Source organism: Gordonia sihwensis NBRC 108236 (assembly GCF_000333035.1).
GTDB lineage: Bacteria > Actinomycetota > Actinomycetes > Mycobacteriales > Mycobacteriaceae > Gordonia > Gordonia sihwensis.
This window is the reverse complement of the sequence record NZ_BANU01000019.1, coordinates 1-57,671: the sequence shown is the minus strand read 5'-3', so window position 1 is coordinate 57,671 and position 57,671 is coordinate 1. Positions and strand designations below refer to the sequence as shown.

The 57,671-nt window shown below is 68.5% G+C and carries 51 protein-coding genes and 1 pseudogene (1 of these 52 running past the window's edge); 19 read left to right on the top strand and 33 right to left on the bottom strand.

Translation table 11 applies throughout. The annotated features are described in order from the left end of the window. The 8 genes from GSI01S_RS12785 to GSI01S_RS12755 all read right to left on the bottom strand — a co-directional run. Positions 1-1,020: the 5' portion of a tyrosine-type recombinase/integrase gene (locus GSI01S_RS12785; protein WP_006896991.1), read on the bottom strand. 471 nt of this gene lie to the left of the window's left edge; 1,020 of the gene's 1,491 nt are visible here — the first part of the coding sequence; it begins with the start codon at positions 1,018-1,020; its stop codon lies beyond the left edge, outside the window. Position 1,021: 1 nt separating this feature from the next. Further along, a complete protein-coding gene (locus GSI01S_RS12780) occupies positions 1,022-1,651 on the bottom strand; it encodes a recombinase family protein (protein WP_006896990.1) in 630 nt (209 codons plus the stop codon). 231 nt (positions 1,652-1,882) lie between these two features. Then, positions 1,883-2,323 (bottom strand): hypothetical protein, encoded by a 441-nt coding sequence (locus GSI01S_RS19555; protein WP_051999660.1) that lies wholly within the window; start codon positions 2,321-2,323, stop codon positions 1,883-1,885. Between the two features lie 606 nt (positions 2,324-2,929). Then, positions 2,930-5,101, bottom strand: coding sequence for an AAA family ATPase (locus GSI01S_RS12770; protein ID WP_006896988.1), 2,172 nt, complete (start codon positions 5,099-5,101; stop codon positions 2,930-2,932). Between the two features lie 93 nt (positions 5,102-5,194). After that, complete coding sequence (locus GSI01S_RS20150; RefSeq protein WP_006896987.1) at positions 5,195-5,404, bottom strand: hypothetical protein; 210 nt, start codon at positions 5,402-5,404, stop codon at positions 5,195-5,197. A 212-nt stretch (positions 5,405-5,616) separates the two neighbouring features. Next, entirely contained in the window at positions 5,617-6,354 is a 738-nt protein-coding gene (locus GSI01S_RS12765) for a hypothetical protein (RefSeq protein ID WP_006896986.1), read from the bottom strand. Then, positions 6,351-6,629 carry a hypothetical protein gene (locus tag GSI01S_RS12760; RefSeq protein WP_006896985.1) on the bottom strand — a complete coding sequence of 93 codons (279 nt, stop codon included), beginning with the start codon at positions 6,627-6,629 and terminating at the stop codon, positions 6,351-6,353. Before GSI01S_RS12760 ends, GSI01S_RS12765 begins: the two co-directional genes overlap by 4 nt. A gap of 478 nt (positions 6,630-7,107) precedes the next feature. Continuing rightward, positions 7,108-7,659: a hypothetical protein gene (locus GSI01S_RS12755; RefSeq protein ID WP_006896984.1), complete on the bottom strand. Its 552-nt coding sequence runs from the start codon at positions 7,657-7,659 to the stop codon at positions 7,108-7,110. A 146-nt stretch (positions 7,660-7,805) separates the two neighbouring features. Here GSI01S_RS12755 and GSI01S_RS12750 point away from each other — a divergent pair, with 146 nt between their 5' ends. Next, on the top strand, positions 7,806-8,030 hold the full coding sequence (locus GSI01S_RS12750) for a helix-turn-helix domain-containing protein (protein ID WP_369403326.1): 225 nt from the start codon (positions 7,806-7,808) through the stop codon (positions 8,028-8,030). 329 nt (positions 8,031-8,359) lie between these two features. Here the strand turns inward: GSI01S_RS12750 and GSI01S_RS12745 are convergent, their stop codons facing one another. The 6 genes from GSI01S_RS12745 to hutU all read right to left on the bottom strand — a co-directional run bounded on the left by GSI01S_RS12745 (position 8,360) and on the right by hutU (position 14,339). After that, positions 8,360-8,758, bottom strand: a complete 399-nt coding sequence (locus GSI01S_RS12745; protein WP_006896982.1) for a hypothetical protein — start codon at positions 8,756-8,758, stop codon at positions 8,360-8,362. Beyond that, on the bottom strand, positions 8,755-8,964 hold the full coding sequence (locus GSI01S_RS12740) for a hypothetical protein (RefSeq protein WP_006896981.1): 210 nt from the start codon (positions 8,962-8,964) through the stop codon (positions 8,755-8,757). Before GSI01S_RS12740 ends, GSI01S_RS12745 begins: the two co-directional genes overlap by 4 nt. A gap of 3 nt (positions 8,965-8,967) precedes the next feature. Beyond that, on the bottom strand, positions 8,968-10,203 hold the full coding sequence (locus GSI01S_RS12735) for a hypothetical protein (RefSeq protein WP_006896980.1): 1,236 nt from the start codon (positions 10,201-10,203) through the stop codon (positions 8,968-8,970). A 780-nt stretch (positions 10,204-10,983) separates the two neighbouring features. After that, positions 10,984-11,433 (bottom strand): arginase family protein, encoded by a 450-nt coding sequence (locus GSI01S_RS12730; protein WP_157225328.1) that lies wholly within the window; start codon positions 11,431-11,433, stop codon positions 10,984-10,986. Between the two features lie 32 nt (positions 11,434-11,465). Then, positions 11,466-12,662: an imidazolonepropionase gene (gene hutI, locus GSI01S_RS12725; protein ID WP_006896978.1), complete on the bottom strand. Its 1,197-nt coding sequence runs from the start codon at positions 12,660-12,662 to the stop codon at positions 11,466-11,468. 3 nt (positions 12,663-12,665) lie between these two features. After that, positions 12,666-14,339, bottom strand: a complete 1,674-nt coding sequence (gene hutU, locus GSI01S_RS12720) for a urocanate hydratase (protein WP_006896977.1) — start codon at positions 14,337-14,339, stop codon at positions 12,666-12,668. A gap of 207 nt (positions 14,340-14,546) precedes the next feature. Here hutU and GSI01S_RS12715 point away from each other — a divergent pair, with 207 nt between their 5' ends. The 6 genes from GSI01S_RS12715 (at position 14,547) to GSI01S_RS12690 (ending at position 21,913) form a co-directional block, all read left to right on the top strand. Beyond that, a complete protein-coding gene (locus tag GSI01S_RS12715; protein WP_006896976.1) occupies positions 14,547-18,002 on the top strand; it encodes an NAD-glutamate dehydrogenase domain-containing protein in 3,456 nt (1,151 codons plus the stop codon). A 50-nt stretch (positions 18,003-18,052) separates the two neighbouring features. Beyond that, positions 18,053-18,811 carry a histidine utilization transcriptional repressor HutC gene (hutC, locus tag GSI01S_RS12710; protein ID WP_006896975.1) on the top strand — a complete coding sequence of 253 codons (759 nt, stop codon included), beginning with the start codon at positions 18,053-18,055 and terminating at the stop codon, positions 18,809-18,811. Positions 18,812-18,938: 127 nt separating this feature from the next. Continuing rightward, entirely contained in the window at positions 18,939-19,412 is a 474-nt protein-coding gene (locus tag GSI01S_RS12705) for a hypothetical protein (protein WP_006896974.1), read from the top strand. Between the two features lie 81 nt (positions 19,413-19,493). Continuing rightward, positions 19,494-20,051 (top strand): potassium channel family protein, encoded by a 558-nt coding sequence (locus GSI01S_RS12700; protein ID WP_045539376.1) that lies wholly within the window; start codon positions 19,494-19,496, stop codon positions 20,049-20,051. A gap of 75 nt (positions 20,052-20,126) precedes the next feature. Then, a complete protein-coding gene (gene dcd / locus GSI01S_RS12695) occupies positions 20,127-20,693 on the top strand; it encodes a dCTP deaminase (RefSeq protein WP_006896972.1) in 567 nt (188 codons plus the stop codon). Positions 20,694-20,758: 65 nt separating this feature from the next. Beyond that, a complete protein-coding gene (locus GSI01S_RS12690) occupies positions 20,759-21,913 on the top strand; it encodes a hypothetical protein (RefSeq protein ID WP_006896971.1) in 1,155 nt (384 codons plus the stop codon). 36 nt (positions 21,914-21,949) lie between these two features. On the opposite strand, the gene GSI01S_RS12685 is transcribed toward GSI01S_RS12690, so the two are convergent. The 5 genes from GSI01S_RS12685 to GSI01S_RS12665 form a co-directional block, all read right to left on the bottom strand. Continuing rightward, positions 21,950-22,714, bottom strand: coding sequence for a MerR family transcriptional regulator (locus GSI01S_RS12685; protein WP_039867658.1), 765 nt, complete (start codon positions 22,712-22,714; stop codon positions 21,950-21,952). A 43-nt stretch (positions 22,715-22,757) separates the two neighbouring features. Beyond that, complete coding sequence (locus tag GSI01S_RS12680; RefSeq protein ID WP_006896969.1) at positions 22,758-23,885, bottom strand: PDR/VanB family oxidoreductase; 1,128 nt, start codon at positions 23,883-23,885, stop codon at positions 22,758-22,760. A 5-nt stretch (positions 23,886-23,890) separates the two neighbouring features. Further along, the gene (locus GSI01S_RS12675) at positions 23,891-24,799 is read right to left on the bottom strand and encodes a metal-dependent hydrolase (protein WP_006896968.1); all 909 of its coding nucleotides are present in this window, start codon (positions 24,797-24,799) and stop codon (positions 23,891-23,893) included. A 41-nt stretch (positions 24,800-24,840) separates the two neighbouring features. Further along, entirely contained in the window at positions 24,841-26,613 is a 1,773-nt protein-coding gene (locus GSI01S_RS12670; protein WP_006896967.1) for an SDR family oxidoreductase, read from the bottom strand. A gap of 108 nt (positions 26,614-26,721) precedes the next feature. After that, positions 26,722-27,975: a pyridoxal phosphate-dependent aminotransferase gene (locus tag GSI01S_RS12665; RefSeq protein WP_006896966.1), complete on the bottom strand. Its 1,254-nt coding sequence runs from the start codon at positions 27,973-27,975 to the stop codon at positions 26,722-26,724. A gap of 92 nt (positions 27,976-28,067) precedes the next feature. Between GSI01S_RS12665 and GSI01S_RS12660 the strand changes: the two genes are divergently transcribed. After that, entirely contained in the window at positions 28,068-28,943 is an 876-nt protein-coding gene (locus tag GSI01S_RS12660) for an exodeoxyribonuclease III (protein ID WP_006896965.1), read from the top strand. Between the two features lie 26 nt (positions 28,944-28,969). Here GSI01S_RS12660 and GSI01S_RS12655 read toward each other — a convergent pair whose 3' ends face one another. From GSI01S_RS12655 to GSI01S_RS12625, 7 genes are all read right to left on the bottom strand, one after another. Beyond that, positions 28,970-30,568, bottom strand: a complete 1,599-nt coding sequence (locus GSI01S_RS12655; protein WP_006896964.1) for an acyl-CoA synthetase — start codon at positions 30,566-30,568, stop codon at positions 28,970-28,972. Between the two features lie 77 nt (positions 30,569-30,645). Further along, complete coding sequence (locus GSI01S_RS12650) at positions 30,646-32,868, bottom strand: AAA family ATPase (protein ID WP_006896963.1); 2,223 nt, start codon at positions 32,866-32,868, stop codon at positions 30,646-30,648. Between the two features lie 2 nt (positions 32,869-32,870). Beyond that, positions 32,871-33,881, bottom strand: a complete 1,011-nt coding sequence (locus GSI01S_RS12645; RefSeq protein WP_006896962.1) for a CDP-alcohol phosphatidyltransferase family protein — start codon at positions 33,879-33,881, stop codon at positions 32,871-32,873. After that, entirely contained in the window at positions 33,881-34,597 is a 717-nt protein-coding gene (locus GSI01S_RS12640) for a phosphatidylserine decarboxylase (RefSeq protein WP_006896961.1), read from the bottom strand. Before GSI01S_RS12640 ends, GSI01S_RS12645 begins: the two co-directional genes overlap by 1 nt. A 217-nt stretch (positions 34,598-34,814) precedes the next feature. Then, positions 34,815-35,276: an SRPBCC family protein gene (locus GSI01S_RS12635; RefSeq protein WP_006896960.1), complete on the bottom strand. Its 462-nt coding sequence runs from the start codon at positions 35,274-35,276 to the stop codon at positions 34,815-34,817. 114 nt (positions 35,277-35,390) lie between these two features. Continuing rightward, entirely contained in the window at positions 35,391-36,509 is a 1,119-nt protein-coding gene (locus GSI01S_RS12630) for an acyl-CoA dehydrogenase family protein (RefSeq protein ID WP_006896959.1), read from the bottom strand. 44 nt (positions 36,510-36,553) lie between these two features. After that, on the bottom strand, positions 36,554-37,750 hold the full coding sequence (locus GSI01S_RS12625) for an acyl-CoA dehydrogenase family protein (protein ID WP_006896958.1): 1,197 nt from the start codon (positions 37,748-37,750) through the stop codon (positions 36,554-36,556). A 99-nt stretch (positions 37,751-37,849) separates the two neighbouring features. On the opposite strand from GSI01S_RS12625, the gene GSI01S_RS12620 reads away from it, so the two are divergent. Then, positions 37,850-39,256 carry an amidase gene (locus GSI01S_RS12620; RefSeq protein WP_006896957.1) on the top strand — a complete coding sequence of 469 codons (1,407 nt, stop codon included), beginning with the start codon at positions 37,850-37,852 and terminating at the stop codon, positions 39,254-39,256. Positions 39,257-39,375: 119 nt separating this feature from the next. Here GSI01S_RS12620 and GSI01S_RS12615 read toward each other — a convergent pair whose 3' ends face one another. The 6 genes from GSI01S_RS12615 to GSI01S_RS12590 all read right to left on the bottom strand — a co-directional run bounded on the left by GSI01S_RS12615 (position 39,376) and on the right by GSI01S_RS12590 (position 45,733). Next, positions 39,376-41,004, bottom strand: a complete 1,629-nt coding sequence (locus tag GSI01S_RS12615; protein ID WP_006896956.1) for a monocarboxylic acid transporter — start codon at positions 41,002-41,004, stop codon at positions 39,376-39,378. Beyond that, on the bottom strand, positions 41,001-41,378 hold the full coding sequence (locus GSI01S_RS12610) for a DUF485 domain-containing protein (RefSeq protein ID WP_006896955.1): 378 nt from the start codon (positions 41,376-41,378) through the stop codon (positions 41,001-41,003). Before GSI01S_RS12610 ends, GSI01S_RS12615 begins: the two co-directional genes overlap by 4 nt. Before the next feature lie 148 nt (positions 41,379-41,526). Then, the gene (locus tag GSI01S_RS12605; RefSeq protein WP_006896954.1) at positions 41,527-43,275 is read right to left on the bottom strand and encodes a sodium/solute symporter; all 1,749 of its coding nucleotides are present in this window, start codon (positions 43,273-43,275) and stop codon (positions 41,527-41,529) included. Next, complete coding sequence (locus GSI01S_RS12600; RefSeq protein WP_169317719.1) at positions 43,272-43,616, bottom strand: hypothetical protein; 345 nt, start codon at positions 43,614-43,616, stop codon at positions 43,272-43,274. The genes GSI01S_RS12605 and GSI01S_RS12600 overlap by 4 nt, the downstream gene beginning before the upstream one ends. Positions 43,617-43,694: 78 nt before the next feature. After that, entirely contained in the window at positions 43,695-44,483 is a 789-nt protein-coding gene (locus GSI01S_RS12595) for a LytR/AlgR family response regulator transcription factor (RefSeq protein WP_006896952.1), read from the bottom strand. Continuing rightward, positions 44,483-45,733 (bottom strand): sensor histidine kinase, encoded by a 1,251-nt coding sequence (locus GSI01S_RS12590; protein WP_006896951.1) that lies wholly within the window; start codon positions 45,731-45,733, stop codon positions 44,483-44,485. The genes GSI01S_RS12595 and GSI01S_RS12590 overlap by 1 nt, the downstream gene beginning before the upstream one ends. Positions 45,734-45,917: 184 nt before the next feature. Between GSI01S_RS12590 and phoA the strand changes: the two genes are divergently transcribed. Next, entirely contained in the window at positions 45,918-47,390 is a 1,473-nt protein-coding gene (gene phoA / locus GSI01S_RS12585) for an alkaline phosphatase (protein WP_006896950.1), read from the top strand. 238 nt (positions 47,391-47,628) lie between these two features. Continuing rightward, entirely contained in the window at positions 47,629-49,251 is a 1,623-nt protein-coding gene (gene groL, locus GSI01S_RS12580; RefSeq protein WP_006896949.1) for a chaperonin GroEL, read from the top strand. Between the two features lie 82 nt (positions 49,252-49,333). Here groL and GSI01S_RS12575 read toward each other — a convergent pair whose 3' ends face one another. Continuing rightward, positions 49,334-50,659 (bottom strand): amidohydrolase, encoded by a 1,326-nt coding sequence (locus GSI01S_RS12575; RefSeq protein ID WP_231650281.1) that lies wholly within the window; start codon positions 50,657-50,659, stop codon positions 49,334-49,336. Between the two features lie 43 nt (positions 50,660-50,702). Between GSI01S_RS12575 and GSI01S_RS12570 the strand changes: the two genes are divergently transcribed. From GSI01S_RS12570 to GSI01S_RS12535, 8 genes and pseudogenes are all read left to right on the top strand, one after another. Beyond that, the gene (locus tag GSI01S_RS12570; protein ID WP_006896947.1) at positions 50,703-51,533 is read left to right on the top strand and encodes a tyrosine-protein phosphatase; all 831 of its coding nucleotides are present in this window, start codon (positions 50,703-50,705) and stop codon (positions 51,531-51,533) included. A gap of 4 nt (positions 51,534-51,537) precedes the next feature. Next, the gene (locus GSI01S_RS12565) at positions 51,538-52,140 is read left to right on the top strand and encodes a TetR/AcrR family transcriptional regulator (protein ID WP_051999659.1); all 603 of its coding nucleotides are present in this window, start codon (positions 51,538-51,540) and stop codon (positions 52,138-52,140) included. A gap of 61 nt (positions 52,141-52,201) precedes the next feature. Then, on the top strand, positions 52,202-52,636 hold the full coding sequence (locus GSI01S_RS12560) for an SRPBCC family protein (protein ID WP_006896945.1): 435 nt from the start codon (positions 52,202-52,204) through the stop codon (positions 52,634-52,636). A 266-nt stretch (positions 52,637-52,902) separates the two neighbouring features. Then, positions 52,903-53,406 (top strand): DUF6764 family protein, encoded by a 504-nt coding sequence (locus GSI01S_RS12555; RefSeq protein ID WP_231650280.1) that lies wholly within the window; start codon positions 52,903-52,905, stop codon positions 53,404-53,406. Positions 53,407-53,622: 216 nt separating this feature from the next. Beyond that, positions 53,623-54,686: pseudogene (gene nicT / locus GSI01S_RS12550) on the top strand (Nickel transporter NicT). Continuing rightward, positions 54,679-55,644 carry an urea transporter gene (locus GSI01S_RS12545; RefSeq protein ID WP_006896941.1) on the top strand — a complete coding sequence of 322 codons (966 nt, stop codon included), beginning with the start codon at positions 54,679-54,681 and terminating at the stop codon, positions 55,642-55,644. The pseudogene nicT and the gene GSI01S_RS12545 overlap by 8 nt, the downstream one beginning before the upstream one ends. A 61-nt stretch (positions 55,645-55,705) precedes the next feature. After that, positions 55,706-56,656, top strand: coding sequence for a polyphosphate kinase 2 (ppk2, locus tag GSI01S_RS12540; RefSeq protein WP_039867673.1), 951 nt, complete (start codon positions 55,706-55,708; stop codon positions 56,654-56,656). A gap of 54 nt (positions 56,657-56,710) precedes the next feature. Next, positions 56,711-57,532, top strand: a complete 822-nt coding sequence (locus tag GSI01S_RS12535; RefSeq protein ID WP_006896939.1) for a hypothetical protein — start codon at positions 56,711-56,713, stop codon at positions 57,530-57,532. Positions 57,533-57,671 lie beyond the last annotated feature (139 nt).

The window sequence follows — 57,671 nt, the reverse complement described above, 5'->3', positions numbered from 1 at the left end:
GGGAATCAGCCTCATCGCTGGGAACAGCGGCGCGGTGGGCTCGTCTCGCCGTGGATGCCGTGCGAGGTAGTCGCGGAGGACCTGCGCGGTCGCGGGCGGCAACGGCACCGTGCGTCGACTACCGCGAGTCTTCGGGGTGTCGTAGACGTCGCCGTCGGGGGTGACGCGGAGCGTTCGGTGGACGTTCAGCTGCGCGGGCTTGGGGCGTGCGTTGGGGTTGACCTGCCGCTGCGGCAACAACACGTCGCCTACTTGCAGCCCGGCCAGCTCAGCGGCGCGCAGGCCACTCCAAACGGCGGTGTGGGCCAGCACGTTGAACGGCCACGGCAGCGCTGCTTCCAGGACGGTGACCTGCGCTGCGGTGAGGAACGAGTCGGGATCGTCCACGACGCCCGGCGTCCCCGACTCGGCGGTGCGCTCGCTCGGCAGCTTCACGTGATCGGCGGGATTGTCGCGCAGCAGGCCGTCGACCACGGCCTGTTCCAGCACCATCTTCACGATGAAGTAGGAGTGGCGCACGGTTGAGGGCTTCTTTCCTGCGGCCAGCATCGCCTCCACCCATTCGGCGATCATCTGCCGCGTGATGCCCGCGAGTGTCTTGCCGCCGAACGTGGCGATGATCGACAGGTGCTTGGTGCTGTTGCCGTCCTTGTCGCGCTTCGTGCGGACCTTGGGCCGTAGCTGGTTCTCGTACTCGGCGCGGGTGCTCGCTTTCAGGTCGGTACGGCTCGCCAGCCACTCGTCCGCCGCGACCGTGAACAGCTTGTCCTCGTAGGTGCGGACACCGCCGGGTCGGTGCTTCTCGGCGTTCAGTTCGTCGCGGTACGCCTCGGCCTCGTCCCGCGCGGCGAACGACTTCTGGCGTGCGCGGGTTCGCTTGCGCCCGTTAGGCTTCGCCTCGTCCACTGGAACCGGAAGTCCTCGTTCGTCGCGCACGGTCTCACGCCAGACGACTTCGTAGCGCTTGACGGCGCGGCCCTTGCTCTTGACGGTGGTCTCGTGGGTGCGAATGTAAGCCATGTCAGGCTGCCTTTCCGTTGAGTCGTGCCAGGGCGCGGCGGACAGTGCTGTAGCTCCAGGTGTCGCCGCCCTTGGCAGTGGGGATGCCTTCGCTCGTGAGTTGCGAGGCGATGGCCTTCGCGCCGAGGCCCTGCGCTGCGAGTACCTGGATGCGTCGCTGCGCGGTGGTGCTGACGAGGCCCGGTGCGCCTTGGGTGCGCTTGGCGTCGAGGGCTTCGCGGGTGCGGGTGCCGATCTTGCGGCGTTCCTCTGCGGCGACCGCGAGGCGGACGTCGGCGACGAGGCGCTGACTGGGATCGCCGCTGTCTGCGCCCTCGCAGTCCATCAGTCGCCAGCCGTAGTCGTTGGCGCGCTTCATGATCCGGGCGGCGTCGAGTTGGTCGCGGGTGGCGCGGTCCAGGGCGCGGACGAGCACCGCTTGTGCCACGCCCGATTCCACTGCGGCGATGGCGACCTCTCGTCCGTGCATCTTGTCGTTCTTCGCGCCGCTGACGACGTCGGTGGTGACGGTGAGTAGCTCGTGGCCGCGAGACGCGCACCACTGTTCCAACGATGTGCGCTGCGCTTCCAGGCCGAGGCCGCTCTGTCCTTGCTCTCGGGTGCTCACACGCACATAGCCGATAATTCGCATTCTTCGCCTTCCGTAGGTGGTGGGGTCTGAGGGGCGCGCTGCTGCCTGCGCCCCTTGCGCCCCACACAGTAGCAGCACGTACGTTCGATAAGGCTGAGTAATCGCAGGTCAGAGAGCTGTCCGAGTGAGTGCGCCTGGCTTCGGATGTAAGACTGAGATCGGCCTGCCCCAGCCCTGCGCCGTGCGCGGCCCGTTAGGGCCGTGAGCGAGAGCTGAGGCCGGTCTGATGCGCTACCGCTGGCCTTTGCGCGGTGGTGTGTGGCCGTGCAACTGGTCCAGGGCGTCGGCCAGGTCGAGCATCCCTGTCTCGTTGGCGCTGCCCTCGCCGGCGACTGAACGCGGCTCGTCGTGGTGGCGAGGAGTGAGCCGGGGCGTGATGGTCGGGGTGTCGTCGTGGTGCTGCACCTCGACCAATTCGGCGTCGATCCAATCGGGGGCGGCGTCGGGTGCGCGGTCCTCGTCCGTGTCGCCTCGGCGTGCTCGGCTCTCGGCCCGCGAGCCGCCGGACATCACGGCCTCCAAGATTCCCTCGAAGGGCTTGGGGTCCACCGAGACTTCGACGGCGGTCTTGGCGCTGAGGCCCGCGCGGTCGAGCGCGTCCTTGATCGCGGCGAGCTTCACGTGGTCGGGGGCTTCGTCGCTGACAGCGATCTTCAGGAGTTCCTTCGCCATCCGATCTGCGGCGTTCTCCAGGCGGGCACGAGCGGCCCTACGTACATGCCCGCTTGCCCCACCGTGGACCCGGCAGACTGTCGCCCCCTTGATAGCCAACCTCCTGCATCTCTCTCCCGTCTTCTTGTGAGCGACGCACCGCGCGGAGTCGTTCTCTTCGAGCATGGCGTCCCACTTGGCTGCGGCCTCCGGCGTGGTCCTCGGTGGATCGACTACCCACACCTCGAAGTCGGGGTCCTCGGGGTCGGTCTCCCAGTGGCCGCGCCCGGTGCCTTCCGGAGTGGAATCGGTTGTGTTCAAATCGTTCTCGTTCATCTGTTGCCCTCTGTTCTTGGGTGAAACTGTCGATGTCTACTGCGGTTGTGCAGGCAAGGCGGGCAACTCAACCCCGCAACCTTGCCCTAAGGGTGGGCGGGTACAGGGTTGAGTTGCCCTGTACCCCGCCACCGGCACCCGGCCTCAGGTGTGGTTCAGAGTTGGGTACCGAGTTGCTCAGCCCGCCTACCTGCTGTTTTAGGTGTTGCGGCCAACTACGTACCAACCCGTACCTATGCCGGGTACCGAGTTGCCGGGCCGACTGTTCTCGGTTGCCCGCGACACTGCGGACTACGGCTCCACATCGTCGTCTCCGGTGAGCTCGACGGGCTGCTTCTCGCTGCCCGCGCCGATGCGAATGACCCCGCCGCTGCCGGGTCCGTAGCGATCACGATTGACGGTCCGTCGACCTTCGGTCGCTGGCCGCTTCTCAATGACCACCCGTCGCGTATCGACCAATTGCTGCAAGGCCGAGTCGACGACGTCCCGCTTGCCACCTACCTGCTTGCAGAGCTCGTTCTTGGAGAACGCGAACGGATTGTCGGTGATCAACTCCAGCAACGCTCGCTTCTTGTCTTGCACGCGTAAGTCGGTGAGGGCTGTTCGTTCGCCACCTCCCGCCCCGGACCTGGCGACCGTCACCGACACCGCTGCCGTCTCCGCGTCCCTGTCATCAAGGTCTCCGAACGCCGGTAGCTGCCAGTCCACGTCCCACCGACTGCCGCCCCACTGCCGAGACCCGAACTCCACCGCGAGCCGATACGCGCCGTTGTCCAGATCGGCCTTCTCACGGTGCTTCTGCAGAATCCAGCTGTCGGCCCACTGGCCCATGCCAGCCTGCGAAATGCTGTCGAGGTCGAGATCGGCGCCGCCCGACTTCTTGAAGTGGTCGGCGATGATCAACGCGGCCTTGCCTGCAACCAGACCCGACAGGCCAGCAAGCATCCGCCCTCGTTCGTAGAGGTTCTGCGCCTCGATGCCCGCCGGATGGAAGGCATACAGCGGGTCGATGATCACCAGCTCTGGGCGTACGTCGTCCAACGCAGCGGTGAGCGCAGTCGTGAACTCGGGTGCGTCCAACGGTCCGACGTCGAAGACCGCGTAGATCGGTAGGTCGGCCAGATCGACGTCGTACGACCGGGCGATGGCTTGCAGTCGCCGCATGAAGGGTCCGCGCCCGCCTTCGCCGACGTAGTAGACGACGGGTCCGGGCGTCGTCACCTCGAATTCGCCGAACAGTGGACGCCCGCTCGCCACGGCGAGAGCGATGGACATGAGGTTGTACGACTTAAGGGTCTTCTTCTCGCCGCCCATCGGACCGAATGAACCTCTCGGCCACACGCCTTTGATCAGCCATTCCATCGGCGGAACCGGCTCGGCCAGGGCGGACGCCGGGACGAGCTCGAACCGCTTGGCGTCGGGCCGATTTTTGCCTCTGTCCAGACGAGCGAGGGTGTCGGCGGGATTAGCGAGCTTTGCGTGCGCTGCCGCCCACCTCGCTGTCCGGTAGAACTCGTCAGGACCGGGCCGCGAACGCCCGTCCGGACTACGCCCCTCCCATTCAAACGACTCGTGGAACGCTTCCTGCAGCAGCGCCAAGGCGTCGGTGGCGGGGTAGCACCCGGCGGCGGCTTCGCGGAACGCCCACGGTAGAGCCTGGACGAGAGCTTCGTGGCTGCTGCCTCCGTTGCGCACGTCGTTTTCGAACGCTTGCAGTGGACCCTTAATCGCATTCGGTCGGGTATTGCGGGTGTGTGCAGGATCGTTCAAGAACGCGGCGAGTTCCGCGTCGTTCATCGGCTCGGGATCGACCTCGCTCGAGGCGGACAGGCATTCGCGTAGCGCTGCGGGCAGCTTCGGCAGAACCGATTCGCCGGCGATCCAGCGGTACTCACCGTCCTCTCGGACATGGGGTGTGGGCTCAGCGATGATGACGCCGTTCTTACCTCGTACCTCTCCGAACGGACGGAACGCGCCTGCGCCGTTCCCGACTTGTTCGTCTGTCCGGAACAAGTAGTGACCGCGGTCAGGGTCGTCCCGCCGCGACAACTGCACCACGCCTTGGCGGAGGCCGTCAGCCAGGCGGATCGGGAGGTCGGCGACAGCGGCCGAGTCCAGATCGAAGGCAACGACACCACTGCGGCCGACGTGTAGTGCGATTCCGTAGTCGGGGTTCGCGTCCCACCATTCGGCTACCTGGGCGGTGTCGCGGCTGGACTGTGTCTGCCACGAACCGCCGACCACGCTGCCAGGATTCTTCGTTCCCGGTGCGACCGGCAGGACGAACCATCCGGCGTCCGCGTACGCCAAGGCGGACTTGTAGAGACTGAGCCCGGATACATCGGGCACGCGAAGTCCCGGACGGGGGAACTGGAAGGTTGTCAGATTCTCGTCCGAGTCGTTGCGCGATAGCGACTTCAACGAAGGTTGTGCCTCGGTGGGCGAGGTAGTGTTCGGCTGCATCTTGTTCCTTGAGCTTGGTGCGATCGTTGTGGTGACGATGACGACGCCCGCTACGGAGGCGAGGCCGTAGCGGGCGTCTTCGCGTTCAGCCCGTCATGCGCCTTCTCCTTCGCGGGCTTGGGCTTCAAGGTCGCGCCGGACGCGGTCGGCGAACAGGACCGAGCCGCTGAGCGCGGTCAGCTCTGCCGCCGCAAGTCGGGGACGGATCGTGGACAGAGGTGTGTCGCGGGTTCCCTTGCGCGGGAACGGTTCTCGACCGGCCGACGGTTGTTTTGCCTGGTCAGATGGGGTAAGGTAGCTCACGCTGAACTCCTTCGTACTGGTTCTGCTTCGTCGAGCCCCCGGCCACTCCTCAGGTCGGGGGCTCGAAGCTTTTAGAGGGGTGACGGGCGGCGATTTGCCGTTGAGATGCGGCCCGGTCGGGTAACTCGGCCCAAGGCCGCCGCTGGCCCGAGGGCGGAGAGCTCAGCCCTGTCAGATGGGCCTGGCCGCAGGGTGGCGGGATTGGCCTGTCGTTACGCGGGCAGCGCGGGAGTCTCGACGAACGCACTCACCGGAAAGAGACACACTCCGCGAGCGCCTCCGGTCGGGTACGGCGGAAGCGACGCCTCCGGCGCGTCCTGAGCGCCAAGTATTCTCAGCGCCTGCGCCATAGTGGGCTGTGCGTCGTCGTGTCCGTCGTAGAGCTGGCCAAGCTGCTCTCGCGGGAACGCGCTCGTCAGCCGCTCGGCGCACGACGGACACACCCACCACACCACGACGTACTGCCCGCTGGTCTGCGTGAGAAGCTGCGGCTTGGTCAGGTAACTACCGCGACGACCCTGCCCCTCGTGCCAGTAGCAAAACGACATGTTGAGTGCGGTCTGCTCGGGCAGATTCCGTTGCAACAAAACGTTTTTGGTCTTCTCGCCATTGTGAACGACGATCGGCTGGCCGGGACTCCACGCCGGAACGATGATCGGCGCAAGAAGGTGCTCGGGATTCTTGGTGGTGAAGCGCTGCGTCAGCGGAACGTGGTCGTCCACGCCCGGCACTCGCGGACGCGCCGCGCGACCCTGCGTGTAGAGCCATTCGCCCTCGCCGGCGAATTGAGACATCGCGAGGCGGTGCTCTTCCAGAACCTCGATCAGTTTGGCTGTCGCGGACTCGCTGCCGTCCAGCGCGGGACTGGAGAACTGTTCAACTTCGACCAGAACGGCGTCGATCTGGTCGGCCAAGTGCAGTTCGTACGCGGTGGGGTTCTCGATGCTCACGCTGCGTCACCGCCTCGGTGAACTGCGGGCCGTGCCAAACTGCGAATCCACACCGCGAGGTCACGCTCGCTGAAGTAGTTGCACCCGGAGATCTTGTAGACGGGAAGCTCACGGGCTTCGATGGCCGTACGCATTCTCGTCGGGGTGATAGGTACCCGGAACACGTCGTTGATGAACTCGACTGCGCCGTCGCGACCGCGAATGGTCGGCATCTCGTTCAGATAGATCGGGCCGACGGTCTGCTTGCGCGGGTCGGTCTTGACTTGCTGACTCATTGGGGCCTCTCAGGATTTGAGAGGGCTGCGTTTGCGAATCATGCGGGAGTTCCGATCGCGACCGCAACCCTCGGGTTGTGGATTCACTGATCGGCCCCAATCAAGGGATACGGGGCTGCTGCGGTCGAAGTCGCCGTCGCGTGTCCGTATCGGTACCGATTAACTCCTGAGCCGCTTGACCGGCCCGTAACGTCACCCCGGCTAGCGGGCTGCGCGGTAACCACTATGGCATAAGGGGCCGCAGGCCCGCAAGCAATGAACCGCTCCTGACCTGCGTCGATGCGTCGAAAGCGCGCTAGTTGACACCCACGACAACTTTCTGATTTGCGGCCTGATTTGGCCGCTGTCGAGAGAAATGGGCTTCGGGGTCGTTCGGTGGCGGGCGGGTGAAGTCAAGGAGCGTCCAGAATGTCGGATAACAAGAACGGCGACCAGCCGAAGCTGATCGCCGATCTTGGGGTAGGGCGTCGTGGATCGATTATGGCGTTGGGGTGGCGGACGAAGCCGGTGTATCTGGTTCCATACTGACGAGTTCTTTGGTCTCTGAGTTGCCGGATAGCTTGCCGTCGCGAATCTGTAGAAGTTGGTACTCGAATACAACGACCGCGTCGTCCGACTCGCGATAGCCGACAGTGCACCTGATGCCCTCTTTCACCTCGTCAACCTTCTCCGGTTTGCCGTCGTCGTCCCATTGGCCCGGGGTTGCTCTGCGTTCGCGCTGGGCGGTGACCGTTCCGGTGACGGTCCACGCCTTGGTGTTTCGAGTGTCTGAGGGCTTAGGCGCTGTTGCCTCGACGTCAGAGAACGCGAGATCGGTAACGACGATGCGTGAGGACTCCCACTGGACCACCTCGGTCAAGCTGGCGTCGTTCGGCGGTCCGGTAAGGCTGAGGCTGTCCTTGCCGTGCTCCTCGACCGCTTGGAGGCAAGCTTCGGATACTCGATCTTCAACGGTGGGGTCCGAACCGCATCCCGCGAGAAGGGCCAAAGCTGCACTTGCGCCGAGAAGCGTGGTGAGGGTCCGTTTCATGTGCGTTGTGTCCTGTCTGGGAGGTTGCGTCTCGCGAACAGTAGCCCACCTGTCAGGGGGTATGACTCGTTGGCTGTGGTCGGTCTGGTCTAGAGCCGATTGGCTTGGTAATTGTGCCGACAGTCAAGCCTCCGAACAGCCCAACCTTGGGCGAGTTTGGCGAGCGCGTACGACTGCGGCGTGAAGAACTCGGGTGGAGTCAGGAGCACGCCGCCGACCAGATCGGCATCCACTGGACACAACTCGGACGAGTAGAACGCGGACAGCGCAGTAGCCGCATCGAGTCGATCCTGAAGATCGCCGCTGGCCTCCAAACGACGCCGGGAGCGCTGATGGACGGTCTGCCGATCGTGGAAGCCGAAGGCGCATAGCCGAACCCCGCCGAAGCTGGCGTGGGGATACCGGAGACCTCGACGGGGTTCGGGGTTGTGATCCGCCCTGCCGGAGAGCGTGCGGATCACGGCTCGCAAGGCGACAAGTCAAGCCTCACTCGGAACGGACAGGTCTACGTTCCTCTTTCTCGGCAGGGACGGAAGGTCCTGCCAAGTCTGGTCGGCCCTGCGGGCCGGGCGTGTAGTTGTAGGGCTGGCCGGAGGGCTATCGCTGGTAGCTCAGCTCTCAGGCGGCTGGCTGCACGGTGCTGGCGGTGGCCTGGTGGCCGGGCGCACATCTCAACGCGGTAGATCGGAGGCGGCGCACGTCATCGACGCATCTTCTTTCCCGCGTTGGGGCGAGCCGGGTTCGGCTTCGCTGTCACCGTCAGCTTCTTCTGCGACTTGTCCAGGCGCGGGGTGACGTCCAGGCGTCGGTCGGGCTTGCCGTGATATCCGGCGATACCCTTCACCATCACGGCGCGTCCGCTGGGAGCGCGGAACTCAGCTCCCACCTTCACGCCCTTGTAGTCGCCGCCTTGGCCGACTTCGAGGTGCTTGGTGAAGCTGCCTTCGACGTAGGCGTCGCCGACCTTGCCGCCCACCTTCTTCGCGCTCGACTTGGTGGCCTTGGTGGCGGCTGCCTTGGCTCCCTTCGCGGACGCCGACAGCTTGGTCCCGGCTCCCGCGAAGCGCCCGAGACGATCACGCTTGTAGATGCGGCTCATCCTCGTCCCCACTCGGCTCGGTCGGCGAGTTCGTCGGCCAGGCCGCGCATCGCCGTGTCGTCGGGGATCGCCGGCGACTTCCCTCGATAGAGGCCGCCCTCGTCGGGCCGGGCGTCCTGGAGGTCGGGCGGGGTCAGGCCCGGTCCCCAGGAGTATTCGCCCGGCCCGTCGTGGTCGCGCTGCGTAGTGCGCGCGCTCGCCGACATGTCCTACTTCCAGTCCCAGGTCGGGGCCTCGTAGTCGCCGATCTCCTTGACCTGCACCACGCACGCTGCCCCGCGATACCGGACGCCCGTTCCGAAGCTGCGCTGGAAAAACGAATCGGTCAGCGGGTAGCGCTGGTCGCGTCCGGGGATCATGCGGAGGCCCTGGTAGGCGGCGTTGGGGTGCTGGCGGAACGCGACCGGATTCAGGTTGCTGTTCGGTCCGCCGGTGGCGACCACTGCGATGTATCCCACTGGAAGGTAGTAGCTCGGGACGATCCAGGCCGGACCGTACGAGCCGAGCACCTCCAAGCCGCCGAACTCGCCCGGAGCGACCTGGCCGACCACGTTCTCGGCGGCGAGGTACGCCGGAGCCGAGGCGCTCGGAATGAAGTCGTACTTGCTCTCGATGCCGCCCGACTCGATGCCTGCGCGGAACGTCGAGATGATCTCGCCCTCGTTCGGGTGGCACAGGACGATAAGCCGCGAGCTGCCGTCGGTGCCGAATCCCTTGCTGCGTACCGCGTTAATCGCGTCCACGAGGTCGCCGGGATCGAGCACGGCGTTGCCGCTGACGAGGTAATGCGAAGCCTCGGCGGGGAAGTCCTGGCCCGCGTGCGACGGCGGGATCATCCCGTCTTCGCCGTTGTAGAGGCCGTAGACCTTGTGGCCCACCTCGTTCAGCTTCTCGGCGGGGTCGAAGAGACGGCGAAGAATGCTGCCGGTGACTAGACGATTGTCAGACTCGAAGGCGCGGTTCACGACGCTGCGCACCTGTTCCGCCGAAGCGGACCTAAGGAACTTCCAGGTAAAACGCGACGCAAGGTCGAAATCGGTAAAATCGTATCCGAGGATCGTGGCGTTCGGTTCGGCTCGCAGGCCCGTCGGCTCGCCGAACTCGGATGCTTCCTCGAAGTGATCGCCGCCGAGAACCTGCGGAATCGCGTCGGCGGCGTTCACCGTCGGATACGAAACGAGCGCGGCCAACGAGGACCGCTGCTGATTCCACTTGCTCATCGCGGCGGCTGCGTCGTCCCACAGTCGGTTGAGGTCGACGCCGTCGCTGGTCTGCGACACGAGGACGTCGCCCTGGCTGCTGTAGCCGCGAGCGCTGTCGCCGCCGAAGGCGAACAACTCGTCGACGTCGAGGACCGCCAAGGCGCTAGCGTCCTCGCGGGCCGGGCGAGAGAAGAAGGGGCGGGAGTTCCAGGGCCGATTGTCGGCCGGGCGGGTGATGCTCATGCGAAGTGCTCCAATTCGGTAGCGGATGACTGACGAGAAATCGCCGACACTCGCCGGCGAACGTCGGTCGCTGACCGAACGGACCTATTCACTTTGGAGACGAACTCAACCCGATCCCGTGTAACTGCTGCGCTCTGCGAACCTGCCTAGCTTCGAGCTGCGGTGCGAGCGGCCACCAGCGGCGGGCGCTGCCCTGCACGCGGCGGTATGGCTGCCACCGTAAACCCACCGTCCGAGGCACCGCCACCCCGGCACCACCCCGGCCACTGCGGGGAATCCGGCGGTGATCCAGCGGTAGCCGCCAGTACGCCGCTGGTAGTCATTCGTGTGCTCTGACCTGCGTCGATTCGTCGAATGTCGCCGGATCGGCGCTGGTGGTGCTCTCTCGGAGAACGCCTCGGAAACGCCTTCCCAAGCTGAGAGTGCGGGTTCGATTCCCGTCATCGGCTCCACGAAATCCCCTGGTCAGAGTGCTTCTGGCCGGGGGATTTCGCGTTGCGAGGCAACTGTGAGTCAACATCTGCGAGTAGGTGCGGGCTCGCCCGCACCCGACTCCGGACGTCTCGATCGGACTCTGAGTCCACCGCATGGCGACACTCGACGAGTGCATCTGCGATCGCCGCACCAGGCGCGGTCTCAACGCCACGTCGTCGGGCGAGCTGACGCGGCGCCGACCCGCTGCCCCGACCATTCCTCGGACGGTCCGTACATCGCCCGCCGCAACGTATTCCGTCTGCTGTGACGGCTCGAGCATCCGGCGTCGGCCCCGCCTCCGCGTCCTCATGAGACGGACGGACATGGCGATGCGGCGACGGCGGTCTTGACCGAGCGGGAGCACACGTCTATACATGTATAGACAACGTGGTTGGTGTCACTTACAACGATGCTCATTGCGGACCGGCCGAGCCGCTCCTGGCCGGCTTCCAGCTCGCCGTCGGTGACAGCGACGTCGCCGGCGTCGAAGACGCTGATCGGTCCGGACAGGGCCATCGGCGCCAACGCGCGCCGCAGTGCACCGGGCCCCGTCGCCGCTCCGGTGCGGCCCTTGTTGCGGCGTACCCCTTCGTCGCTGGCGAAGCCGACGATCGTGGTGGGGGCGGGGGAGTCGGCGGCGGGCGGATCGTCGGCGACGAGCGGGCGCACCACGTGATGCCACCGCACATGCCCGGCACCCGGGCCGTCGTCTCGCCCCGACCACGGTTCGGGCGTCACATCCACGAGTCCGGTCATCGACATCGCTTGTGCCTCTCAATCTTCGGTTGTCAGTGTCGGGCGGGGACGGGTGCCCCGTTCTTCCACACCTCGCGGACCAGCGGAACTCCCGGCCGATAGGCCAGATGGATGTGCGACGGTGCGTCCAGTGCGATCGCGTCGGCGCGCGATCCCACCGTCAGACGGCCGATGTCGTTGCGCTGCAAGGCCGCTGCTCCGCCGGCGGTGGCGGCCCAGACCGCCTCGTCGGGACTCATGTGCATCTCCCGCACGGCCAGCGCGATGCACAGCGGGATGCTCGTGGTGTAACTGGTGCCGGGATTGCAGTCGGCGGCCAGCGCCACGGTGACGCCGGCGTCGAGCATCGCGCGAGCGTCGGGGTATCTGCTGCTGCGCGTGCAGAAGTCGGCGGTGGGCAGCAGGGTCGCGACCGTGCTGCTCGCGGCCAGCGCTTCGACGTCGTCGGCGGTGGTGTGCGTGACGTGGTCCACCGACGCGGCGCCGAGCTCGACGGCCAACTGCACGCCGGGGCCGGGGCCGAGCTGGTTGCCGTGCACTCGCGCGGTCAGCCCGGCGTCGATGCCGGCACGCAGCACCGCCTCGGACTGGTCGCGGTCGAACGCGCCGGTCTCGCAGAAGACGTCGATCCACTTCGCGTGCGGTGCGCAGTCGGGGATCATCCGCTCGCAGACCATCTCGACGTAATCGTCGGTGCGACCGGTGTATTCGGGCGGCGTCACGTGCGCGGCGAGCAGCGTCGTCTCACCGGTGTGCCGGCCCGCGACGCGAAGGCTGCGCATCTCGGTGTCGATGTCCTGCCCGTAACCGGACTTGCATTCGATCGTGGTGCTCCCGGCGGCGAGCGCCTCGCGCACCAGCCGCGCCATGTTGGCGTCGAGCTGGTCGTCGGAGGCGCCGCGGGTGGCGGCGATGGTGGTACGGATACCTCCCGCGCCGTACGGCTCGCCCGTCATCCGGGCCGCGAACTCCTCGGCGCGTTCACCGCCGAACACCAGATGTGCGTGACTGTCCACGAAGCCCGGCAGCACGGCGCGTCCGTCCACGTCGTAGCGGTGGTGCGCGGCGCCGTCCGGAACCCGGGCGGCGGGGCCGACCCACTCCACGACGCCGTCGCGGAAGACCATCGCGGCGTCGTGGAGCAGTCCCAGCGGACCGTCGCCGAGCTCCGGGCTGTTGGTGATCAACGTGCCGATGCCGGTGATGAGAACCGATCCGTCTGAGGTCATCGGTCAGCTCTCGGCCATCGGGATGCGCACGCCGCGGGTGCGCGCGGTCTCGGTGGCGTGGTCGTAGCCGGCGTCCACGTGCCGGATGACGCCCATGCCCGGGTCGTTGGTGAGGACCCGTTCGATCTTCTGCGCGGCGAGTTCGGTTCCATCGGCGATGCACACCTGACCGGCATGGATCGAGCGTCCCATGCCGACGCCGCCACCGTGGTGGATCGACACCCAGGAGGCGCCGGACGCCGTGTTGACCAGTGCGTTGAGCAGCGGCCAGTCGGCGATCGCGTCCGAACCGTCGGCCATGTCCTCGGTCTCGCGGTAGGGCGAGGCCACCGAACCGGAGTCGAGGTGGTCGCGGCCGATGGCCAGCGGCGCCGACAGTTCGCCGCTGGCGACCATCTCGTTGAACTTGAGTCCGGCACGGTGCCGCTCTCCGTAACCGAGCCAGCAGATGCGGGCGGGCAGTCCCTCGAACTCCACCCGCTCACCGGCCATCGTGATCCAGCGCCGCAGGTGCTCGTTCTCCGGGAACAGTTCGAGGATGGCCTTGTCGGTGGCCTCGATGTCCTTCGGGTCGCCCGACAGCGCCGCCCACCGGAACGGGCCGAGGCCCTCCTCGAACAGCGGGCGGATGTAGGCCGGAACGAAGCCCGGGAACTCGAACGCCCGCTCGTAGCCGCCCTTGCGGGCCTCGTCGCGGATCGAGTTGCCGTAGTCGAAGACCTCGGCGCCGCGATCCATGAACCCGACCATCGCCTCCACGTGCGCGGCCATCGAGCGCTGCGACTCCGTGGTGAACCACTGCGGATCCTTCTGGGCGTACGTGTGCCAGTCCTCGAGGGAGATCCCGACGGGCAGGTACGACAGCGGGTCGTGCGCGGAGGTCTGGTCGGTGACGATGTCGATCGGGGCGTTCATCTCCAGCAGCTGCGGGAAGATCTCGGCCGCGTTGCCGAGCAGGCCGATCGACAGCGGTCGGCGCTCGTCGCGGGCCCTGGTCGCCAGATCGAGCGCCTCGTCGACGGTCTCGGCCTTCGCGTCGAGGTAGCGATGCGCGATCCGGCGGTCGATGCGGGCCGGGTCGCACTCCACGCAGATCGCGACGCCGTCGTTCATCGTGACCGCCAGCGGCTGCGCGCCGCCCATGCCGCCGAGGCCGGCGGTGAGGGTGATCGTCCCGGCCAGCGTGCCGCCGAAGCGCTTGCGGGCCACGGCACCGAAGGTCTCGTAGGTGCCCTGCAGGATGCCCTGGCTGCCGATGTAGATCCACGAGCCGGCCGTCATCTGGCCGTACATGGTCAGCCCGAGTTCCTCGAGCCTGCGGAACTCCTCCCAGTTGGCCCAGTCGCCGACGAGGTTGGAGTTGGCCAGCAGCACGCGCGGCGCCCACTCGTTGGTGCGGAAGACGCCGACCGGCTTGCCGGACTGCACCAGCATGGTCTCGTCGTCCTTGAGGGTCTTGAGCGTGGCCACCATCGCGTCGAACGCGGCCCAGCTGCGGGCGGCGCGACCGGTGCCGCCGTAGACGACCAGGTCGTCCGGGCGTTCGGCGACCTCGGGGTCGAGGTTGTTCATCAGCATCCGCAGCGCGCCCTCCTGCTGCCACCCGAGGGTGTTCAGCTCGGAGCCGCGCGGTGCGCGGACGGGGCGGGCTTCGTGGCCGGGCGAGGTGATGTCCATGAGAACTCCTGGTGTTCTGCGTCGTGTTTATCGGTGGTTGTGTACTGGCTCACGTTCTGCAAGTATGACTTGTATATTCCTGTCTATACAGATTCGTGTCAAGGGGCGGTTCCGAAACCGGTCCCGGGACGCGAGAAGTTCGACCACCCGAACGGACACGACGATCAGCCGGATGCAGCGTGGTATCCGGCGGAAGGGTCCCTTGAAATGGACACCGCATCTCCCACCGACACCGCCGCCCTCGTCCACACCGACGCCGACCACACGGACGCCGGAGACACCGCCGCGGGCGGGATCGACGACGCCCTCGCCCGCGTCTTCCGCCGATGGGACGAGGCGGCCCTCGACGGCGCACAGACCGACATCCGCGACTCACTCGCACGGTTCGTCTCCGGGCTGCCCGCCGGGTACAAGCAGGACTTCGAGCCTCGGCGCGCTCGCGTGGACCTGGACGTTCTGGCCGGGCTCGCCGCCGGGGACCTGGATGTCCGCCTCGCCGCCGACCCGGCCGCGGCGGACCGGCACCGGTTGTCGCTGTACGTCGGCGGACAGCCGGCGTCGCTGGGCGACGTGATGCCGTTGCTGCAGAGTCTCGGCGTCGAAGTGCTCGACGAGCGTCCGTACGCGCTGGTCTCGCCGACCGAGGTGCCGTGCTGGGTGTACGAGTTCACGGTCCGCTACCCGAGCGCCCCGACCGACGGTTTCGAGGCCTTCGCGGCGCGCTTCGCCGCCGCCGTGCGGGCGCTGTGGCACGGACGGACCGAGCCGGACGCGCTCGGCGAACTGGTGGCCCGCGCCGGACTGCACTGGCGACAGGTGACCGTGCTGCGCGCCTGCGCCGAATACCTCCGTCAGGGCGGACTGCCGTACAGCAGCGCCTACGTCGCCGACGTCCTGCGCCGTCACCCGGACATCGCCGCGGGGATCGTCGGGTACTTCACCGCCCGGTTCGACCCGGCCGCCGCGACCGGCGACGGGGGCGAGGCCGCGGCGGCCGAGGTATCGGCGCTGATCGAGACGGTGCTCGGTCTCGACGAGGACCGGATCCTGCGCGCATTGGTCGACGTGGTGCGGAACACCGTGCGCACCAACTACTTCGCCACGCCCGAACGCGAGGCGCTGGCACTCAAACTCGATCCGCGCGCCATCGCCGAACTGCCGCAGCCGCGCCCGCGACACGAGATCTTCGTTCACTCACCGTCGATGGCGGGTGTGCACATGCGGTTCGGGGCGGTCGCCCGCGGCGGGCTTCGCTGGTCGGACCGGCGTGAGGACTTCCGCACCGAGGTCCTCGGTCTGGTGAAGGCACAGGCGGTGAAGAACGCGGTGATCGTTCCGGTCGGAGCGAAAGGCGGGTTCGTGCTGCGCCGCCCGCCCGCCGCGACCGGTGACGCCGAAGCCGATCGTGCGGCGCTGCGCGCGGCGGGCGTTGCCGGTTACCGCCTGTTCATCCGCTCGCTGCTCGACGTCACCGACAACGTCGACCGTGCCACCGGTGCCGTGATTCCGGCCGCCGGCCTGGTCCGGTACGACGGTGACGACGCCTACCTCGTGGTGGCCGCAGACAAGGGCACTGCGTCGTTCTCCGACATCGCCAACGAGGTGGCCGCCGAATACGGCTTCTGGCTCGGCGACGCCTTCGCCTCCGGCGGCTCGGTCGGCTACGACCACAAACAGATGGGCATCACCGCCCGCGGGGCGTGGCAGGCGGTGACCCGCCGATTCCGCGAACTCGGCGTCGACGTCGGTGCCGAGGACTTCACGGTCGCGGGGATCGGCGACATGAGCGGCGACGTCTTCGGCAACGGGATGCTGTGCAGCGAACACATCCGGCTGGTCGCGGCCTTCGACCACCGGCACATCTTCCTCGATCCCGACCCGGACGCCGCGTCGTCGTACGCGGAGCGGCGGCGGCTGTTCGAGCTGCCGCGGTCGTCGTGGGCCGACTACGACAGTGCGCTCATCAGCGCGGGAGGCGGGGTGTGGGAGCGCGGCGTGAAGTCCGTGCCGGTCAGTGCGCCGGTGCGCCGGGCACTCGGTCTCGACGAGTCCGTCACCGAACTGACCCCGCCGGAGCTGATCCGGGCGATCCTGCGCGCACCCGTCGACCTGCTGTGGAACGGCGGCATCGGCACCTATGTGAAGGCGGGCACCGAGTCTCACGCCGACGCGGGGGACAAGGGCACCGACGCCGTGCGCGTGGACGCCGGCGACCTGCGCGCCCGTGTGATCGGGGAGGGCGGCAACCTCGGCCTGACGCAGGCCGCCCGCATCGAGTTCGCGCGCGGCGGCGGCAAGGTCGGCACCGACGCCCTCGACAACTCCGCCGGCGTGGACTGCTCCGACCACGAGGTGAACATCAAGATTCTGCTGGACGACCTGGTGGGCGCCGGTGAGATCGACGCCGAAGCGCGGGCGCGGTTGCTCGCGGCCATGACTGACGAGGTCGCGGCATTGGTACTGGCGGACAACGTCTCCCAGAACGCGGTGATCGGTACCGCCCTCACCGAGGCGCCGGCGCAACTCGGAGTGCACGCCCGGCAGATCGCGGCACTGGAGGCCGCAGGCGCGCTCGACCGCGCATTGGAAGTGCTGCCGGACCGCGCCGAGATCGCCGCCCGCAAGCGGGCGGGGGAGGGCCTCGCCGCCCCCGAACTCGCGACGCTGATGGCGCACGTCAAACTCGAACTGAAAGAGCAACTGCTGGCAGGCGACCTCGTCGACCACGGCGTCTGCGTGCCGATCCTGCGCGAGTACTTCCCCCAGCCGCTGCACCGCGCGCACGCCGACGCGATCGATCGGCATCGGTTGCGCCGCGAGATCATCGCGACCGAACTGACCAACCGCGTGGTCGCGGGCGGTGGCCTCGCCTACGTCTTCCGGCTCGCCGAGGAGGTGGGGGCGTCCACGGACGACGCCGCGCGGGCGTTCGTCGTGGTGACGGAGGTGTTCGGGTTGCCGGAGCTCTGGTCGCGCATCGGTACGGCCGATGTCCCCGCCGCGGTCGCCGACGAAATCGTGCTGGTCTCCCGGCGGCTGCTCGACCGGGCGGCGCGCTGGATGCTGAATCGTCGTCCCCAGCCGCTGGCGGTCGGTGCCGAGATCGCGCGGTTCCGCGAGCGGATCGCGAGGGCGTCGGAACTGCTCGGCGGCTGGCTGGTGGGCGCCGACCGCACCAACCTGCACGACCGTACGCGCGCGATCGCGCGCCGCGGTGCGCCCGAAGAGCTGGTGCGCGACGTGGAGTTGGTGCTGGATCGGTTCGGTCTGCTCGACGTCGTCGAGATCGCCGACCGGGCCGGATGCGAACTGTCCGTCGCGGGGGAACTGTACTTCCGACTGTGCGAACACGTGGGCCTGGTTCCGCTGCTCGGCAGGGTGTCGGCGCTGCCGACGGAGAGCCGGTGGGACACGCTGGCGCGGCTGGCGCTGCGGGATGAGTTGTACGACAGCGTGCGAGTCCTTACCCTCGACGTTCTCATGCACTCGGTGGCCGGCGACGGTCCCGAACGGATGATCGCGGACTGGGAGGAGCGCAACGGGTCCCGGCTGAGCCGGGCGCGGGCCGTGCTCGACGAGGTCGCCCGGATACCCGTCTCCGCCGACCGCGGGCTGGCCGCGCTGTCCGTCGCGTCGCGGCAACTGCGACGGATGGCCGGCTGAGGTCGGTAGACTTCGTGGGCCGGTGAGATCTCGAGGAACAGGGGCGGTCGATGGCAGTGGTCGAACTCGACGCGGACCTCGCGGCTCTGTTCGACGAGCCCGGCGGCGAGTCGCTTCCCGCCTACGAGCGCGTCAAGCGGTTGGTCTCGGCTCAGATCCGGTCGGGCCGGTGGTCCGAAGGCGATCAACTGCCGTCCGAGAACCAGTTCGTCAACGCGCTGGGGCTCTCCCGGATGACGATCAACCGGGCACTGCGCGAACTCACCGGCGAGGGACTGATCGTCCGGATGATGGGCGTGGGCACCTTTGTGGCGGGAACGAAGGCGCCGTCGCCGCTGTTCGAGGTGAAGAACATCGCCGACGAGATCCAGCAGCGCGGGCACCGGCACCGCACCGAGGTGGTGCTGGTGCGCGAAGAGAAGGCCACTACCGCGTCGGCGCCGTTGAGCGAAGCCGTCGGGGTCACCACGGTGTTCCACTCGGTGCTGGTGCATTTCGAGGACGAGACGCCGATCCAGGTCGAGGACAGGTTCGTCAATCCTGCCGAGGCGCCCGACTATCTCGCGCAGGACTTCACCGAACTCACGCCCAACGATTACCTCAGCCGTGTGGCTCCGCTGGTCCGGGGAGAGCATGTGGTGGAGGCGGTGCTGGCCAGTCCCGAGGAGTGCCGGCTGCTGCAGATCGAACGGTCCGAGCCGTGCCTGCTGATCCGGCGCCGGACCTGGTCCGAGCACGGACTGGTGAGTGTGGCCCGGCTGATCCATCCCGGCTCGCGCAATCGGCTGGAGGGCTCGTTCACCCGCTGACCGTTCGGCTGTGGGGGCCACGGTGGAGAACCCGAGCGGGTACGCCGTCCGAATGGTCGCTCTCGCGGCGAGAGGTCCGTCCCGATTAGGTTCGGATCACCGCGATCGGCTACCCACCGGAGACTCGATGACTGCACCACCGCCCGGCGGTCACCCGTCGTGGGGGCCCGGCCCGTCGCCGCTTCCGCGGCCGCTCGCATTCGGAATGCTGCCGCAGGGGCCGTACCTGGGCGAAGGGGTGGCGATCATGTGCGGCTTCGCGATCTTCAATCCCGTGCTCGCCTCCTCGGCGATCAGCGTGGAGGTCGACGGCTACGAACTGGCACCGGTCAAGTGGGGCCGGATCGAAGTCCCCGTGGTTCCCGGAACGCATCGTTTCCGGGTGTTCATCCGACGCGGCGCCGAACGCAAGCACCTCGCCGAGTGCACCGGTGAGGTCCGTGCGGGCGAATTGCTGGAGCTGACCTACATGTTCCCCCGGTTCGGTGGCGTGCAACTGCATTCGACGCCGACCGCGGCGGAGTCGCGGCGTGCGCTGCTGGTGTACTTCGCTCTGGTGGCGGTGATCTGGGCGCTGCTCTGGGGCGTCACGCTGCTGTGAGTTGCTGCGAGACAGGCGCGGACACCGGGCGGTTCGGCGATTCTCTGCGCCTGGTCCGCCGCGCGTGGTGCGATTGATTCGATGAACGATTCCGGCACCGCTCCCCATCGAACGAGCCACGTGGCCGCGGCGTTGCTGCGGCCGCTCGGAGCCGCGGCGGTCCTTCTCGCGGGCTACTTCCTGCTGCCGATCGGCAGCGACAGCACCTGGCGGGTGCCCGGGATGATCGTCGGCGTCGCGCTGCTCGGCGGCTTCTGCGTATGGGAGGTCCGGCACTTCCTCCGGTCCGACCACCCGGTCGCGACGGCGATCGAGATGCTCGCCGCCGTGATCTGCTTCTACATCGTCTCGTTCTCGGCGACCTACTACCTCTTCAGCGAGTACGCGCCCGGTTCGTTCAACGAGGACCTGAGCAGAGTCGACGCCCTGTACTTCTGCCTGACGGTCTTCACGACCACCGGATTCGGCGACCTGGTCGCGGTATCGCAGAATGCGCGGATCGCCGTATCGGTTCAGATGGCGAGCAGTTTGATCGTGCTCGGTCTCGGTATCCGCTTCGTCAGCCTCCTGGTGCGCGACCGAGTCTCCGGCGGTCGCCGGCTCGACGAGTACCGGCGCCGGCAGCGGGACGAGCAGTGACGTCACCGCCGCCCGGTGCGCTCCGCACTCCCGACCCTCGATGAACTCGGCCTTCATGCTCTAGTCTGAGGAATCGTGCTGCTATCAGACCGCGACATCCGTGCCGAGATCGATGCCGGGAACCTCGGCATCGACCCGTTCGACCCGGGCCTGGTCCAGCCGTCGAGTGTGGACGTACGACTGGACTCGCTGTTTCGCGTCTTCAACAACACCAAGTACACGCATATCGATCCCGCGAAGCGGCAGGACGAGTTGACCACCCTGGTCGAACCCGCCGAGGGCGAGCCCTTCGTGCTGCATCCGGGCGAGTTCGTCCTCGGCTCGACCCTGGAGGTGTGCTCGCTGCCCGACTTCCTCGCGGGCCGTCTGGAGGGCAAGTCGTCGCTCGGCCGATTGGGCTTGCTCACGCACTCCACCGCGGGCTTCATCGACCCGGGCTTCTCCGGCCACATCACGCTCGAACTGTCGAACGTGGCGAATCTGCCGATCACGCTGTGGCCGGGAATGAAGATCGGCCAGCTCTGCCTGTTCCGGTTGACCAGCCCCGCCGAGAGCCCGTACGGCTCCGCGTCGGTCGGGTCGAAGTATCAGGGGCAGCGCGGGCCGACGCCGTCGAAGGCGTACCTCAATTTCCAGAGATGAGCCGGAGCCGGCACCGGCGGCACCGGTGCGGGTGACGGGTTCGAATCACCACTAGGAGAGTCGTCGTGACGGGTCCGCTCAGCCGACCGCCGGCCTGGCTGGCGGACTTCGACCTGCCCGGCGACCCGACGGGTGCGGTGATCGCCCTCGATCTGCGTCCCACCGGACTGTGGGCCGCGCGCATCGAGAACGGTGCGGTGATCGCGTCCGAGGTCGAGGAGCGCATCCACCCCGACGTGCTCGACGCCAGAATCGCCGCGTACCTGCGCGATACCGGTCGCGTCGACGCTGCGGCCCCGGAGGTCTTCGCCGAGCTCGTCACCCTGGTGGGCCGGGCCCGCGCCTCGCTCGCCGGACGCGACAGTGCGCTCATCCTCGGAGACGAGCACATCCGGGTGCTCACGCTGACGCTCGACGACGTCGTCGAGGCCACCGTCCCGGAGGCGAATCGCGCCCACGGAATGGTGGTGGAGCTCGCGGGCGCCCTGCCGGTCGATGCGATCGCGCTCGGGCCCGGCGACACCGCCTGGCCCGGGTTGTCCGAGTCGCTCACCGAACGCGGCTTCTCGGTGATCGCACCGGGCGACGACTTCCCGGCGACCTTCGGCGGTGACGACGAGCCGACCGAGACGCTCGCTCCCGTCCCCGCACCGCCGCCGATCCGCGCGTGGGATGCCGGCGCCGCGGACCCCGGGCTGATCGACCCGGCCGACTACGGACTGGATCGCTTCGGCAACGCGCTGCCGGACGTGTACGACGATGCCGAGGGCGCCGAGGAACCACCTGCCGAGGAGCCGGCGTCCGCGGACGCGGCCGTCGAACCGCAGCCGGGTATGAGGGGCCGGATGATCGTGGTGGCGGCGCTGGCGCTGCTCGCGATCGGGGGCGGCGGCGTGGCGCTGGCGATGAATGCTCATGAGACGTCGGGGCCCGACCGGAGCGCAGCGGAATCGGCGACCCGGCCGACTGCCCGGACCTCGAACACCGCGTCCGAGCCGGTCCGGGTGCCCGGCTCGGTGGATCCGCGCGATGTCGCCGCGGCGCGGGCGCCGCTGGCCAGGTACACCACGCCTCCGCCGCCCCCGCCGCCGCCCAAGACGACGCGGCGCACGCCGACGGAGGCGCAGACCGGCCCTGCGCCGCCGGCTCCGCCCCCGGAGAACCGGCGTCGGACGATCCCGAACCCGATACCGGGTCTCCCGCCGATCGTGATCGGGTAACGCGGTCTCACGCGGCCCGATCCGAGACGGTCGCCTTCAGCTCTCGCGCTGGTCCCGGCGTTCGCGGGCGACGGCCAGGTAGTCGTCGAGCTGTCGTGCCAGTTCGCGGTCGAGCGCGCGGTAGAGCGTGTTGTGCGCCGCCACCCGGCCGGTGACCTTCAGCTCGCCCAAGAAGGTGGACGCCCAGTCCGACTCGGCGCCGCTCTCCGGGATCCAGCCGTCGAAGCGGCCTTCGGTGATGGCGCGGCGGCCGGCGCTGATCAGCGTCTTTGCGGCACGGTCCATGTCCTCGTCGAGCTGTCGCTGCAGGTCGAGGATGTACGGCAGCGGTATGCCGATCTGCATCAGACGCTGGTAGGCGTCGATGGTCTCGACGTCCTTGATCATGTACTGGCGGGGCGGGTCATCGTCGCCGATCGGCTCGATGAGCCCGAACTCGCGGACCCGGCTCAGCAGCTTCGGATCGCTGGTGTTGAGCTTGGCGTGCAACTCGGCGGCGGTCACGGTGTCGGTGGGGGTCTGCGACCACGGCCGCGACACCACCTCGCGCAGCCCGAGCGACTCGGCGATGTCGTCGCCTGTCTGCACGCGCTTGAAGAAGTCGCCGATGTGCGTCATCGTGAAGCCGCGAGCCAGCAGATCGTTGATGACGCGCAGCTTCGCCAGGTGCTCGTCGCCGTAGATCGCTATCCGGCCGCGGCGGATGGGACGCGGGATGAGTCCCCGATCCTGGTAGCCGCGGACGTTGCGGGTCGTCGTTCCCGCGGCCCGTGCCAGATCATCGATTCGGTACTCGGTCATGGGGTGCATTGTTCCAAACCCCGGACCGGTGCCGGAGCCGTCCTCACATCTCGACGGTCAGGGAGTCGGAACGGCACCGGGACACGCACGGGAGGAACCAGCCATCCTCCCGTTCGGGTCCGGTCAGCAGCGTGTCACGATGATCCACCTCGCCCGCGCTCGTCTTGAGCCGACAGGTGCCGCAGAATCCCTGCTGACAGGAGTACGGGACGGCCGGATCCACCCGCCGCAGCGCGGTGAGCACCGACTCGTCGGCCGCGACCGTCTCCGTGCGTCCGGTGGAACCGATCCGGACTGTGAACTCGGTGCCGTCGAGGATCGGCGGCGGCGAGAAGCGCTCGAAGTGCAGCTCGATATCGCTGCGATCGGCCAGATGCGTACGCAGGCGCTCGAGCATCGGGACCGGACCGCAGCAGTACACCGACAGCCCCGCGTCGCCGGCCGGGACCGGTCCCACCAGTTCGTCCATGCCCGGCAGCCCGTCGACGTCGTCGGTCCGGACCGTCACCTTGTCGCCGTACCGGCTGAGCTCGTCGATGAACGGGATCGAGTCGGCGGAGCGGCCGGAGTAGATCATCGACCAGTCGAGTCCGTAACGGTCGGCCATCGCGATCATGGGGAGGATCGGGGTGATGCCGATGCCCGCGGCGACGAAGCGCAGCGTGCGCGCCGGCGATCCGTAGCCGGGCAGAACCAGCGGGAAGGCGTTGCGCGGTCCCTTGACCTGGATCGAGTCACCGACCCGCAGACCGTCGTGCACCTCGATGGAGCCGCCACCGCCGTCCGGGATGCGCCGGACCGCGATGCGGTAGGTGCGCCGATCGCCGGGATCGCCGCAGAGCGAGTACTCGCGCATGCGGCCCGACGGCAGGAGTAGATCCAGGTGCGCGCCGGGATGCCACTCGGGCAGGATCGAGCGATCCGGCGCGGCGAAGGTCAAGGCGATCACGTTCTCGTCGACGGCCACCACCTCGCGGTCGACGATGTCGAGGGTCATGACGCCGTCGTTCGCGGCCGGATCGCGCAGCGGCGAGATCGGCCGCCAGAACGGGAACCAGACCTTGCCGACCCCGGTGAGCAGCCTCATCAGCGGGTCGCGGCGGAACCGGCCGTACAGGTGCGGCGGTTCGGTGGAGAGGTCGGAGATGGGGCGTGCGGAGCCGTGCGTCATGATCGTCATGCCGCTCGACGAGCTCCGGGCGAGGAGGCCAGGAAGGCCACCGCCTGGGCGGTGTCGCCGATGTCGGTCGGCGCGAAGCCCGGTTTGAAGTAGGTGAGCGTCGCGAGCGCGAGCTTCGAGAGCTTCGGGAACACTCCGGCGCGTGAGTCGCGCACGTAGCTCCGGACGTACAGGCGGGTCTTCGCCACGACTGACTTGTCGGCGACCGTCGGATCCTGACTGTTGATGAACCGGAAACCGCGAGCCATCAGCCAGATCAGGAAGGGGAAGGCCAGCGCCATCGCGCGAGCGCGGCGGAGCGGACTGTCGGCGAAGTACGCGGCGGCGTCGTGCGCCACCGCACGGTGCTCCACCTCTTCGGCTCCGTGCCAGGTGAACATGTCGGTCATCGCGGGGTCGGCGCCGTTCTCGGCCCACGTGCAGTTCAGCGCGAAATCACCGAGGATCGCGGTGTAGTGCTCGATGGCGGCGATGAGCCACAGGCGTTCGATCAGGTGCTTGCGCTTCTGCTCGGCGTTCCCGTCGCGAGGTCCGAGCACCCGCCGGAAGATCCACTCCATCTGCTGCAGGTAGCCGGTGGGGTCCACGCCGTGTCCGCGCAGCCAGTTCTCGACGGCCCGGTCGTGAACCTCGGCGTGCATCGCCTCCTGCCCGACGAATCCGCGCATGTCGGCGGCGAGCGCCTCGTCCTTGATCAGAGGCAGCGCCTCGTTGAAGGTCTCGACGAACCACCGTTCGCCCTCGGGCAGCAGCAGGTTGAGGACGGTGATCATGTTCGACGACATCGGGTGGCCGGGGATCCAGTGCAGCGGAGTCTCCGACAGATCGAATGCGACGTTGCGCGCGTGGAGTTCGATCTTGCCGGGATCGGTGTCGGCGGTGGAGTGTGTGTGCCCGGTGTTCATCTGTCCCTCCGGTTCTAGAGAAGAGTCCTGTTCGAGGTGGATCAGCCTGCGATCTTCTGACGGGCGCCGATGCGCGCCGCCCACGGGAAGAAGCGGTAGACGCGGTAGCCGAACTCGGCTTCGGGCGTCACCGGCACCACGGCCTTGTTCTTCGCGATGGCGGCGACGATGTCGCGCGCGACCCGGTCGGGAGTGAAGTTCCGCTTCTGGTAGAACTTGTCGACCTTCTCGCGGGCCGCCGACTCGTCGGCGGCCCCGGCGTACTCGGTGTTCGCGGTGATGTTGGTGTGCACGATGCCCGGGCAGATCGCGGTGACCCCGACGCGGTGCTCGGCGAGTTCTGCGCGCAGCGACTCGGAGAACATCAGCACACCGGCCTTGCTCGCCGAGTACAGGCCGAGGTCGCGGGAGAGGGTGAAAGCCGCGGCGGAGGCCAGGTTGACGATGTGTCCGCCGACGCCGCGCTCGGCCATCTGCCTGCCGAAGGCGCGGCTGCCGCTGATGACCCCGCGCAGGTTGATGGCGAGGAGCCGGTCCACCTGTTCGTCGGACGCGGCCAGCGCCGATCCGGCGAGGGCCACGCCCGCGTTGTTGACGACGATGTCGGCGACGCCGTGGGCAGCGCGCACATCGTCGGCGAAGCGGGTCACCGCGTCGGTGTCGGAGACGTCGAGCCGGTAGGCGGTGGCCGGGACGCCCTTGGCCTTGCACGCGATCGCGGTCTCCTCGGCCGAATCCAGGTCGATGTCGGCGAGGACCAGTTCGGCGCCGAGATCGGCCAGGGCATACGCCGTCTCACGTCCGATGCCGCTGCCCGCGCCGGTGACGACGGCGAGTTTGCCGATCAGTTCGCGCGCCGGCCCGTCGACGCGGGCACGGTCGATGGTGTTGGGGGACACCGGTGCGCCGCCGGCGATGGTCTCGATGAACTCGATCGCCGTGTCCGCCAGGTAACCGGGGTTGGTGTACGGGAGCCAATGGCCGGTGGCGGTCCGCTTACGCCAGAGCCTGTCCGCGTGGGTGTGCGTGCGTTCGTAGATCGCCGGACGCAGCGCGATGTCGCGATCGTTCACGACCTCCAGCACCGGCACTCGGGTCGGCCGGGGCTCCGGATTCGCCAGCTTGCCGCGGATGTTGGCTCGGTACAGCTTGAGCCCGCTGATCATGTCCTCTCGCAGCGTCGGGCCGAACCGAGCGTTCTCGCGCGGGGTCCCCTCGACGAGGTGGAGGAACTCCGTCCAGACGCGGTCGGATCCGAAGGTCCGGAAGAACAGGTCCGATGCGCCGGGGACCTGGAAGAACGCGGTGTAGGCCGACGAGGCGACCTGGGAGAGCGCCTGTGCGACGCCCCGCGGCGTGGGCCGTGCCATCTTCGCGCGAGCCCACTCGCCGAGGTAGTCGAGGTTCGGGCCCGACACGGAGGTGAACGAGGCGATCACGTCATCGGCGCCGGCGGTGGTGACCGTCTCCCAGGCCTGGACCGAACCCCAGTCGTGCGCGACGATGTGCGTCTTGCCGTCGGGGTTCACGGCGTGGCACACCGCGAGCATGTCCTGCGCCAGGGCGTCGAGACGGTACGACTCCACCGCTACCGGACGCGTGCTGTCGCCGAACCCCCGCGTGTCGTATGCGTAGACGCGGAAATGCTCCGCCAGCCGCGGCGCCACCAGGTCCCACAGGTGGTGAGTGTCGGGCCAACCGTGCACCAGCAGCACGACCGGCTTGTCGGGCGTGCTCTCGCCGGGCGTGCCATACGAGAAGGTCGCGAGATCGACGTCGCCGTTCGTGACGTTGAAGCGGTGCCAATCGGCCATGGGCGTCTCCATCTGTCGGTGTGACAGATTTGACGTTACCAGGTGTCACATCTAACTGCTAGCAGCAGTTAGCGTCTGTTTTTCCGCTGGTCAGGGCGTCGGAGCCGGTCATTGTCGGTACGACGAGAGGAAGTTGCCGATCCGTTCGATGGCCTCGGCCAGGTCCTGGGCCCACGGCAGTGTGACGATTCGGAAGTGATGGGTGTCGGGGAGATTGAAGCCCGAACCCTGAACCACCAGGATCTTCTCCTGCAGCAGCAGATCCTGGACGAACTGCTCGTCGTCGTGGATCTGGTGCACCTCCGGATCCAGGCGCGGGAACGCGTACAGCGCCCCCATCGGCTTCACGCAGCTGACGCCCGGGATCTCGTTGAGCTTCTCCCACGTCACATTGCGCTGCTCGAACAGCCGGCCTCCGGGGGCGGTGAGCGCGTCGATGCTCTGATAACCGCCGAGCGCCACCTGGATCGCGTGCTGTGCGGGGACATTGGCGCACAGTCGGGTGGAGGCGAGGATCGACATACCCTCGATGAAGCCCTTCGCGTGGTCCTTGGGGCCGGTGCGAACCACCCATCCCGCGCGGTAGCCGCACACCCGGTAGGCCTTCGACAGGCCGTTGAAGGTCAGCACCAGCAGATCGGGGGCGAGGCTCGCGATGTTGATGTGCTCGGCGTCGTCGTACAGGATCTTGTCGTAGATCTCGTCGGCCAGGATCAGCAGCGAATGACGGCGTGCCAGATCCACGAGGCCCTCGAGGACCTCTCTGGAGTAGACCGCGCCGGTCGGATTGTTCGGGTTGATCACGACGATCGCCTTGGTGTTCGGCGTGATCTTCGACTCGATGTCCTCGATGTCCGGATTCCAGCCGTTGTCCTCGTCGCACCGGTAGTGCACGGGCGTGCCTCCGGACAGTGCCGTCATCGCCGTCCACAGCGGATAGTCCGGTGCCGGGATGAGCACCTCGTCGCCGTTGTTGAGCAACGCCTGCATGGTCATGGTGATGAGCTCGGAGACGCCGTTGCCGAGCAGGACGTCGTCGACGTCGAAGTAGGGGAAGTCCGGAATGGTCTCGTAGCGCGTGACCACCGCACGCCGTGCCGACAGCACGCCCGCCGATTCGGAGTAGCCCTGCGAGAACGGGAGGGCGTGGATCATGTCGCGCATGATGACGTCGGGCGCCTCGAAGCCGAACAGTGCGGGGTTGCCGATGTTCAGCTTCATGATCCGGTGTCCTTCGGACTCCAGACGGGACGCGTGCTCGTGCACTGGCCCGCGGATCTCATAACAGACGTTCTGCAGCTTCTCGGACTGTTCCAAGGGGCGCAGGTTCAGATTCTGGTGCGACACGTGGGGGCGGCTCATGGACTCATTCTGTCAGCCCCGGGCAACCGAATAGAATTCCGCGCCCGGGGGCGGCGGATGCCGCCCGCGGAGAGCTCGGGCATTCTGGGGCCGTGGCATCCGAGGAACTGACCGTGGTCTCGTTCAACGTCAACGGCATCCGTGCGGCGCGACGCCGCGGCTTCGACACGTGGCTGGCAGATCGGGCACCGGATGTGGTGGGACTGCAGGAGCTCCGCTGCCCGCCCGAGGAGATCGGCGAATTCCCCGGCTACACGGTGTCTTTCGACACGGGGACCATTCCGGGGCGCAACGGCGTGGCGATCGCGACCCGGCAGCCGCCGGCGTCGGTGCGGAGCTGGGCCACCGACCCGCCGCGGGCCCGCGGGCTGTCCGCGCACGCCTCGCACGGACGCTATCTGGAAGTCGACCTCGCCGATGAGCCGATCACGGTGGCCTGTCTGTACTTGCCGAAGGGCGGCTTGCCCGCGGAACTGCAGCGTCCCGGGAACATCCGGGAGAAGCCCGACGGCGGTGCGAAGTACCGGCGCAAGATGGCGTTCCTGGCCGGCTTCGCGCGCGAACTGGAGCGCAACCGACTCGCCGCTCGCCGCGCCGGTCGGGAGTTCCTGCTGATCGGCGACCTGAACATCGCCCACTGCGAGCACGACGTCACCAACTGGCGCGCCGCACGCAAGATGGAGGGGTTTCTGCCGGAGGAGCGCGAGTGGCTCGATCGGCAGCTCTCGCCGCGCAGGCTGATCGACGTGGTCCGGACACTGTACGGCGACCGGCCCGGCCCGCTCACCTGGTGGAGCTGGGCCGGGCAGTCGTTCGTGAAGGACGTCGGATGGCGCATCGACCACCAACTCGCGTCACCGGGGCTGGCGTCCCGGGCGCGATGGGTGACGGTCGACAAGGAGCCCTCGCCGGATGAGCGTCTGTCGGATCACGCGCCGCTGGTGGTCGGGTACCGGCGGCGGGCCTGAGACCGACACGCCGGCGCCGTGACGCGTCAGTCCTGCGAGGCCACCGCCGCATGCGCCGTCCGGAGGTCCTTCTTCAGGATCTTGCCCGACGGGTTCTTCGGCAGGGCGTCGGCGAAGATGACGTACTTCGGCCGCTTGTAACCGGCGAGGACGCCTTCGAGGTGGGCGTTCACGTCGTCCTCGGTCAGCTCGACGCCGTCCTTGCTCACGATCACCGCCGTCACCGCCTCGATCCACTTGGGATGGGGAACACCGAACACCGCGACCTCGGCGACGCCGTCGAGCAGGTAGATCGCCTCCTCCACCTCGCGGGAGGCGACGTTCTCACCGCCGGTTTTGATCATGTCCTTCTTGCGGTCGACCACCGAGAGGTAGCCGTCGGCGTCGATGATCCCGAGGTCGCCGGAGTGGAACCAGCCGTTTCGGAATGCGGCCGCGGTCTTCTCCTCGTCGTTGAAGTAGCCCAGACAGGCGTGCGGACTGCGGTGAACGATCTCGCCGACCTCGCCCGTCGGCACCGGATTGTCCTCGTCGTCGACCACGTGGGTCTCCACGTTGAGCGAGGCGCGGCCGGCCGATCCGGCGCGCTCGATCTGCTCGTGTGGTTGCAGGATGGTGGCCAGCGGACTCATCTCGGTCTGGCCGTAGAAGTTCCAGAGCCGGACGTCGGGCAGGCGCCGGCTCATCTCCCGCAGGACCTCGACGGGCATCGGCGAGGCCCCGTAGTAACCCTTCTTCAGCGAGGAGAGGTCTCGGGTGTCGAAGTCGGGATGGCGCAGCAGTGAGATCCACACGGTGGGCGGACAGAACAGTTTGGTGGCGCGGTGCGTCTCGATCGCGGCCAGCAGGGCCGCCGGCTCCGGGCTCGGCAGGATGATGCTCGTGGCGCCGAGGTAGACGTCCACCGACAGGAAGCAGTCGAGCTGGGCGCAGTGGTAGAGGGGCAGGGAGTGCACCTCGATGTCGTCGGCGGACATGCCGCCGTCGATGATGCACGAGACGTACTGGGGCACCAGTGATTTCGAGGATAAGAGCACGCCCTTGGGACGAGACTCGGTCCCGGAGGTGAACATCATCCGCACCGGATCATCGTCTTCGACGAGAACGTCGGGGACCGAGGCGTCGTCGTGGGCGATCCAGGAGGCGACATCCTCCCAGCCGGCTGTCGTACCGCCGGCGAGGTTGATGACGCCGCGCACCGCGTCGCCGCCGGAGGAGGCGTCGACCGCCGCGCCGACGGTCTCCGTGAGCGCGTCTTCGGAGACGACGATGCGGGATCCGGAGTGCGAGAGGATGAACGCGATCTCGTCGACGCCGAGGCCGAAATTGATCGGCACCAGAATCGCGCCGAGCCGGGCCACCGCGAAGTTCAGCACGGCGAACTGCCAGCAATTGTGACTCACCAGAGCGAGGCGGTCGCCCTTGCCGAGTCCGCGGGCGGTGAGGGCGTTGGCGCAGCGGTTCACCGCGTCGTCGAACTCGGCGAAGGTGAGCGTGGTGTCGCCGTTGACGACGGCGGTCTTATCCGGGCTGCGCAGGGCGGTGCGGCGTAGCAGTCCGCCGATGGTGTGCGAGCGGGCGACGTCGATCGCCCGCGTGGTCTCGACGCTGAAACCAGTGGTCACGTGTACTCCTCGGGAGGGTTACTGGGCATTCCCAGTAAGTGTCGCCCAGAAGTGACACGAATTACTAGGGCTTCCTACTAATTGTCTCGATCGCGGCGCTCGGCGTAGGCCTCGAGTTCGGCGACCTGCTGAGGATCCAGCGACGGCCGGACCGCTCGCCGGGCGGTCGCGACGTCGTCGGCGGTCACCGTCGCCGCGTCGATGTCCCGGCGCATGGCGGCCAGTGCCGACTCCCGCAGGACGGCGGCGCAATCGGCCGCCGAATACCCCTCCAGTTCGGCGGCGAGCGCCTCGAGGTCGACGTCCGGCATCGGAATGCTGCGGGCGGCGGCGCGGAGGATGTCGGCGCGGGCGGCGGCATCGGGCGGCGGCACGAAGACGAGGCGTTCGAGGCGTCCGGGCCGCAGCAGTGCGGGGTCGACGAGGTCCGGCCGATTGGTGGCGCCGAGGACGACGACGTCGGTGAGCGGCTCGGCCCCGTCCAGTTCGGTGAGCAGCGCGGCCACCACCCGATCGGCGACGCCGGAGTCGGTGGACCCGCCGCGGCGGGGCGCGAGGGCGTCGACCTCGTCGAGGAAGATCATCGACGGCGCGCTCTCGCGGGCGCGGTCGAAGAGGTCGCGGACGGCGCGCTCGGACGATCCGACCCACTTGTCGAGCAGTTCGGCGCCCTTCACGCTGTGGACCGACAGCCGGCCCGACGCGGCCAGTGCCCGGACGACGAAGGTCTTGCCGCAGCCGGGCGGTCCGTACAGCAGGACGCCGCGCGGCGGCTGCACACCCAGGCGGGTGAAGGTGTCGGGATGCTGCAGCGGCCAGAGCACCGCCTCGGTGAGGGCCTGCCGGGTCTCCACCATGTCGCCGACGTCGTCGAGCGTGATGGATCCGAGTGCCACGTCGGGGGATTCGAGTCGGGACGCCGGGCGGATCACGCCGAGCGCGGCATCGAGGTCGTCGGTGCGCAAGGCGGCGGGAGAGCCGTCGCGCGTGGCGCGCGCGGCCGCCCGCAGTGCGGCGTCGCGGGTCAGGGCGGCGAGGTCTGCGGCCACGAAACCGGGAGTGCGTGCGGCGACGGAGTCGAGGTCGAGGCGGCCGTCGGTGGGTGCCTGCGAGAGGATCGCACCGAGCAGTTTGGCGCGTTGGGCGGCGTCGGGCAGACCGATGGCGAGTTCGCGGTCGCACAGATCGGGCTCGCGGACCCGGCTGTCGAGGCCGGACGGGTCGGAGGTGGTGGCGACGAGCGCGACGGCACCGTCGGCGACGGCGGCGCGCAGGTCCTGCAGGATCAGCGTCGACACCGGGTCGGCCTGTGCGGGCAAGAGCTTGTCGATGTCGGTCACCAGCAGCACACCGCCGCCGGTGAGCCGGCTCAGAGCGCCGGTGACGGCGGCGCGTCGGTCGTCGGCGGCGAGAGCGCCGGTGGAGGGCCCGTCGACCTCGACCAGCGGGCGGCGGGCGCACACGGCCCGGACCACCGTCGCCTTTCCGACTCCGGCGGGCCCCGAGACGAGGACGCCGAGCCGAGGCTGTGCGCCGAGGGCGCGCAGTACGTCCGGATTGTCGAGAGTCACCTGGAGCCATTCGCTCAGCCTGGCGACCTGCGTGTCGACCCCGACCAGTTCCGACACCGGTCGGACGTGCGCGTCCGGCTCCGCGGCGGTCGCGGTCGGGGCAGTGAGGGTGCTCGGAGTGGCCGGCGTCGCCGCGGCGGTCGGGGCCGGAGGCACCGCGCCCGGAGTCCGGGCGTCCGTCTCCCACAGGACCGCGGTGTTGGTCTGCACGCTCACCGGGCCGGCGGGGGCGGTGGCCGTCACGGTCAGCAACTCGTTGGTCCAGGTGATCCCCACCGAACGCGCGAGGGACCGGGTGGCCTCGGCGGCGGTGAGTTCGGGACCCAGATCGCGGGGCAGCAGCGAGACGGTGTCGCCGACGCTCACGACCTTGCCGAGCAGAGCCCGGCGCAGCGTCGCCTCGCTCACCGATGCACTCGCCAGCCGTGAGCCTCGGACACTCACGCGCGCGGCGCCGTGCACCACCACCGGTGCCACCGCGACCCCCGAGTTCTCGCGGATCCCCAGATTCGACAGCGTCAGGTCGTCGAGCAGGACCAGACCGGTGGGGGAACCGGGCGGCGCGGCGGCGACGACCGCCGCGCTCGTGCGCGCGCCGACCAGCGAGACAGCGTCCCATTCACGCAGCGACAGGGCGGCGAGCACCTCCGGATGCACCCGTACGATGCCGCGGCGCGAGTCGGCCGCGGAGGTGTTGAGCCGGGCGGTGAGCGTCAGCGTCGGGTTCACCGTCAGTCCTCGCGCCGCGCCGGGGGTCGGCGCAGACCCAGCCGCGCATTGGAACGCGCGGGGATCACTCGCCTGCGGGTGCCGTCCGCGACCGCCTGCCGGCGCTCGTCTCGGCGCTGGAGCCTGCGGTCGCGGGCGGGGGCCTCCCAGTGCTCCGGGTGCGCCGCCACCCAGCGCTGCGTGCGCCAGGCGAACGGGATGTGGATGAGGTAGGCGGCCACGCCGATCACCATCAGCAGATACGGGAACGTGAACAGCAGCGCTCCGGCCGCTGCGACCAGGAACAGCAGACCCGCCAGTGAACTCGGCCTGATCTTGACCGACTTGAGCGACAGGGTCGGGATGCGGCTGACGGCGAGGAACCCGATGAACAGCAGCCAGGCGCCGACCGCGGGCACCGACACCCACCATCCGTGACCGAAGTGCTGCTGCAGCCCGATCGGCAGCAGCGCCATCACCGCCGCCGCCGGCGCCGGCACACCGACGAAGTAGTCCTTGGTGTAGCTGGGCGCGCTGTCGTCGTCGAGAAGGGTGTTGAACCGGGCCAGTCGCAGGACCACCGCCACGCAGAACAGCAGCGCGAGCACCCAGCCGAAATCCTGCGCCGCAGAGCCCGCGTTGTCGCGCAAGACCACCGAGTACACGATCAGCGCGGGGGCGACGCCGAAGTTGATGGCGTCGGCCAGTGAATCGACCTCGGCACCGATCTTGGTCGAGGCGTCCATCATGCGGGCGACGCGACCGTCGAGTCCGTCGAAGACGGCGGCCAGGACCAGCAGACCCATCGCGAGGTCGACCTGGCCGGCATCGGCCGAACGCACGGCGGTGAGGCCGGAGCAGATCGCGAGGATCGTGAGCGTGGACGGGACCAGCATGCGTCCCGCGCGCGCCGACCGGGCGGCACGGGAGGCCCGCGAGCGGGCCTCGGGGTCGGACGACGGCGTCGACGTGCGGCGCCGCAGTCGTCTGCCGGACTTGTTGGTGGGATTACGGTGCGGACGGCTCCTGGCCATCAGGGCAGCTCCGCGACAACGGTCTCGGCGCCGACCGCGCGCTGGCCGAGTGCGACCCGGACGTCGCTGCCCTCGGGGAGGTAGACGTCCACACGCGAGCCGAACCGGATCAGTCCGTAGGTGTCGCCGAGACTCAGGACCTCGCCCGGGGCGGGTTCGCAGACGATGCGGCGGGCGAGAAGTCCGGCGATCTGCACCACGCCGACTCGCGGACCGGTTCCGTCTGGGCCGGTGGCGATGGTCATCGCGGTGCGTTCGTTCTCACTGCTCGCCTCCGGGAGGTCGGCGGACAGGAACTTGCCGGGGGTGTGCTGCACGGACAGCACCCGGCCGGCGATCGGAACCCGCTGGACGTGGACGTCGAAGACCGACAGGAAGGTGCACACACGCGGTACGGGCCGGTCGCCGAGCCCCAGTTCGGGCAGCGGCACGGCCTCGTCGACGAGGGCGATGGTGCCGTCGGCGGGCGCGACCACCAGCCCGTCGCCGGTCGGAGGCACACGGTTCGGGTGCCGGAAGAACAGCGCGGAGGCGCCCGCGGCGGCCCACGCAGGTCGCGCGATCCAGCGGTGCCTGCGGCCCAGCAGCGCGAGGGCGGCCGGGGCGGCGACGAACGGCACGCCCGCCGGATGCAGCGGTGGAACCGTTTCGCGGATCAGGTCCACGATGTGGGCGAGGCCTTCGCGGTCGTCGGGTCGGGCGGGACGTCGGGCCACCGGTTCTGCGCTCCTAGTTCGAGGTCGCTGCGTCGGGTCGTTCAGGTCGCAGCGCAAGTGCTTTCAGCTTAATCGTCCGCGGGCCGCGGGTCGCATCTCGTCGAGCACGCACACAGATCCCCGCTCAGCGGGCCGCCGCCGGGATCGGCGGGCGGTGGCTGAGCGGGGATCTGTGGGTTCGGTCCATGCGCGCCCGAATGCGCGCAGATGGCGGTGGTCAGGCGGTCTGCGCAGCGCGCTTGATCTTGCCGAGGGTCTCGCGGATTCCCGCGGCCAGTTCCGCCTCGAACGACTTCTCGCCGCCCATCACCTTGTCGACGAGGGTGGAGGAGATCTTGGTGGTCTGCCCGCCCGGCACCGTGCGGCTCTCCGTGAGTCGCACGCCCGAGTCGGTCGGCTCGATCCGGAACGACCACACGGTCCGGTTGTCGAGCACGCGGAAGGCCAGCTCCTTGTTGGGCTCGAAGGTGACGACCTTCGATCGCGTGGGCCACACGAGCGGGCCGCGGCGGTTCACGTTCAGCGTGGTGGTGCCGAGTTTCACGTCACCGCCGAAGATGATCATCTTCTTGCACTGGGGGCTCCATTCGCCCATGCGGCGCAGATCGCTGACGACGGACCAGACCTTCTCCGGGCTGGCGTCGATCTCGATGGAGTCCTCGATGAGGGGTGCGGCCATTGTTGCCTCCGTTTCGATCGCGCCGAGCGGCTCGGCGCTGGGGTTTCGGTCACCTTAGTACATGTGACCGACGGTCACAGATTCGGTGGCCCGCCGTTCGGGCCGGGCGCAGGCTCAACCCACGGTGACCATGTCCCACTCGCTGATCGACGCCGAAAGCCGCTGGAGATGACTGTCGGCGTCGCCCAGGGTGTGCCCGATCGCGGTGAGCCGGCTGACGTAGTGCGCCACCGGATACTCGGCCGTCATTCCGATGCCGCCGTGCATCTGGATCGACTCCTGCCCGATGTGCCTGCCCGAACGGCAGATCTGCAGTTTGGCGCGGGAGGCGATGACGGGGTCCACGCGGCCCTCCGCGAGCGCCGCCGTCGCGTAGACGCTGAGGCTGGTCGCCAACTCGAGCGAGACGTACATGTCGGCGGCGCGGTGGGTCAGCGCCTGGAAGGTCGCCAGCGGAACTCCGAACTGCTTGCGGGTCTTCAGATATCCGGTGGTCATCTCCAGCGACGCCCGCATGGCTCCGACCGCCTCCGCGCACAGGGCGGTCTGGGCGAGCACCTCCACCTCGGCGATGACGGCGGTGGCGTCGCCGGAACCGAGGCGGGTGGCCGGCGCACCGTCGAATTCGATCTGTGCGCCACGGCGGCGGTCGTGGGTGCGGTAGCCTGTGCGCTTCAGGCCCTCGGCCGTCCCGTCCACCAGGTAGAGACCCACCTGGCCGGCCTCATCGCGGGCCGAGACCACCAGGGTGTCGGCGCAGTCGCCCGCGGCGACCAGCGACTTGGTGCCCGTCAACCGGCCGTCGGCGAAGGACGTGGCGATCGCGAACGCCGGCCAGCGATCACCGTTCTCGTGGTGGGCGAAGGCGCAGAGCCGCTCGCCCGACGAGAGGCCGCCGATGAGTTCGGCTCGGGTCTCGGGGTCGGCGGTGCGGGTCACCAGCAGTCCGGGTACCACGACGGCGTCGAGGAACGGTTCGGGTGCGATCGTCGCGCCGAACTCGCCCATCACCGGTGCGAGTTCCTCGGGTCCGGCGCCGGTGCCGCCGTCGGCCTCGTCGAATACCAGACCCAGGATGCCGATCTCGGCGAGCGCCGACCACACGTCGCGGCTCCAGCCCAGTTCGGTGTCGGTGACCGCGCGCAGGTTCTCGATGTCGCCGTATTTTCTGCCCAGTACGTCGCGGACGGTGTCGCGCAACAGGACCTGTTCCTCAGAGAGTTCGAATTCCATTGTCTTCCTTGTGAAGTGGTATCGGAGTCGGGGTGTCTGCGCGATCAGAGGCCGAGTACGGCCTTGTCGATGATCTGCCGCTGGACCTCCGAGGACCCGCCGTAGATCGTCACCTTCCGGTGGTTGAGATACGCCGGGACGGTCAGCTGGGCCCAGTCGGGGCTCAGGATCTCCGCGGGGTCGCCCTCCGCGGCGGAGTCGATCGCCGACACCGGAAGCGAGTCGGGTCCGGCGATGTCGGCGAGCAGTTCGGTGGCGTCCTGCTGCAGCTGGGAGCCGCGGAGCTTCAGCAGCGACGACGCCGGATTCGGCTTCCCGTCGGCCGATCCGGCGACCACCCGGAGCTGGGTGATCTCCAGCGCCAGCAGCTCGTTCTCCAGGTTCGCGAGCCGCGCGGCGAAGAGCGGATCGTCCAGCAGCGTGCCGGCGGCGGTGCGAGTCCGGGCGGCGAGCTTCTTGGCCCTGGCGACCTTGGTCTTGGTCCATCCGACGCGGGCGATGCCCGACCGCTCGTTGCCGAGGAGGAACTTCGCGATCGTCCAGCCGAGGTTCTCCTCGCCGACCAGGTTCTCCGCCGGGACGCGGACGTCGGAGAAGAAGACCTCGTTGACCTCGTAGCTGCCGTCGATCAACTGGATCGGCCGGATCTCGACACCGGGCGTGTCCATGGGGAAGAGGAAGAAGCTGATGCCCGCCTGCTTCTTCACGTCCGGGTCGGTCCGGGCCAGAGCGAAGATCCAGTCGGCGTACTGCCCCAGCGTGGTCCACGTCTTCTGTCCGTTGATGACGTAGTGGTCGCCGTCCCGGACCGCGCGGGTCTTCAGCGATGCGAGGTCGGAGCCGGCCTCGGGTTCGGAGAAGCCCTGACACCACCAGATGTCGAGGTTCGCGGTGGCGGGCAGGAACTTCTCCTTCTGCTCCTGCGACCCGAACTGCGCGATGACCGGGCCCACCATGCCCGCGTTGAAGGGGAGCAGGTCGGGCACGAAGTTGAGAGACATCTCCTCGCGCCAGATGTGATGCTGGATGGGCGTCCAGTCCCGACCGCCCCACTCCACCGGCCAGTGCGGCACGGCGTAGCCCGCCTTGTTCAGAATCCGGGTGGTGGTGACGATGTCTTCGGGGTAGTTCAGCGCACCGGCCTCACATCTCTGGCGGATCTCGGCGGGGATCTCGGTGGTGAAGTAGTGGTGGAGTTCTCGGCGGAAGGCTTCTTCCTCGGGAGTGAATTGCAGCTGCATCTCTGTAGTCTTACCCGCTCGGCCGGGTCGGGAGAAGGGCTCGCGCGAGTTGACTCGGGCGGGGGCCGGAGGCGGGCGGCCTCGGCTAGCGTGATCGGCATGAAACACGTTCACTCATTCGCCGACGACTGCCTCGGTGACCTCGACGCGGTCGGGCTGGCCGCGTCCATCGCCTCCGGAGCGATCTCGGCCGCCGAGGCGGCGCGTGCCGCGCTCGCCCGGATCGACGCGGTGGAGCCGCGACTGTCGGCGGTGGCCGTCGACGATCGGGAACGCGCGTTGGCGCGGGCGGAGGCCGACGACTTCACCGGCGTGTTCGCCGGTGTGCCCTCGCTGATCAAGAACAACACCGATTTCGCAGGGATCCCGACGCTCCACGGTTCGGCGGCGGTGGCGAACGTCCCCGCGCGCGCGGACGAGGCCGTGACGCGTGAGCTCGTCGGCACGGGGCTGAACATCCTCGGTGCATCGACGATGCCGGCCTTCGGTCTCACCGCGACCACCGAGTTCGCCGACCGGCCGCCGACCCGCAATCCGTGGGACACCGACTACTCCTGCGGTGCGTCGTCGGGCGGTGCCGCGGCGCTGGTCGCGGCGGGGGCGGTGCCGATCGCGCACGCCAACGACGGCGGCGGCTCCATCCGCATCCCCGCGGCGGCGTGTGGGCTGGTCGGTCTCAAACCCACGCGGGGGCGGGTGGCGCAGGCCAAGCAGATGCACGGCCTGCCGATCGACCTGGTGAGCAACGGCGTCGTCACGCGGTCGGTTCGCGACACCGCGCACTACTACGCGGATCTGGAACGGCAGCGGGAGGTCGCCTCGCTGCCGCCGATCGGCCTGGTCGAAGGTCCGGGCCGGGCGCGGCTCCGCGTCGCACTGATCAACACGCCTCTGACCGGCCGGCTCCTGGACGACGACACCGATCGCGAGCTGGCGGCGACCGTCGAACTGCTCGAATCGCTCGGGCACCGCGTGGAATCGGTTCCGATGCCCGTCGACCGCTCGTACATCGCCCAGTTCACCGACTACTGGGCGCTGCTGGCGTTCGGCATCGATCGCATGGGCGGCAGGTCGGTGGGCAAGGGATTCGACCGCTCGCGACTGGACCCGTTCACCAAGGGGTTGTCGGCGGCCTTCCTCAAGCACTTCTACCGCCTGCCGGCGTCGGTGATGGGGCTCAAGCGGGCGACGGCGAGATTCCGCAGCGCGTTCGAGGGGTACGACGTCATCCTCTCGCCGACGCTCGCGCACGCCGTGCCGGAGATCGGCTACCTGGCGCCGGACGGCGACTTCGACGAGATCTTCGCCCGGCTCGTCGACTACGTCGCCTTCACCCCCGCGAACAACAGCAGCGGCACCCCGGCCATCACGCTGCCGCTCGGCCGGAGTGCGAACGGTCTGCCGCTCGGGATGCACTTCTCGGCCGACCTCGGAGGCGAGCGCACACTGCTCGAACTCGCCTTCGAACTCGAGGCCGCCCGGCCGTTCGCCCGCATCCAGGACTGATCCACCGGGCGTCTCCGCCCATGTCTCCGCCCACGCCGAACGCGGCCCACGCCGAACGCGGCCCACGCCGAACGCACTGTGCCCCGCCCTTGCGGACGGGGCACAGTGCGTATCGGGGGTCAGTGAGCGAGTGCGCCTTCGGCGCCCACTCCGGTGAGCGAACGGACCTCCATCTCGGCGTTGCGGCCGGGCCGGCCGCGGTCGGGCGACGTCAGCGTCCCGACGATGCCGAGCACGAAGGCCAGCGGGATCGACACGATGCCGGGATTCGACAGCGGGAACCAGGCGAAGTCGGCTCCGGGGATCATCGCCTTGGCGCCGCCGGAGACGGCGGGGGAGAAGACGATCAGGACGATGCACGAGATCAGGCCGCCGTACATGCTCCACAGTGCGCCGCGGGTGTTGAACCGCTTCCAGTAGAGCGAGTACACGATGGTCGGCAGGTTCGCCGACGCCGCGACCGCGAACGCCAGCGCGACGAGGAAGGCGATGTTCTGACCGTTGGCGAGGATGCCGAGGATGATGCTGACCACGCCGAGCACCACGATGCAGCGACGCGAGACTCGCACCTGATCGTCCTCGGATGCCTTGCCGCGCTTGATGACCGACGCGTAGATGTCATGGGCGAACGATGCCGAGGCGGTGATCGCGAGCCCGGCCACCACGGCCAGGATGGTCGCGAACGCGACGGCGGAGATCACACCCAGCAGCACCGTTCCGCCGAGTTCGAGGGCCAGCAGCGGAGCGGCGGCGTTCTCCTTGCCCGCGGCGGACAGGATCCGGTCCGGGCCCACGAGCGCGGCGGCGCCGTAGCCGAGGATCAACGTGAACAGGTAGAAGGCGCCGATGAGGGAGATCGCCCAGACCACCGAGCGGCGGGCCTCCTTGGCGGTCGGAACGGTGTAGAAGCGCATCAGCACGTGCGGCAGACCGGCGGTGCCGAGAACGAGGGCCAGGCCCAGCGACAGGAAGTTGACCTTCGACATCGTCGATCCGCCGTACTGGGCACCGGGCGCGAGGACGTCGCGCGAGGCGACGGCCTTGTCCGCCGAATCGCCCATGGCGTTCTGCGCCTGACCGAGGATCTCCGAGACGTTGAAACCGAACTTGCCCAAGACCAGGAAAGTCATCACCGCGGCACCCGCGATCAACAGGACCGCCTTGATGATCTGCACCCAGGTGGTGCCCTTCATGCCGCCGATCAGCACGTAGGCGATCATCAGCACGCCGACGACGGCGATGACGATGGACTGTCCGGTGCGGTCGTGGATGTCCAGGAGCAGTGCGACCAGGCCGCCGGCTCCCGCCATCTGCGCGAGCAGATAGAACAGCGACACCACCAGGGTCGAGAGTGCGGCGGCCATGCGGACCGGCCGCTCTTTGAGCCGGAAGCTCAGCACGTCGGCCATCGTGAACCGGCCGGTGTTGCGCAGCAGTTCGGCCACCAGCAGCAGCGCGACGAGCCAGGCCACCAGGAAGCCGATGGAGTACAGGAATCCGTCGTAGCCGTAGACGGCGATCGCGCCGGCGATGCCGAGGAAGCTGGCGGCCGAGAGGTAGTCGCCCGAGATGGCGATGCCGTTCTGCGGGCCGGAGAACCCGCCGCCGGCGGTGAAGAACTCGGAGGCCGAGGCGTTCTTCCGGTTGGCGCGGATGACGACGATCATGGTCACCGCGACGAATGCGACGAAGATCGAGATGTTGATGGCCGGGTTGCCGACGGTCTCGGCGGCGAGCACGTGGTTCATCGCTGCGCCTTTCCGGCCGTCGAGTAGGTGCCGTCCGCGAAGTTCTCGCGGATGGCCTCCGACTGCGGATCCAGATCGCGGTTGGCGAACCGGACGTACAGGAATGTGATGCCGAACGTGGTGACGAACTGCAGCAGTCCGAGGATGAGGCCCACGTTGATGTTGCCCCAGACCGGGGTGGCCATGAAGTCGTGCGCGAAGGCTCCGAGGATGACGTAGCCCGCGTACCAGAGGAGGAAGAAGGCGGTCATCGGGAAGACGAAGCGGCGCAGCGCGGTGCGCAACCTCTGGAACTCTGGGCTGGCCTGCGCGACGAGGAACTCGTCCTGGGAAGGACTGACGTCCTTCGGCGCGGCATGATCGGTGACGGTCACGATCACTCCTTTGCTGGTGTGCTGCGGGGATGTAGCTGCACAAAGCATGAGTGAGACGACAGTCACAGGGAATGTCGTCTGTGACCTGAGCGACGAGCCATGGCGGCCGTGCGGTGAACGGTCGCCGCCGCCCGATGAACGGTAGCGGTCAGTCCTGCGCCGACGGGGTCCGTTCCACCCCGAGCCCGAGCCGTTCGGGCACATGCATCCGAGCGAAGGCCGCGCCGGTGACCGCCGGGATCCGCGACCTGGTGGCCAGGCTGACGAGGACCATCGTGGCGAAGGTCAGGGGAACGGTGACCGCCGCGGGGAACCCGGCGATCACCGACAGCCAGCCGGCGCCCGCACCCTCGTCGATCGCCCCGGTCACCGCTACTCCGACCGCCAGCGCGGACGTGGTCGCGCCCACGCAGAGTCCGGCGATCGCACCGGCGGCGGTGAGTCCGCGCCACCAGATTCCCAGCACCAGCAGTGGGCACAGCGTGGACGCCGAGACCGCGAAGACCAGGCCCACCGACCGTGACAACTCCAGTGTCCCGGCGTTGAGGGCGATCACGATCGGCACCGCCCCGCCGAGCAGAGCGCAGATGCGGAAGCTGCGGACTCCCGGGGGCATCAGGTCGGTCGACATCACGCCGGCGATGCTGACCAGCAGTCCGGACGAGGTGGCGAGGAAGGCGGCCATGGCGCCGGCGGCCACGAGCGCCGACAGCCCGATCGCCCAGGCCCCGTGCAGCGCGGAGGCGGGCAGCAGCAGGACGGCGGCGTCGGCGGTGCCGGTCGCCAGGACCTGCGGGACCCACGCGCGGGCGAGTGCGCCGAGGACGGTCGGGAAGAGGTAGAAGACCGCCAGCGCCGCGATCACGTTCAACGCCGTCCGCCGTGCGGCACGGCCGTCGGGATTGGTGTAGAACCGCACGAGCACGTGCGGCAAGCCCATTGCGCCCAGGAAGGTCGCCACGATCAGCGAGAGCACCTGATAGAGCGGATGGCCCCCGCCCAGGCCGCCGCCCGATTCCATCCAGGCCGACCCGGTCTGCGGCGCGTTCGCCACCACCGGGGTCGCGGCGCCCTCGGCGAGGTCGATGACCGCGCCGCGATCGAGACGGTGCGTGCCCGCGCTCAACGGCTGGTCGACGACCGCGGCGCGGTCCACGTCGCCGGTCGCCCGAACGCCCGCCGGGTCGGTCACCGTCACCTCCACCGGGGTGTCGACCCGGACGGTGGTGTCCGCGGACACCCGCGGTGGCAGCGGATCGCCGAGGCGCTGCGGGCTGTTCAGAAACACCGCGGCCAGCACCAGCGCGGGGATCGCGACGGCGGTGAGCTTGAGCCAGTACTGGATCGCCTGCGCGAAGGTCACCGATCGCATGCCAGCGCCGACCACGTTCACGATCACCAGCAGTCCGGTCGCGGTGACCCCGACCCACGGCGGTACGTGCAGCAGGATGTTCAGGGTCAGCCCGGCGCCCTGCAACTGCGGCACCAGGTACAGCACGCAGATCACGATCACCACGACCATCGCGGCCTTGCGCGCCCGAGTCGAGGCCAGCCGGAACTCGGCGAAGTCGGGCACGGTGTACGCGCCCGACCGGCGCAGCGGAGCGGCGACGAAGAGCAGCAACGAGAGGTAGCCGGCGGTGAATCCGATGGGATACCAGAGCGCGTCGGCACCGTACTTGGCGACCAACCCGGCCACGCCGAGGAACGACGCCGCCGACAGGTACTCGCCGGCGATCGCCGCTGCGTTCCATCCCGCGCCGATGCTGCGCGAGGCGACCAGGAAGTCGGACGTCGACCGCGAGCCGCGTCCGCCGTAGGCGCCGACCGCGACGGTGCCGAGGGCCGCGAGGAGGACGGCGGCCACCGTCAGTGCCGCGACGTGCTCGGTGATCATCGCGTACCGCCGCCCGGGTCGTCGCCGCTGTCGGAGTCGGCGTCCACCAGCCGGACGAAGTCGCGTTCGGCCTGCTCGGCCAGCCGGATGTACAGGCGACCCGCCAGATACAGGAGCGGAAGGGGCAGCAGGCCGAGGATCAGCCAGTTTAGGCGCAGACCGAAGACCGTCGCGTCGGCGAACGGTTCGACGGTCGCGCCGATCAGCGGGATGGCGACGAAGATCGCGAGGACGGCCACGCCGAGCCGCAGCGCCAGCGCCAACTGGGCGCGGACCAGTCCGCGGACCAGATGCTCGCCGACGCCGGTCTGCTCGGCCACCTGCACTCGGGTGCGGACCATGCGCGCGCCTCGCCGCTCGGACAGGACGACGCGTTCGCGCTGTGGGGTCGGTTCACGGGCGGAGTCGGGCGCCACGGATCAGCCGTCCCGCCCGGAACGGAAGGTCCGCATCGGGTCACGGACCAATCGGTCCTTCAACTCGCGCACCTGCCTGCGGCTCACCGGCAGTTCCACCGCGGGCGAGGCGCCGTTGGCCCGGACCCGGACCATGGTCGACGCCCCGGTGGACCGCAGGCCGGTCACCATTGGCAGCGCCACCAGGTACGAACGGTGAACGCGTGCGAAACCTGCTCCTCCCCAGCGTGATTCGAGGGTCGAGAGAGTGACTCGGACGAGGTACGCGCCGGTGTCGGTGTGCAGTCGGGCGTAGTCGCCGACCGCCTCGATCCACGAGATGGAGTCGCGCTGTACCAGCGAGGTGATCCCGCCCGACTCCACCGGAATCACATCGTCGGCGGGTTCGTCCGGCTCCTCGGTCCGGACCGGACCCTCGCCGCCGGCGAGGGAGGCGAGGATGCGGCCCACCGCTTGATCGAGCCGTTCGGCTCGCAGGGGTTTGAGCAGATAGTCGACGGCACCGACGTCGAAGGCCTCGACCGCGCGGTCGTCATGCGCGGTGACGAAGACGATCGGCGGCGGCGCCGAGTAGTTGGCCAGGACCGCCGCCAGCTCCATGCCCGAGAGTCCCGGCATGGAGATGTCGAGGAACACCGCGTCGATCCGGCGCTCGGCGAGTTCGCGCAGCGCCTGGGTCGCGTCGGACGCCTTGTGCACCGCCGACACCGCGTCGTGACGGTTCAGCAGGTAGGTCAGTTCGTCGAGGGCCGGGATCTCGTCGTCCACGGCGAGCACGGTGAGGTCGGTCATCAGCTGCTCTCCTCCCGTCCGTCAAACCGTAGCGCGGCGGCCGGGCCTCCGGCGTGGATGCCCGCGGCGAACTTCGGGATGCGCATGCTGACCTTGGTTCCCGCTCCCACCGCCGTCTCGACGACCAGGCCGTAGTCGTTGCCGAACGCCGCGCGCAGCCGCTGGTCGACGTTCGTCAGTCCGACGTGTGCGCCGTCGGACTCCCGCGGTCCGGCCGGGTCGAGCGCGTCGATCGCACCCGTGCGCAGCAGTTCCGGATCCATGCCGACGCCGTCGTCCTCCACGCTCAGCAGACAGTCGGGTCCCGCGTTGCGCGCGACGATCGAGATGGTTCCGTCCCGGCGCCCGGCGAGGCCGTGCCGCACGGCGTTCTCCACCAGCGGCTGCAGTGCGAGAAAGGGCACGACGACGCCGAGGACCTCGGGTGCCACCTGAACCTTCACCGTCAGCCCGGGCCCGAAACGCGCTCGTTCGAGCGTGAGGTAGCGGTCGATGTTGCGGAGTTCGTCGGCCAGTACCGTGTACTCGCCCGCGGCGCGGAAGGAGTAGCGCGTGAAGTCGGCGAAGTCGAGAATCAGCTCGCGTGCGCGGTCGGGATCGGTGCGGACGAAGGATGCGATCGTGTTCAGTGCGTTGTAGATGAAATGCGGGCTGATCTGTGCGCGGAGGGCGAGGACCTCGGCGCGATCCAGTCGCGCGCGGGAGGCGTCGAGCTCGGCGAGCTGCAGTTGGCTGGCCGCATAGCGTGCGACCTCGGTGATGGCGCCGATACGGCCGGGGCCGGGCTCGGTCACCGATGCCACGACCAGTGCGCCGATGCCGATGCCGTCGGCCATCAGCGGCGCGGCCAGGAGACTGCGCAGGGGACCGACGCCGTCCGCGGGATCTCGCTGCACGCAGTGGCGGCCGTTCGCGAGCGTGTCGGCGGCCAGCGCGGCGGCCGCCGAGCGCATCGGCGGGGTCCACAGCTGTTCGTCGCCGTCGAAGGTCAGGAGCGATCCCTCGGCGTCGTAGAGCGCGAGTCCGTCGGCGCCGGTGAGCGCCCGCAACGGGCCGGCCGCCTCTGCCGCCGACTCGGCGGTGAGACCGCGGCGGAGCGGCCGGGCGGCCAGCGCCGCCGTGTGCAGGGTGTCGTGCACGGCGCGCTCGTGGGGTGTGCTCACCACTCGGCGCGTGCGCAGTGCGACGACGATCAGGACCGTCGCCAGCGCGACGCCGAGAACGGCGATCGCGATCAACTCACCCGACATGCGCAATCACGAATCGACGCTAGCAAGCGTGTCTCGCGGTCGACGCCGGATCGCCGGGCCGCAGGCGGATTCACCGGGCGTTCGCCTCCGGTACGCCGGATCGACTCGGGCGGGCACCCGCTCGTCGAATGGAGTTCGGTTCGAGGCCGACGGCCGTTCATATGCGGCTGTTGGCATACCTTTCATGGCTCAGAACCTGGAGAAGAAGAAGGCCCGCAGGGCGGGCGCACTCGCGGCAGCAGCTCTCGGACTCACCGGAGTGCTCGGCGCCTGCTCGGCCGGCGTCGACGGCGACAAGGCCGCAGACGTCGACATCTCGCGCGCGGCAACCGGCGACATCACGGTGCACGGCGGTGCCCGGCGGCTGGCGGAGGATCAGACGCAGGCGATCGCCGATTCGATTCAGAAGTCGGGAGCCAAGAACGTCATCCTGATCATCGGTGACGGCACCGCGAACCAGGAACTGACCCTGGCTCGCAACTACCAGTGGGGTGCGGCCGGCGCGATCCCCGGTATCGACGAGCTTCCGCTGAGCGGTGACTACACCACGTACTCGTTGAACAAGGACACCCACAAGCCCGACTACACGACCGACTCGGCGGCCTCCGGCACGGCGTGGTCGACGGGGACGAAGACGTACAACGGCGCTGTCGGCGTCGACGTGAACGGGGTGCCGCAACGCACGATCCTGGAGATCGCCCGCGCCAACGGCCTGCGCACCGGAGACGTCACGACCACCGAACTGCAGGATGCGACGCCGGCCGTGCAGGTGGCGCACGTGACTCAGCGCAAGTGCTACGGCCCGAAGGAGACCACCGAGAAGTGCCCGGAGAACGCGCTCGAGAACGGCGGCGCGGGATCGATCACCGAACAGCTCCTGGCGGCCCGCCCCGACGTCACGTTCGGCGGCGGGTGGGCCACCTTCGCGCAGACGGCCACGGCGGGCCGATACCAGGGCAAGACGCTCGAGGCGCAGGCCAAGGAGCGCGGCTATCAGATCGTCCGCTCGGCGGACGAGATGCACGATGTGACCGTAGCGGACCAGGACAAGCCGGTGCTCGGTGTCTTCGCCGACGGCAACCTGCCGCGCATCTGGGACAAGGCGACCGCCGTCAAGGACGGCATCGAGCAGCCGCCGGTCCGGTGCGCGCCCAATCCCGCGTTCACCTCGGCCACGCCCAAGCTCGGAGACATGACTCAGAAGGCGATCGACCTGTTGAAGAACGACAAGGGGTTCTTCCTGCAGGTGGAGTCCGGGTCGGTCGACAAGGCCAACCACGACGCCGATCCGTGCGGTCAGATCGGCGAGACGGTGCAGTTGTCGGATGCGGTGAGCAAGGCGCTCGACTTCGCGAAGAAGGACAAGAACACGCTGGTGATCGTCACCGGCGACCATGCGCACACCAGCCAGGTGGTGGAACCGCATCCGGAGCTGCCGATGCCCGGACTCACCCGGCTGCTGACCGGTCGCGACGGCGACCCGATCGCGGTCAACTACGGGACCTCGCTCGAGCCGGGGGAGGAGCAGCACACCGGCGGGCAGGTCCGGATCGCGGCGTACGGTCCGGGTGCGGCCAACGTCGTCGGCCTCAGCGATCAGACCGATCCGTTCTTCTACATCACCGACCAGCTGGGACTCGACCGCACCAAGAGGTAGCGGTCCGGGACGTGGTTGCTGACCTGCTTATACGCGCCGAAGCGGCGGCCGTCGAGCTCCGGGGCCAGACCTTGCACTCTCACTATGCGAGTGCTAAAACGGAGTCTGGCACTCACGGAGTGTGAGTGCCAGGTCGGAACGGTGAGATCGGTCCAACAGACACCCCGGTCGTCCGTCGCGGGCATCGAGTCCGGCCCAGAAGACTTAGTGTCACCCCCTACCGGAGGATCACTTACCAATGGCAAAGCAGATTGCTTTCGACGAAGAGGCCCGTCGCGGACTCGAGCGCGGCCTGAACAGCCTCGCCGACACCGTCAAGGTCACCCTTGGACCGAAGGGTCGCAACGTCGTCCTGGAGAAGAAGTGGGGCGCCCCCACCATCACCAACGACGGTGTCTCGATCGCCAAGGAGATCGAACTCGAGGACCCGTACGAGAAGATCGGCGCTGAGCTGGTCAAGGAAGTCGCGAAGAAGACGGACGACATCGCCGGCGACGGCACCACCACCGCCACCGTTCTGGCGCAGGCGCTGGTCCGCGAGGGTCTGCGCAACGTCGCGGCCGGCGCGAACCCGCTCGGCCTCAAGCGCGGCATCGAGAAGGCCGTCGCGGCCGTCACCGAGTCGCTGCTGAAGTCGGCCAAGGAGGTCGAGACCAAGGAGCAGATCGCTGCCACCGCGGGCATCTCCGCCGGCGACCAGTCGATCGGCGACCTGATCGCCGAGGCGATGGACAAGGTCGGCAACGAGGGTGTCATCACCGTCGAAGAGGCTCAGACCTTCGGTCTGCAGCTGGAGCTCACCGAGGGCATGCGCTTCGACAAGGGCTACATCTCGGGCTACTTCGTCACCGACGCCGACCGCCAGGAGGCCGTCCTCGAGGATCCGTACATCCTGCTCGTCTCGAGCAAGGTGTCGACCATCAAGGACCTCCTGCCGCTGCTGGAGAAGGTCATTCAGTCGGGTAAGCCGCTGGTGATCATCGCCGAGGACGTCGAGGGCGAGGCTCTCTCGACCCTGATCGTCAACAAGCTCAAGGGCACCTTCAAGTCCGTCGCCGTCAAGGCCCCGGGCTTCGGTGACCGCCGCAAGGCCATGCTGGCCGACATCGCCATCCTCACCGGTGGCGAGGTCATCAGCGAAGAGGTCGGCCTGTCGCTGGAGAGCGCCGGCCTGGAGCTGCTGGGCACCGCCCGCAAGGTCGTCGTCACCAAGGACGAGACCACCATCGTCGACGGTGCCGGCGATGCCGACGCCATCTCGGGCCGCGTCGCACAGATCCGCGGCGAGATCGAGAACAGCGACAGCGACTACGACCGTGAGAAGCTGCAGGAGCGTCTGGCCAAGCTGGCCGGCGGTGTCGCAGTCATCAAGGCCGGCGCTGCCACCGAGGTGGAGCTCAAGGAGCGCAAGCACCGCATCGAGGACGCCGTCCGCAACGCGAAGGCTGCCGTCGAAGAGGGCATCGTCGCCGGCGGCGGCGTGGCCCTGCTGCAGTCGGAGCCGGCCATCGACGGTCTCGCTCTCGAGGGCGACGAGGCCACCGGCGCCAACATCGTGAAGGTCGCTCTGGAGGCTCCGGCCAAGCAGATCGCCGTCAACGCAGGCCTCGAGCCGGGCGTCGTCGCGGACAAGGTCCGCAACTCGCCGCTCGGCACCGGCCTGAACGCGTCGACCAACACCTACGAGGACCTGCTCGCCGCGGGCATCAACGACCCTGTCAAGGTCACCCGCTCGGCGCTGCAGAACGCGGCTTCGATCGCCGGTCTGTTCCTCACCACCGAGGCCGTCGTCGCCGACAAGCCCGAGAAGGCCGCTCCGGCCATGCCGGGTGCCGACGAGATGGGCGGCATGGGCTTCTGATCTGATTCAGAACCCCCCTGCGATTCCACGCAGAACGAAGGCCGGTCACCCGAAGGGGTGGCCGGCCTTCGGCGTCGCGGGGTCAGCTCCGGTTCAACAGGCCGAGCATCGAGTAGGCGGCGACCTTGGCGCCGAAGGGGATGGCCGACAGGTCCACCAGGTAGTTCGGGTTGTGCGGAGCGAACGGGAACGGCTCGCCCTGCGCCTGAGCCGCCGCGAAGGTCTCATGGTTCGCGATGCCGACCAGGAGGTAGTTGAACGGCATCTCCGGGTACGGGCCCTTCAGCAGCTGGACGTCCTCCGAACCGGTGGCTCGCGGCATGTCGGTGACGATCTGCTGGTCGCCGAGGACCGCCGCGAGCGTTCGGGCCATGCGTTCGGACAACTCGAGGTCGTTCACCAGCGGACTCGACCCGCCCTTCAGGGTGATCTCCGGCAGCTTGTCCTCGGGCATCCCGTACGTCCTGGCGATCCCGTCGGCGACCGACTCGACCGCTGACAGCATGATCTCCCGGACCGCGGGGTCGTACCAGCGCAGATTCGCCTTGAGCAGGGCCTGTGTGGGGATCACGTTGTTATCGGAGCCGGCGTGGACGGCGCCGACGGTGAGCACGGCGGTCTGCTGCGGATCGATCATCCGCGACACGATGGTCTGGAACTCCACGATGGCCATCGCGGCCATCAGCACCGGGTCCTTCGCCTTCTGCGGCATGGAGCCGTGGCCTCCGACACCGTGGAAGAGGATGTCGAGCTGATCGGTGCCCGCGAGCCGCGGCCCCGGAGACGAGACGACCACCCCCACCGGGGCGGGCGCGGTGTGCATGCCGATGAACACGTCCGGTTTGGGGATGAAGTTGTACAGACCGTCGTCCACCATCGCCTTGGCTCCGGTGATCGGCTCCTCTGCGGGTTGACCGATCAGGACCAGGGTCCCGGACCAGCGGTTCTTGAGTTCGATCAGTGCGTGCGCCATCCCCAGCATCCAGGTGACGTGCGCGTCGTGGCCGCAGACGTGGGCCACCGGCACCTCGGTGCCGTCCTCGCGCGTGACCCGCTTCTCACTCGCGTACTCGACGCCCGTCTCCTCCTGCACCGCCAGTGCGTCCATGTCGGCGCGGTACATCACCACCGGACCGTCGCCGTTGCGGTAGATGGCGGCCACCCCCGTGGTACCGATCCCGGTCGTGATGTCGAAGCCGAGGTTCTGCAGGGCCAGCTCGATGATGCGGGCGGTCCGGACTTCGGCGAATCCGAGTTCGGGATTGCGGTGAATGTCCTTGAACGTCTCCACCAGCCGGTCGGTGTCGGCGTCGATGATCCGGTCCACATCGGCGACGAGGTCTGCGGGGAGGGAATCGGTCAGCGGCTCGCCGTCGTGGGCGTCTGGGAGAGTGCTCACATCCGCCATGTTAGACAGCGTGCCGAGCCTCGGCTGAGCATAATGAGACTTCATGACCGACCAGCAGACCCGGGTCCCCGGCGCCCCCAGTCCGTTCCCCGTGCTCCCCAATCTGCGTGATCTCGGCGGATGGGTCGGAGTCGACGGGCGGCCGGTCCGCCACGGAATGCTGTTCCGGTCCACCGATTTCCGGTCCATCGTTCACGACTCGTCGGCGGTCGCCGAGATCGCCGCGACTCTCGGCCTCCGCACCGTCTACGATCTGCGGTCGGCCGGCGAGACCGAAGCGATGCCGGACCCGGTGTGGGCCGACGTCGCCGAAGTGCACCTGGACGTCCTGGCCGATGCGCAGACCGCCGTACCCGCCAACCTGGCGACCGTCCTGACCGATCCGGCGGGTGTCGCCGAGATCAATCGGGTGCTCGAGAGCGGCGGCGCCATCTCGACGATGGCGGGCACGTATCGCCAGATGATCACTCTCGACAGCGCGAAGACCGGTTACCGCCGCTTCTACGAGGGGCTCCTCGGCGAGGACCGATCGCCGGCCTTGTTCCACTGCACCACCGGCAAGGACCGCACCGGCTGGGCCTCGGCGTCCTTCCTGTCGCTGATGGGCGTCGCCCGCGACGACGTCTTCAGCGACTATCTGCTCACCAACGACCGTCTGGTTCCGGCCCTGGCTCCGGTGTTCGAGAAGTTCACGGCTGCGGGCGGCGACGCGGATGCGCTGAGGCAGGTCCTGGGTGTGCGGCCGGAGTATCTCGAGGCGGCGTTCGACGAGGTGGATCGGGTTCACGGCGGCATGGAGGCGTATTTCGCCGAGGCTCTCGGAATCGACTCCGCCGCGCAGTCCGAACTGCGAGAGCGGTTCCTCGAGGCCTGAGGCTGTGAGATCGCCGGAGCCGGACTCGCCGCGGGCCGCGATGGTTCGGTGCGCGGCCGACCTCATCGCCCGCCACGGAGTCGCGGGTACCTCGATCGGCGACGTACTGGCAGCTGCCGACGCCGCCCGCGGATCGGTCTACTACCACTTTCCGGGCGGTCGCGCTCAGCTGATGGCCGAGGCCGTCTACTTCGCGGGCGAGGTACTCGGGGCGGAGCTGAATCGCGCCCGTAGGCGGCCGCTTCCCGACGCGGTGGCCGCCGTCGCCGGCATCTGGCGCCGGAGGCTGATCGAAACCGACTTCGAGGTCGGCTGCCCGGTGGCGGCGGGTGCGCAGGCACGCGAGCGCGACCCCGAGGCGGCCGAGGCCGGCGAAGAGGTCTTTCTGCAGTGGACGCATCTGCTGGCGGCCCGGTTCCGTGAGGAGGGCTTCGACGACCGGCGCGCGGACGAACTCGCCGATGCGGTCCTGTCGGGCATCGAAGGCGCGGTGGTTCTGTGCCGAGCGCGGCGCAGCGTCGAGCCGCTCGACCGCGTCGTGCTCACGCTGAACGAGCTGGTTCGACGCCCCGTTCCCGAAACCGTGACCGATGCGGAACCGCGCTGAGGAGAGTGAAGATTCCGGCGGCGGCCGGGTCCATCGTCACCGGCTGGGGTAGGTTCTGTCCATGGCTGTCTCTGCATCAACAGAATTCGACCTCAAGGCCCCGCTCGCGCTGGTGATGGAGGTGCTGCTCGACGTCGAGTCCCTGCCGGAGTGGTCGGGCCCGCACAAGTCGGCGAAGATCCTCACCGAGGACGCCGACGGGCGGCCCGCTCGCGTGGAGGTCTCGGTGAGTGCGGTCGGCATGACCGACAACCAGACCCTCGACTACTCCTGGACCGACAACACCTGCACCTGGGATCTGGTCGAGAGCGATCAGCTCAGCGAGCAGCACGGCGTCTACACGCTCACCGAGAACGGCGATACGACGCACGTGAAGTTCGACCTCACCGTCGACCTGAAGATCAAGCTCCCCGGACTCATCGTCAAGCGAGCCCAGAAGATGGCGGTCGACACCGCCAAGAAGGGACTCACCGAGGAGGTCAAGCGCCGCAGCTGAGCGCGACTCGGACTCGAGACGCTCACAGTAGACGCGAACTTCGACGACAGAACCCCCGTCCCGGACGGGGGTTCTGTCGTCTCGCGTCGCGCCTGCGGGTGGGGCGACCACGGCCCGATGCCACGGCAGGAATCAGTCCGGTCACGATCGGCTGTGAGGAACCTGGAATCGCGAAACTCGCGAGTAGGGTGGCGGCTGCATCGTGCGCCGGTGAGCGGCCGCACAGTCGCGTCTTGTTGAGAGGGACAGTCATGCGAATCGGGTCGTTGTTCTTTCGTGTCGTGTTCGGGATCGCCGCCGTCGCCGCGGCGTTCGGACTGACGTCGTTGCTGGGCGGTGGTCACGCCGCGGCGTCGACCAACTGCACCGCGAACGACAACCAGCGCGTCGAGCGCGCCAACGGCCAGAGTCATTGCATCGCGAACGCCGGTCCGGGCAGCCGCGCCTCGGCGCAGGACACCACAAACAACGGTGCGGCGCTCGCCGTCGCGACGACCGGAGGGACGGCGACGGCGCAGAACAACGGCGTCAATTCGTCGGCGCTCGCGAGCGGCATCCACCGGGGCAACGGTTACGCGTACACGATGGGCCCGTACTCCACGTCGGTGGCGCAGGGCCGCAGCGGCGGTACCACGGTCGCGGTGTCCGGAGCGGCGGGCGGAGCGTTCGCCACCGGCGACGGCGTCGCGTGCCTGGGCAGCATGGCCGCCACCTACGACACGACCACCGGTCGGGGCTGCTTCCGGTGGGGCGAATTGTACGTGCACTGAGACGAAGTCGGCCGATCCGGCTTATGCTTCGCGAATGACGGTAGTGCGGATCGGTTCCTTCACTCTCCCTTCCTCTCTGCTCAGGCCCGCGCGGGCGGATGATCCGTCGGCGGCGCGGCCGTGACCGCCTCGACGGACTCCCGGCCGGGACCGGTGCGCCGTCTGCAGGCCCTCTGGGGCGGACTGTCGGCGCGCGACCGCCTGTCACTCGGCGGTATGACCGCGGTGGTGGTGCTCCTGCACGTGGTGGGCATCGGTATGCTCGTGGGTCTGGCGGCGCCCGAGCACTTCCAACTCGGGGGTGCCCACACCGAGTTCACCGTCGGCGTGGGCATGCTGGCGTACACCTTCGGCCTCCGGCACGCCTTCGACGCCGATCACATCGCCGCGGTCGACAACGCCACCCGGAAACTGCTGGCGGACGACGCCGATCGCCGGGCCGACGGACTGCCCGCCCGGCCGAAGCCCCTCTCGGTCGGGTTCTGGTTCTCGCTGGGCACTCGACCATCGTCTTCGGGCTGACGGTCCTGCTGGCGGTGGGCGTTCGGGCACTCGCCGGGCAGATCGAGGACGATTCGTCGACCCTGCATTCGATCACCGGTGTGATCGGGGCGTCGGTGTCGGGAGTGTTCCTGTGGATCCTCGGGGCGGCCAACCTCGTGGTGCTCATCGGCATCGTCAGAGTGTTTCGCGAGATGCGGCGCGGTGAGTTCGACGAGGAGGCACTGGAGGAACAGCTCAACAAGCGCGGCTTCATGAACCGGCTGCTCGGCGGGCTGGCGAAGTCGGTGCGCAAGCCGTGGCACATCTATCCCGTCGGCGTGCTGTTCGGTCTCGGCTTCGACACCGCCACCGAGGTGGGCCTGCTGGTGCTCGCGGGCGGTGCGGCGGCGTTCTACCTGCCGTTCTACGCGATCCTCGTGCTGCCGATCCTGTTCGCCGCCGGGATGTGCCTGATGGACACCGCTGACGGGGTGTTCATGAACGCGGCATACGGCTGGGCCTTCGCACGGCCGGTGCGGAAGGTCTACTACAACATCACGATCACCTCGATCTCCGTGGCGGCGGCTCTCGGGATCGGCACGGTGGAATTGGCCGGGGTGCTCGCCGACGAGACTCACGTCGAGTCCGGGCCGCTGGCGTGGGTCGCCGGAATCGACTTGGACTACGCGGGATTCGTGATCGTCGGGGTGTTCGTCGCCGCATGGGCCGCGGCACTGGCGATCTGGCATTTCGGCGATATCGAGAACCGCTGGAAGCAGGAGGTCCGCAGTGAGTGACGTCGAGACGCGGACGGACGCTCCGGCCGAACCTTTCGGGTCGCCGCGCGACGCGGCGGCCACCGCACTCAACGGGATCGGTCAGATCTACTTCCAGCCGAACGTGTGGTGCGGTCTGCTGATCCTGGCGGGATTCGCGGTCGCGGACTGGGGAATGGCGCTGCTGGGCGTCATCGGGCTGGCGGCTTCGACCGCCGCGGGGGTCGCCCTGCGCGACCGCTTCCCCGGGTCGCCCGACGGTTCGGCGCTGCGCGCCGGAATGCACGGCTTCTGCGGGATTCTCGTGGGTGCGGCGGCCTTCACCATGCTCGGAGCGGGCTGGGCCGGTGTGATCGCCACGGTGGTCGGCGGATTGCTGTGCGGTCCGATCACCGTCGCCTTCGTCGCGCTGTTCGCCGCCCGCGGATTCGCGCAGTTCGCGCTGCCCGCGACGACGGCGCCGTTCTGCCTGGTGGCCGAGGCCGTCCACTACGCCACCGAGCCGCTGCAGGAGCCCGCGGGCGCGCTGGCGGAGATCGACGGCAACCGCTTCGAGGTCGCCGTGCACGCGATCCTCAGCGGGATCTCGCAGGTGGTTCTGATCGACGATCCGATCTCCGGTCTGCTGATCCTCGTCGGCCTGACCGTCGCGGGCTGGCGGGTGGGTCTGGCGGCGCTCCTGGGCAGCGCGCTGGCCGCCGGTTTCGCCGTCGCGATCGGATCCTCGCCGCTGCGCGACTATCACGGACTCGACGGCTACTCGTCGGTGCTGGTCGCGATCGCGATGGCGTGCGTGTTCCTCTCTGGACGGTGGATGCCGTGGGTGATGGCGGTGATCGGAGCACTGCTGGCGGTCTTGCTCGAGCGGCTCATGCTCGGAACCCAGGTGCCGCTCTTCACGTGGCCGTACGTCCTGATCACCTGGATCCTGCTGGTGATCGTCCGCTTCGTGCCGGGTGTGCACCGCGCGCCGGGCTGACCCCGACACGCTGCTGGTGCCGGAGCCGCCGAACCGGGCTAATCTGACGGACGTGGATGGAATCACCGGCGACAGCAACCCCGTTCAGCACGTGGGACCCGACCTCAGCCTGGTCTCCGGGCGCGAGGCTCTGCAGCACCTCGTGGACCTGCGGAACACCGCCGGGTTCGCCGTCGTCGACGATGACGACGACGATCCCATCCTGCTGACGCTCCCGACCCGGAACGTGGTGGACACCTGGCGCGAGGACTACCCGTACGACGAGCGGATGAGCCGCCGCGAGTACGAGGTCACCAAACGCCGTCTGCAGATCGAACTGCTGAAGCTGCAGAAGTGGACCAAGCAGACCGGGCAGCGGCATCTGCTCGTTTTCGAGGGGCGCGACGCGGCGGGCAAGGGCGGCACCATCAAGCGGTTCAACGAGCACCTCAATCCCCGCGGTGCCAGGACCGTCGCCCTGGAGAAGCCCACCGAGCGCGAAGCCACCGAGTGGTATTTCCAGCGGTACGTCCAGCATCTGCCCGCAGCCGGAGAGATGGTCTTCTTCGACCGCTCCTGGTACAACCGGGCCGGCGTGGAGCGGGTGATGAACTTCTGCACCGACGCGCAGTACGCGCAGTTCATGCAGCAGGCGCCCGCGTTCGAGAAGATGCTGGTCGACGATGGCATCCACCTGGTGAAGTTCTGGTTCTCGGTGACGCCGCTGGAACAGCGGACCCGGTTCGCGATCCGGCAGATCGACCCGGTGCGCCAGTGGAAGCTCTCGCCGATGGATCTGGCGTCGCTCGATCGCTGGGACTCGTACACCGAGGCCAAGGAGCAGATGTTCGCCGACACCGACACCGATTTCGCGCCATGGACCGTCGTGAAGAGCAACGACAAGAAGCGGGCCCGCATCAACGCCATGCGGTACGTGCTGAGTCTGCACGAGTACGACGGCAAGGACGAGGCGCTGGTGGGAGTCCCCGATCCGGCGATCGTGGGCCGCGCGCGCGATGTGATCGGTGAATGACCCCGGCCTCGTCGGCTTGGCAGTCCGCCGCGATCACCCGGTAGCCTCGGCACCGTGCGAAGCGTAGTTTCCGGCCTGTTCACCGTGGTCGCGATGATCTGCATGATCGTCGCGGTGCCGAGCATGTGGCTGTCACAGAGAGTCGTGTCGTCGGACGGGTTCACCTCTTCGGCGGCGGAAGCCGCGCACAGTTCCGAAGTGCAGGACTACTTCGCCCAGAAGGTCGCGGCGTCGGTGGAGGAGAACACCGGATCCAAGGTCGCGAGCGACCTGGTACTGCCCGCCGCGAAGAACTACGCGCGCAGCGACGGCTTCGTCGAGGACTTCTCCGAGGTCGCGAGGCAGCAGCACAGTTGGCTCTTCACTGCTCCGGCACCGGACGCCGACCTGCACATTATGGAACTCGACATCAGTCCGATGATCAATCGGGTGATCGCGTCGGCCCCCATCCCGGTGCCCGTGTCCATCGGTCATCCGGTGATCGTGACGATCGATCAGAGCCAGATCACGGCGGGGTCGCTCGAAGACAGCGGAAAGATCATCGACGTCGTGTCGTGGGTGACGGTGATCGGCGCCGTGATCGCGGCGGTCATCGCACTGCTCGTGGCCAACCGCCGCAGCACCGTCCTCGCGTGGCTCGGCGTCGGTGCGGTCCTGGCGGGCGTGGCCGGCTGGGGGCTGGCGGCATTCACCAAGCACATCGTGAGCGAGCGGCTGGCCGACACCGAGCAGGCCGCGCGCTCCACCATCGAGGTGGTGGTCGGGGTGATCGCCGATCACCTCACGACGGTGTCGTTGTTCGTCGGGGTCGCCGGCGCGGTGGTGGCGGTCGTGGGCGTCATCGCGCGCGTCGCGGCGGGACGACGCTACGCGTAGCGGTACCGGGGTCGGTCCGGCGGTTTCGACTCGCTCCGCTCGCTCAACCAGCGGAAAGGCGAGCCCGTGTCAGTCGAGTCGAGCCAGCCGCATCCCTTCCATGGGGTTGAGCGGGTCGTGTTTTGTTATTTCAGGCTTG

What these genes read in the sequence shown, in the direction of transcription:
- GSI01S_RS12560 (WP_006896945.1), top strand. Translation starts at nt 52,202, where the DNA reads ATGGCTGTCTCTGCATCAACAGAATTCGACCTCAAGGCCCCGCTCGCG.
- GSI01S_RS12780 (WP_006896990.1), bottom strand. Translation starts at nt 1,651, where the DNA reads ATGCGAATTATCGGCTATGTGCGTGTGAGCACCCGAGAGCAAGGACAG.
- GSI01S_RS12595 (WP_006896952.1), bottom strand. Translation starts at nt 44,483, where the DNA reads ATGACCGACCTCACCGTGCTCGCCGTGGACGACGAGATCCCGGCCCTC.
- GSI01S_RS12670 (WP_006896967.1), bottom strand. Translation starts at nt 26,613, where the DNA reads ATGGCCGATTGGCACCGCTTCAACGTCACGAACGGCGACGTCGATCTC.
- GSI01S_RS12705 (WP_006896974.1), top strand. Translation starts at nt 18,939, where the DNA reads ATGACTGCACCACCGCCCGGCGGTCACCCGTCGTGGGGGCCCGGCCCG.
- hutI (WP_006896978.1), bottom strand. Translation starts at nt 12,662, where the DNA reads ATGACCTCAGACGGATCGGTTCTCATCACCGGCATCGGCACGTTGATC.
- GSI01S_RS12630 (WP_006896959.1), bottom strand. Translation starts at nt 36,509, where the DNA reads ATGGAATTCGAACTCTCTGAGGAACAGGTCCTGTTGCGCGACACCGTC.
- GSI01S_RS12645 (WP_006896962.1), bottom strand. Translation starts at nt 33,881, where the DNA reads ATGGCCAGGAGCCGTCCGCACCGTAATCCCACCAACAAGTCCGGCAGA.
- groL (WP_006896949.1), top strand. Translation starts at nt 47,629, where the DNA reads ATGGCAAAGCAGATTGCTTTCGACGAAGAGGCCCGTCGCGGACTCGAG.
- GSI01S_RS12745 (WP_006896982.1), bottom strand. Translation starts at nt 8,758, where the DNA reads ATGAGCCGCATCTACAAGCGTGATCGTCTCGGGCGCTTCGCGGGAGCC.
- GSI01S_RS12760 (WP_006896985.1), bottom strand. Translation starts at nt 6,629, where the DNA reads ATGAGTCAGCAAGTCAAGACCGACCCGCGCAAGCAGACCGTCGGCCCG.
- hutU (WP_006896977.1), bottom strand. Translation starts at nt 14,339, where the DNA reads ATGGACATCACCTCGCCCGGCCACGAAGCCCGCCCCGTCCGCGCACCG.
- GSI01S_RS12675 (WP_006896968.1), bottom strand. Translation starts at nt 24,799, where the DNA reads ATGAACACCGGGCACACACACTCCACCGCCGACACCGATCCCGGCAAG.
- GSI01S_RS12590 (WP_006896951.1), bottom strand. Translation starts at nt 45,733, where the DNA reads ATGTCGGGTGAGTTGATCGCGATCGCCGTTCTCGGCGTCGCGCTGGCG.
- phoA (WP_006896950.1), top strand. Translation starts at nt 45,918, where the DNA reads ATGGCTCAGAACCTGGAGAAGAAGAAGGCCCGCAGGGCGGGCGCACTC.
- GSI01S_RS12615 (WP_006896956.1), bottom strand. Translation starts at nt 41,004, where the DNA reads ATGAACCACGTGCTCGCCGCCGAGACCGTCGGCAACCCGGCCATCAAC.
- GSI01S_RS12715 (WP_006896976.1), top strand. Translation starts at nt 14,547, where the DNA reads ATGGACACCGCATCTCCCACCGACACCGCCGCCCTCGTCCACACCGAC.
- GSI01S_RS12635 (WP_006896960.1), bottom strand. Translation starts at nt 35,276, where the DNA reads ATGGCCGCACCCCTCATCGAGGACTCCATCGAGATCGACGCCAGCCCG.
- GSI01S_RS12685 (WP_039867658.1), bottom strand. Translation starts at nt 22,714, where the DNA reads ATGACCGAGTACCGAATCGATGATCTGGCACGGGCCGCGGGAACGACG.
- GSI01S_RS12570 (WP_006896947.1), top strand. Translation starts at nt 50,703, where the DNA reads ATGACCGACCAGCAGACCCGGGTCCCCGGCGCCCCCAGTCCGTTCCCC.
- GSI01S_RS12575 (WP_231650281.1), bottom strand. Translation starts at nt 50,659, where the DNA reads ATGGCGGATGTGAGCACTCTCCCAGACGCCCACGACGGCGAGCCGCTG.
- GSI01S_RS12620 (WP_006896957.1), top strand. Translation starts at nt 37,850, where the DNA reads ATGAAACACGTTCACTCATTCGCCGACGACTGCCTCGGTGACCTCGAC.
- GSI01S_RS12680 (WP_006896969.1), bottom strand. Translation starts at nt 23,885, where the DNA reads ATGACGCACGGCTCCGCACGCCCCATCTCCGACCTCTCCACCGAACCG.
- GSI01S_RS19555 (WP_051999660.1), bottom strand. Translation starts at nt 2,323, where the DNA reads ATGGCGAAGGAACTCCTGAAGATCGCTGTCAGCGACGAAGCCCCCGAC.
- GSI01S_RS12755 (WP_006896984.1), bottom strand. Translation starts at nt 7,659, where the DNA reads ATGAAACGGACCCTCACCACGCTTCTCGGCGCAAGTGCAGCTTTGGCC.
- hutC (WP_006896975.1), top strand. Translation starts at nt 18,053, where the DNA reads ATGGCAGTGGTCGAACTCGACGCGGACCTCGCGGCTCTGTTCGACGAG.
- GSI01S_RS12605 (WP_006896954.1), bottom strand. Translation starts at nt 43,275, where the DNA reads ATGATCACCGAGCACGTCGCGGCACTGACGGTGGCCGCCGTCCTCCTC.
- GSI01S_RS12735 (WP_006896980.1), bottom strand. Translation starts at nt 10,203, where the DNA reads ATGAGCATCACCCGCCCGGCCGACAATCGGCCCTGGAACTCCCGCCCC.
- GSI01S_RS12770 (WP_006896988.1), bottom strand. Translation starts at nt 5,101, where the DNA reads ATGCAGCCGAACACTACCTCGCCCACCGAGGCACAACCTTCGTTGAAG.
- GSI01S_RS12625 (WP_006896958.1), bottom strand. Translation starts at nt 37,750, where the DNA reads ATGCAGCTGCAATTCACTCCCGAGGAAGAAGCCTTCCGCCGAGAACTC.
- GSI01S_RS12730 (WP_157225328.1), bottom strand. Translation starts at nt 11,433, where the DNA reads ATGACCGGACTCGTGGATGTGACGCCCGAACCGTGGTCGGGGCGAGAC.
- GSI01S_RS12700 (WP_045539376.1), top strand. Translation starts at nt 19,494, where the DNA reads ATGAACGATTCCGGCACCGCTCCCCATCGAACGAGCCACGTGGCCGCG.
- GSI01S_RS12740 (WP_006896981.1), bottom strand. Translation starts at nt 8,964, where the DNA reads ATGTCGGCGAGCGCGCGCACTACGCAGCGCGACCACGACGGGCCGGGC.
- GSI01S_RS12665 (WP_006896966.1), bottom strand. Translation starts at nt 27,975, where the DNA reads ATGAGCCGCCCCCACGTGTCGCACCAGAATCTGAACCTGCGCCCCTTG.
- GSI01S_RS12600 (WP_169317719.1), bottom strand. Translation starts at nt 43,616, where the DNA reads ATGGTCCGCACCCGAGTGCAGGTGGCCGAGCAGACCGGCGTCGGCGAG.